Annotated in this window: 52 protein-coding genes (1 of these 52 running past the window's edge); 33 read left to right on the forward strand and 19 right to left on the reverse strand. The window is 46.3% G+C overall.

Annotated elements, in window-relative coordinates:
• Positions 1-27: 27 nt before the first annotated feature.
• Complete coding sequence (locus O3C43_09690; protein MDA1066762.1) at positions 28-1,149, reverse strand: hypothetical protein; 1,122 nt, start codon at positions 1,147-1,149, stop codon at positions 28-30.
• A 179-nt stretch (positions 1,150-1,328) separates the two neighbouring features.
• On the opposite strand from O3C43_09690, the gene O3C43_09695 reads away from it, so the two are divergent.
• From O3C43_09695 to O3C43_09720, 6 genes are all read left to right on the forward strand, one after another.
• Complete coding sequence (locus O3C43_09695; protein ID MDA1066763.1) at positions 1,329-2,000, forward strand: response regulator transcription factor; 672 nt, start codon at positions 1,329-1,331, stop codon at positions 1,998-2,000.
• 1 nt (position 2,001) lies between these two features.
• Positions 2,002-3,447: an ATP-binding protein gene (locus tag O3C43_09700; protein MDA1066764.1), complete on the forward strand. Its 1,446-nt coding sequence runs from the start codon at positions 2,002-2,004 to the stop codon at positions 3,445-3,447.
• Between the two features lie 238 nt (positions 3,448-3,685).
• A complete protein-coding gene (locus O3C43_09705; protein MDA1066765.1) occupies positions 3,686-4,102 on the forward strand; it encodes a biopolymer transporter ExbD in 417 nt (138 codons plus the stop codon).
• A 1-nt stretch (position 4,103) separates the two neighbouring features.
• Positions 4,104-4,550: a biopolymer transporter ExbD gene (locus O3C43_09710; protein MDA1066766.1), complete on the forward strand. Its 447-nt coding sequence runs from the start codon at positions 4,104-4,106 to the stop codon at positions 4,548-4,550.
• Positions 4,551-4,670: 120 nt separating this feature from the next.
• Positions 4,671-6,074 carry an argininosuccinate lyase gene (gene argH / locus O3C43_09715; protein MDA1066767.1) on the forward strand — a complete coding sequence of 468 codons (1,404 nt, stop codon included), beginning with the start codon at positions 4,671-4,673 and terminating at the stop codon, positions 6,072-6,074.
• A gap of 169 nt (positions 6,075-6,243) precedes the next feature.
• Entirely contained in the window at positions 6,244-9,717 is a 3,474-nt protein-coding gene (locus tag O3C43_09720) for a hypothetical protein (protein ID MDA1066768.1), read from the forward strand.
• A 53-nt stretch (positions 9,718-9,770) separates the two neighbouring features.
• Here O3C43_09720 and O3C43_09725 read toward each other — a convergent pair whose 3' ends face one another.
• Together O3C43_09725 and O3C43_09730 are read right to left on the reverse strand one after the other, a co-directional pair.
• Positions 9,771-11,762, reverse strand: coding sequence for a thioredoxin domain-containing protein (locus tag O3C43_09725; protein ID MDA1066769.1), 1,992 nt, complete (start codon positions 11,760-11,762; stop codon positions 9,771-9,773).
• 67 nt (positions 11,763-11,829) lie between these two features.
• Positions 11,830-12,201 carry an Hpt domain-containing protein gene (locus O3C43_09730; GenBank protein ID MDA1066770.1) on the reverse strand — a complete coding sequence of 124 codons (372 nt, stop codon included), beginning with the start codon at positions 12,199-12,201 and terminating at the stop codon, positions 11,830-11,832.
• 167 nt (positions 12,202-12,368) lie between these two features.
• Here O3C43_09730 and mutL point away from each other — a divergent pair, with 167 nt between their 5' ends.
• The 3 genes from mutL (at position 12,369) to O3C43_09745 (ending at position 17,679) form a co-directional block, all read left to right on the forward strand.
• Positions 12,369-14,144 (forward strand): DNA mismatch repair endonuclease MutL, encoded by a 1,776-nt coding sequence (gene mutL / locus O3C43_09735; protein ID MDA1066771.1) that lies wholly within the window; start codon positions 12,369-12,371, stop codon positions 14,142-14,144.
• A 162-nt stretch (positions 14,145-14,306) separates the two neighbouring features.
• Positions 14,307-16,820, forward strand: a complete 2,514-nt coding sequence (locus O3C43_09740) for a glycogen/starch/alpha-glucan phosphorylase (protein MDA1066772.1) — start codon at positions 14,307-14,309, stop codon at positions 16,818-16,820.
• Positions 16,821-16,869: 49 nt separating this feature from the next.
• Positions 16,870-17,679, forward strand: coding sequence for a DUF3108 domain-containing protein (locus O3C43_09745; GenBank protein ID MDA1066773.1), 810 nt, complete (start codon positions 16,870-16,872; stop codon positions 17,677-17,679).
• Between the two features lie 121 nt (positions 17,680-17,800).
• On the opposite strand, the gene O3C43_09750 is transcribed toward O3C43_09745, so the two are convergent.
• Positions 17,801-18,778, reverse strand: coding sequence for a metallophosphoesterase (locus O3C43_09750; GenBank protein MDA1066774.1), 978 nt, complete (start codon positions 18,776-18,778; stop codon positions 17,801-17,803).
• A 109-nt stretch (positions 18,779-18,887) separates the two neighbouring features.
• Between O3C43_09750 and ribB the strand changes: the two genes are divergently transcribed.
• The 12 genes from ribB (at position 18,888) to O3C43_09810 (ending at position 28,955) form a co-directional block, all read left to right on the forward strand.
• The gene (ribB, locus tag O3C43_09755; protein MDA1066775.1) at positions 18,888-19,979 is read left to right on the forward strand and encodes a 3,4-dihydroxy-2-butanone-4-phosphate synthase; all 1,092 of its coding nucleotides are present in this window, start codon (positions 18,888-18,890) and stop codon (positions 19,977-19,979) included.
• A 24-nt stretch (positions 19,980-20,003) separates the two neighbouring features.
• The gene (ribH, locus tag O3C43_09760) at positions 20,004-20,495 is read left to right on the forward strand and encodes a 6,7-dimethyl-8-ribityllumazine synthase (protein ID MDA1066776.1); all 492 of its coding nucleotides are present in this window, start codon (positions 20,004-20,006) and stop codon (positions 20,493-20,495) included.
• Positions 20,479-20,922 (forward strand): transcription antitermination factor NusB, encoded by a 444-nt coding sequence (nusB, locus tag O3C43_09765; protein ID MDA1066777.1) that lies wholly within the window; start codon positions 20,479-20,481, stop codon positions 20,920-20,922. Before ribH ends, nusB begins: the two co-directional genes overlap by 17 nt.
• Positions 20,923-20,937: 15 nt before the next feature.
• Complete coding sequence (ftsY, locus tag O3C43_09770; protein ID MDA1066778.1) at positions 20,938-21,870, forward strand: signal recognition particle-docking protein FtsY; 933 nt, start codon at positions 20,938-20,940, stop codon at positions 21,868-21,870.
• Positions 21,867-22,967 (forward strand): 3-dehydroquinate synthase, encoded by a 1,101-nt coding sequence (aroB, locus tag O3C43_09775; GenBank protein MDA1066779.1) that lies wholly within the window; start codon positions 21,867-21,869, stop codon positions 22,965-22,967. The genes ftsY and aroB overlap by 4 nt, the downstream gene beginning before the upstream one ends.
• A 72-nt stretch (positions 22,968-23,039) precedes the next feature.
• A complete protein-coding gene (locus O3C43_09780; GenBank protein MDA1066780.1) occupies positions 23,040-23,657 on the forward strand; it encodes a hypothetical protein in 618 nt (205 codons plus the stop codon).
• Positions 23,658-23,667: 10 nt separating this feature from the next.
• On the forward strand, positions 23,668-24,639 hold the full coding sequence (gene pdxA / locus O3C43_09785; protein ID MDA1066781.1) for a 4-hydroxythreonine-4-phosphate dehydrogenase PdxA: 972 nt from the start codon (positions 23,668-23,670) through the stop codon (positions 24,637-24,639).
• A 72-nt stretch (positions 24,640-24,711) separates the two neighbouring features.
• On the forward strand, positions 24,712-25,077 hold the full coding sequence (locus O3C43_09790; GenBank protein ID MDA1066782.1) for an iron-sulfur cluster assembly accessory protein: 366 nt from the start codon (positions 24,712-24,714) through the stop codon (positions 25,075-25,077).
• Between the two features lie 217 nt (positions 25,078-25,294).
• The gene (gene infC / locus O3C43_09795) at positions 25,295-25,897 is read left to right on the forward strand and encodes a translation initiation factor IF-3 (GenBank protein MDA1066783.1); all 603 of its coding nucleotides are present in this window, start codon (positions 25,295-25,297) and stop codon (positions 25,895-25,897) included.
• 24 nt (positions 25,898-25,921) lie between these two features.
• On the forward strand, positions 25,922-26,956 hold the full coding sequence (locus tag O3C43_09800) for an N-acetylmuramoyl-L-alanine amidase (GenBank protein ID MDA1066784.1): 1,035 nt from the start codon (positions 25,922-25,924) through the stop codon (positions 26,954-26,956).
• A gap of 2 nt (positions 26,957-26,958) precedes the next feature.
• On the forward strand, positions 26,959-27,339 hold the full coding sequence (crcB, locus tag O3C43_09805; GenBank protein MDA1066785.1) for a fluoride efflux transporter CrcB: 381 nt from the start codon (positions 26,959-26,961) through the stop codon (positions 27,337-27,339).
• Entirely contained in the window at positions 27,336-28,955 is a 1,620-nt protein-coding gene (locus O3C43_09810; protein MDA1066786.1) for a TIGR03790 family protein, read from the forward strand. Before crcB ends, O3C43_09810 begins: the two co-directional genes overlap by 4 nt.
• Here O3C43_09810 and O3C43_09815 read toward each other — a convergent pair.
• The 7 genes from O3C43_09815 to trxB all read right to left on the reverse strand — a co-directional run bounded on the left by O3C43_09815 (position 28,952) and on the right by trxB (position 35,401).
• Positions 28,952-29,530, reverse strand: coding sequence for an ATP-dependent Clp protease proteolytic subunit (locus O3C43_09815; protein MDA1066787.1), 579 nt, complete (start codon positions 29,528-29,530; stop codon positions 28,952-28,954). The two genes, O3C43_09810 and O3C43_09815, sit on opposite strands and share 4 nt — an antisense overlap.
• Positions 29,531-29,779: 249 nt before the next feature.
• A complete protein-coding gene (gene sufT / locus O3C43_09820) occupies positions 29,780-30,328 on the reverse strand; it encodes a putative Fe-S cluster assembly protein SufT (protein ID MDA1066788.1) in 549 nt (182 codons plus the stop codon).
• Between the two features lie 17 nt (positions 30,329-30,345).
• Complete coding sequence (gene sufD, locus O3C43_09825) at positions 30,346-31,680, reverse strand: Fe-S cluster assembly protein SufD (protein ID MDA1066789.1); 1,335 nt, start codon at positions 31,678-31,680, stop codon at positions 30,346-30,348.
• A 24-nt stretch (positions 31,681-31,704) separates the two neighbouring features.
• Positions 31,705-33,111 carry a Fe-S cluster assembly protein SufB gene (gene sufB / locus O3C43_09830; GenBank protein ID MDA1066790.1) on the reverse strand — a complete coding sequence of 469 codons (1,407 nt, stop codon included), beginning with the start codon at positions 33,109-33,111 and terminating at the stop codon, positions 31,705-31,707.
• A 13-nt stretch (positions 33,112-33,124) separates the two neighbouring features.
• Positions 33,125-33,883, reverse strand: a complete 759-nt coding sequence (gene sufC / locus O3C43_09835) for a Fe-S cluster assembly ATPase SufC (protein MDA1066791.1) — start codon at positions 33,881-33,883, stop codon at positions 33,125-33,127.
• Positions 33,884-33,922: 39 nt separating this feature from the next.
• Positions 33,923-34,357 carry a transcriptional repressor gene (locus O3C43_09840; GenBank protein MDA1066792.1) on the reverse strand — a complete coding sequence of 145 codons (435 nt, stop codon included), beginning with the start codon at positions 34,355-34,357 and terminating at the stop codon, positions 33,923-33,925.
• Positions 34,358-34,471: 114 nt separating this feature from the next.
• A complete protein-coding gene (gene trxB, locus O3C43_09845) occupies positions 34,472-35,401 on the reverse strand; it encodes a thioredoxin-disulfide reductase (GenBank protein ID MDA1066793.1) in 930 nt (309 codons plus the stop codon).
• A gap of 65 nt (positions 35,402-35,466) precedes the next feature.
• Here trxB and O3C43_09850 point away from each other — a divergent pair, with 65 nt between their 5' ends.
• On the forward strand, positions 35,467-36,414 hold the full coding sequence (locus O3C43_09850; protein ID MDA1066794.1) for a TatD family hydrolase: 948 nt from the start codon (positions 35,467-35,469) through the stop codon (positions 36,412-36,414).
• A 1-nt stretch (position 36,415) separates the two neighbouring features.
• Here O3C43_09850 and O3C43_09855 read toward each other — a convergent pair whose 3' ends face one another.
• Complete coding sequence (locus O3C43_09855) at positions 36,416-36,706, reverse strand: HPr family phosphocarrier protein (protein MDA1066795.1); 291 nt, start codon at positions 36,704-36,706, stop codon at positions 36,416-36,418.
• 174 nt (positions 36,707-36,880) lie between these two features.
• Here O3C43_09855 and O3C43_09860 point away from each other — a divergent pair, with 174 nt between their 5' ends.
• The 3 genes from O3C43_09860 (at position 36,881) to O3C43_09870 (ending at position 40,560) form a co-directional block, all read left to right on the forward strand.
• Entirely contained in the window at positions 36,881-39,349 is a 2,469-nt protein-coding gene (locus O3C43_09860; protein ID MDA1066796.1) for a DEAD/DEAH box helicase, read from the forward strand.
• Between the two features lie 61 nt (positions 39,350-39,410).
• Complete coding sequence (locus tag O3C43_09865; protein ID MDA1066797.1) at positions 39,411-39,935, forward strand: cytochrome C; 525 nt, start codon at positions 39,411-39,413, stop codon at positions 39,933-39,935.
• 328 nt (positions 39,936-40,263) lie between these two features.
• Positions 40,264-40,560 carry a hypothetical protein gene (locus O3C43_09870; protein ID MDA1066798.1) on the forward strand — a complete coding sequence of 99 codons (297 nt, stop codon included), beginning with the start codon at positions 40,264-40,266 and terminating at the stop codon, positions 40,558-40,560.
• A gap of 238 nt (positions 40,561-40,798) precedes the next feature.
• On the opposite strand, the gene O3C43_09875 is transcribed toward O3C43_09870, so the two are convergent.
• Positions 40,799-42,628 (reverse strand): hypothetical protein, encoded by a 1,830-nt coding sequence (locus O3C43_09875; protein ID MDA1066799.1) that lies wholly within the window; start codon positions 42,626-42,628, stop codon positions 40,799-40,801.
• A 16-nt stretch (positions 42,629-42,644) separates the two neighbouring features.
• Positions 42,645-44,717, reverse strand: coding sequence for a hypothetical protein (locus O3C43_09880; protein MDA1066800.1), 2,073 nt, complete (start codon positions 44,715-44,717; stop codon positions 42,645-42,647).
• A gap of 543 nt (positions 44,718-45,260) precedes the next feature.
• Between O3C43_09880 and O3C43_09885 the strand changes: the two genes are divergently transcribed.
• Positions 45,261-45,671 (forward strand): helix-turn-helix domain-containing protein, encoded by a 411-nt coding sequence (locus tag O3C43_09885; protein MDA1066801.1) that lies wholly within the window; start codon positions 45,261-45,263, stop codon positions 45,669-45,671.
• 48 nt (positions 45,672-45,719) lie between these two features.
• Here the strand turns inward: O3C43_09885 and O3C43_09890 are convergent, their stop codons facing one another.
• From O3C43_09890 to O3C43_09900, 3 genes are all read right to left on the reverse strand, one after another.
• Positions 45,720-47,480, reverse strand: coding sequence for an ABC transporter ATP-binding protein (locus tag O3C43_09890; protein MDA1066802.1), 1,761 nt, complete (start codon positions 47,478-47,480; stop codon positions 45,720-45,722).
• An 82-nt stretch (positions 47,481-47,562) separates the two neighbouring features.
• Positions 47,563-48,474, reverse strand: a complete 912-nt coding sequence (locus O3C43_09895; GenBank protein ID MDA1066803.1) for a cell surface protein — start codon at positions 48,472-48,474, stop codon at positions 47,563-47,565.
• A 99-nt stretch (positions 48,475-48,573) separates the two neighbouring features.
• Positions 48,574-49,002: a rhodanese-like domain-containing protein gene (locus O3C43_09900; protein MDA1066804.1), complete on the reverse strand. Its 429-nt coding sequence runs from the start codon at positions 49,000-49,002 to the stop codon at positions 48,574-48,576.
• Positions 49,003-49,007: 5 nt separating this feature from the next.
• Between O3C43_09900 and O3C43_09905 the strand changes: the two genes are divergently transcribed.
• From O3C43_09905 to O3C43_09935, 7 genes are all read left to right on the forward strand, one after another.
• A complete protein-coding gene (locus tag O3C43_09905) occupies positions 49,008-50,096 on the forward strand; it encodes a mannose-1-phosphate guanylyltransferase (GenBank protein ID MDA1066805.1) in 1,089 nt (362 codons plus the stop codon).
• Between the two features lie 11 nt (positions 50,097-50,107).
• A complete protein-coding gene (gene ruvX / locus O3C43_09910) occupies positions 50,108-50,554 on the forward strand; it encodes a Holliday junction resolvase RuvX (protein MDA1066806.1) in 447 nt (148 codons plus the stop codon).
• On the forward strand, positions 50,551-51,285 hold the full coding sequence (gene truA, locus O3C43_09915) for a tRNA pseudouridine(38-40) synthase TruA (GenBank protein ID MDA1066807.1): 735 nt from the start codon (positions 50,551-50,553) through the stop codon (positions 51,283-51,285). The genes ruvX and truA overlap by 4 nt, the downstream gene beginning before the upstream one ends.
• A 109-nt stretch (positions 51,286-51,394) precedes the next feature.
• Complete coding sequence (locus tag O3C43_09920; GenBank protein MDA1066808.1) at positions 51,395-52,381, forward strand: CPBP family intramembrane metalloprotease; 987 nt, start codon at positions 51,395-51,397, stop codon at positions 52,379-52,381.
• Between the two features lie 6 nt (positions 52,382-52,387).
• Complete coding sequence (locus O3C43_09925; GenBank protein ID MDA1066809.1) at positions 52,388-53,125, forward strand: ComF family protein; 738 nt, start codon at positions 52,388-52,390, stop codon at positions 53,123-53,125.
• Between the two features lie 9 nt (positions 53,126-53,134).
• On the forward strand, positions 53,135-53,989 hold the full coding sequence (gene accD / locus O3C43_09930; GenBank protein MDA1066810.1) for an acetyl-CoA carboxylase, carboxyltransferase subunit beta: 855 nt from the start codon (positions 53,135-53,137) through the stop codon (positions 53,987-53,989).
• Between the two features lie 29 nt (positions 53,990-54,018).
• A complete protein-coding gene (locus O3C43_09935; protein ID MDA1066811.1) occupies positions 54,019-55,311 on the forward strand; it encodes a bifunctional folylpolyglutamate synthase/dihydrofolate synthase in 1,293 nt (430 codons plus the stop codon).
• A gap of 8 nt (positions 55,312-55,319) precedes the next feature.
• Here the strand turns inward: O3C43_09935 and O3C43_09940 are convergent, their stop codons facing one another.
• Positions 55,320-56,882, reverse strand: a complete 1,563-nt coding sequence (locus tag O3C43_09940) for an adenylosuccinate synthetase (protein MDA1066812.1) — start codon at positions 56,880-56,882, stop codon at positions 55,320-55,322.
• 706 nt (positions 56,883-57,588) lie between these two features.
• The coding region annotated (locus O3C43_09945; GenBank protein ID MDA1066813.1) for an integrase core domain-containing protein crosses the window boundary (this coding region is incomplete at its 5' end): on the reverse strand, positions 57,589-57,671 show 83 of its 475 nt. The annotated region continues 392 nt past the right edge of the window.

Below are 57,671 nucleotides of genomic sequence, written 5' to 3' on the forward strand. Positions count from 1 at the left end.
CTGGCCTTACAACCCTACTGAGGTTGATTATTGATGAAATGTTAGGCCACTTTGGTCTTCGATTTTGGCTTTCATTCCCCATCCGCCGACAACTTCTTTTATCGCAAAAACGATTTCGTTGTCTCCGGCTTCAAGATCCAGATAGATGGAGTCGAAATAGCCAATAGTGCCAAGGTAGCGGTAGTCTCTGGTTCTAAATTCGTTGGTGCCGCTGTAGACCAGTTGCCCGTTTACAAATGCCAGGACTTCATCGCTGTAGCCGAAGTCGAATTTTTTAATTTGTTTTGTCCGAGACGAGACATTGATTTTTACGAGGGCGGTGTTTTTGCCTTCTGATCGATCCACACCCTTAGATATGTTAATCGAACCTGTGTAGTCGGGCCATGCGGAATGCCGGGCGAGCTCAGAAAAGTGCTTTTCTCTGAACCAGGTTTCGCCTTCCAGGGCCGTATCCTCAATGACGTTTGAGATTTGGTACCCAGCAATGACGCCTGCCTCAAAATCTGGCACTTCTTTTATGGGAAGTTTCAGTGGAGGGTTGTCCGTCTGGACGTAGGAGAAGTTTGCGAAATGTGAGTTGGCGTTTCCTTTTAATAAAATGGGTCCTTCGACATCACCGTGTTTTAGCTCATAAATCTGGAAGAGTGGGGTCTCCATGTCATTCACGAAAACCTCGCCTACGGTTCCGCTGATCACCAGTTTCACGTGATTCCATGCGTTGTATTTAAAATCCAAAGCCGCACCGTAACCGTCTCCATGATACAGCTGCCATGCTGCGGTCCGATTGAACCTGGGAGTGTATTGATTGGCGTCAGGATTTCCAGATTGGTGGGGTCTCACATAAAATTCTTCAGAGTTTCTATCGTCTTGTGATCGGAAGAATATCCCCGGAAATCCACGCCCTTCCGGGAAGGCGATATCGAACTCAATTATTCCGTTGTGGAATACGACGTCGTTGAGGGTTGCGACACCGCTAGGTAAGTAAAGGCTCTGCGCGCCCAGGTGCTCCTCAAATTTGAAGCCTTCCGATTTGATGGTCCAGTGAGAGTCATCCATTGGTACCGCGGCCTTATGATGATTCGCTGAGAGACTGAGGCAGGATTGAAAGAATGCGAAAGTGAGGATCAGGGTGTGTTTGATAGAATTCATACGTTTAGATAGTCTTTGAACTTCTTAAAAGTTGGATTGAGATTTCAAAAATGTTTCCGTCATCAATGATTCATTTGTAGCACACCAAGATGAACTGTTGGGGTGGGTTGGATTAAAAGTTTTTCATCTTCGGTTTTTAGGTGTGTGTCCGAGCTCCGTTTCTGCCGAAATGAAGGCCGATGAGAATACTGGTTGCAGAGGACGAGAAGAAAATCGCCGATTTTATCAAGAAAGGGCTTGAAGAGATGGGGCACTCGACAGAGGTATGCATGGATGGCGACACGGCCTATGCGCTAGTGACCACTATGCCTTTTGATGCATTGATTCTCGATATCATGCTACCCGGTAGAGATGGGCTAAGTATTTTAAAAAACCTCCGGGCTCAAAAAAACGGAGTCCCCATCTTAATTCTTACGGCACGGTCCGAATTGAATGAACGGCTCGAAGGCTTTCAGTTGGGGGCCGATGATTACCTTACGAAACCATTTTACCTCGAAGAATTAATCGCTCGACTCCACTCCATAGTGAGGCGTTCGACCGGGCATGCGCACAGCATTATTCAGGCGGGACCTTTGTTGCTGAATGTTGTTACTCGTGAAGCCACTTATCATGGTGAATCGATAGAGCTTACCAACCGAGAATTTGCCCTGCTCGAATATATGATCCAGTCTCCAGGGCGAGTGTTCACACGGTCGCAGATTTATGAGCACGTATGGGGTTTCGATTTTGACCCGGGAACCAATTTAGTTGACGTATACATACGACGAATACGGGGAAAGTTTGAGGATGTTCAAGTAGGAGAACTCATAGAGACCGTTCGGGGAACGGGTTATCGAATCAAAGCTTCATAGTATGCGATCCTTCCGATTAAAGACTGTCCTTCTAACCGTTCTTCTGAGTGGCACACTTCTTATTTCAACCGGTGTCATTGGTTGGCATTGGCTGGAAGGCGAGTTTCGGGATGCGCTGGATGCCAAGATCGTGTTACCAGGCCAGCGCATTACCGAATATCATGGCTGGAATTCGGATTGGAAACAGTTTGCTACCACCATCGATACTTTGATTGGCGAAGACTGGAAAGCAGATCGTATACTCAAATTGCGATCCAATATGTATAGTAGAAACGCTGTCTATCAGTCGGACAATTGGCCTGAAGATTTTCCTTCCAAAGACCTCCCCCGCTTCGATGAATTGATTAAGAAGACCTCGATGGGGATGTGGGGAAAAAGCGAAGGATTTGTGAGATATCCACTTCTTGATGAGCCGCATTTGTATACGGTTCCGGTTGGTAAAACCAAGTGGAGAATGGCAACTCTGGCCAATCCCGAATTATCGATTTATATCGGAATCAGCCTGGACAGTTATCAGTCGAGAATCCGAAACCTCAGAATGTATTATTTTGGAGCTTTGGGTTTTGTGATAATAGCCATTGGAGGAGGAGCGTATTTGATCGCTAGCCGCGCCGTCGGTCCTGTAGCAGCGATTGCTCAGACAGCCAGAATGACTTCGTCCAAAGATCTCAGCCAACGGATTTCATCCACTCATAAATACGATAAAGAATTTGATACCTTGGTTTCCGTAATCAATGAGATGATGGATCGTCTCGAAATTAGTTTTCACCAGGCAATGCGATTTAGTTCCGATGCATCGCATGAACTCAAAACGCCGCTCACCATCATTCAAAGTGAGATTTCTTCCCGATTACAGCATTGCGCACCTGATTCGGTCGAACAGCAAACCCTCAACCGTCTCATGGAGGAAGTAGAGCGGCTTAGGCGAATCATTCGAAGTCTCTTCTTATTATCTCAAGCGGATGCGGGGAAAATGCCTTTAACCATCGAGCGCTATAACTTTTCTGAAGAATTGGGATCCTTTGCGCGGGATGCAGAGATCCTGGCTGAAGAATTTGGATTGAGGATAGAAACAAGTATCGCAGCCGACATCCATGTGATGGCGGACCGACTCATGCTTGGACAGGTTATTCAAAACCTTATTTCCAACGCGATTAAACACAATAAGGCGAATGGGTTTGTGAGGATGGAACTAAAGTCGGATCGAGGAATAATAAGTTTTTCCATTGAAAACTCTGGTCCGATGATTTCGTCGGAAGATCAAGGTCTTATCTTTGATCGTTTCTATCGCGGACATAACTGTCGTTCGACTAATTCACCTGGCCTTGGTCTTGGGCTAAGTTTAGCCAGGGAAATTGGCTTGGCTCACAATGGGAAACTTTTCCTGACAAAGAGCACCTCGGACTCAACACTGTTTGAATTGGAAATACACGCTTCTGATTCTTGAATGAGCGAGGGGGTTACGGCTTTCTGCTGTTTCAAGGTCGCTGCCCTATAAACCGCTTTTGCAACCGGGGGAGCTACGCTCAGGAGTGGGTTCGCTATCGAATGATGGCATCGACAGCCATGGTGCAAACGTCTTCAGCGGTTAACAGATTGCCTTTGCTTACTCCGATAAAGCGAAATAATTTCTTCCTTTTCTCATGCATGGTTTCTGCCAAGGTAACGTTGCTTACTGATCGACGATGATTAAACGCAAAAAAAGATCCCAGCCTGAAGAGGAGTTTCAAATGGCTCCAATGATCGATATGGTTTTTCTGCTGTTGGTGTTTTTTATGTGTGTGAGTACCTTGGCTAAGGCGGACAAAGCTCAGGAAGTAGAGCTTCCTGAATCTCATGCCAGTGAGGTGCCTGAAGATGTTTCTGCGCGTGGAGTGGTTTCCGTTAAAGAAGACGGTACCATTTATCTTGGGACGCAGTCCGTCAGTCTCGAAGCGCTGAAGGATCGTATCGGCGGCGAAATAAAAATGAATCCAGTGCTTAAAATTACCGTTCGGGCGGACAGGACCACTCCCTTTGCGGAAATAAAAAAAGTTTTAAAGGCGTGTGCAGAAGTAGGTGCGTACGAGGTCATCTACGCAACCTACGAAGCCAGGAGTTGAGATGGCCCGATTAAAAAAGAAACCAGGACCCAAGCCATCCATTCCTATCGCACCGATGATCGATATCGTGTTTTTGTTGCTCATGTATTACCTGGTGACCTCGACGCTCGACAAACAGGAAGCGGACATCTCTTTCCAACTACCCGGAGTCGTTGAACAGAGCGAACCGATCGATATGCCGGATGAACAAATTATCGAAATCGACGATGCGGGTCAGGTTATTGTCAATGAGTATGCTTATGATTCACCTCAGTCGTCGCGGTTTTTGGAACTGACCGGAATGCTCACCCGATTTAAAGAATCCAGCGATGCCAACAAAGTGGAGGCATTGGTGACGATAGCGCCAAGCGATGGCACTACCCATCAAATGATCATCAAGGTTATGGACGCCTGTTCTATCGCCGGGATTAAGGGCGTGAATTTTTCGGTGGGCGAGGAAACTCTTTAATTCCTGAATGTACTGTCTTTCAACCCAGACATACATGCCACCACCACTTCAATGTCACCAACCCTTCCCAAATAATAGGCGTTGTAATTCAGGGACTTATTGTTTTTTTCTTCGACCATTATGAGTAAGCCATCCAAACAAGCGACCTGGGGTGGCCGGTTTTCCAACGGACCGGCGGAGCTTATGCTGCGTTTTAGTGAATCGGTGTCTTTTGACCAACGGCTCGCTCTCTTTGATATCCAATGCAGCGAAGCTCATTCGGCGATGCTGGCTGAGGTTGGTTTGCTAACTATCCCTGAAAAAGAGGCTATCCACGCCGGATTAGCTGAGATTCGCTCAGAAGTTGAAGCAGGATCGTTTATTTGGGACGTACGGTTTGAAGATGTTCACATGAATATCGAACAGGCGCTAACCGAGCGCGTGCCCGAAGCGGCCAAGCTGCATACCGCACGTTCGCGTAATGACCAGATTGCCACCGACATGCGCTTGTTTTTCAAGGCCGCCTGTTCCGAACTGGAAGCTGGACTGAAAGCTGCCATAGCAGCATTGGTCGATCAGGCCGAAAAAAACCAATCAATTTACATTCCAGGTTACACTCACTTGCAACGGGCTCAGCCTGTCAGTGTTGCCCACCATTTATTGGCCTACGTTGAAATGCTGGGTCGGGACCTCGAGCGCGTAGGATCGGTAAAAGATCAGGCAAACTGGTGTCCGTTAGGATCCGGTGCTATTGCCGGCACTACTTTGCCTATTGATCGGGAGTTGACTGCCGCGTTGCTCGGATTTGTAGACGACGCCGGTAACCCAAGAGTGACGCAAAATAGTATGGATGCGGTAAGCGACCGGGATGTCCACCTGGACTTTGTCTATGCCTGCTCGATGATTAGTCTGCATCTTTCCCGGTTATCGGAGGACTTTATTCTCTGGAGTAGCTCCGAGTTTGGTTTTGTCGTTTTACCGCAGAGTTTTTGCACAGGCTCATCCTTAATGCCGCAGAAGAAAAACTCGGACGCGATGGAGCTTGTCCGTGGAAAATCCGGCCGGATCGTAGGCGACCTTACCGCTTTATTGACGATGGTGAAAGGGCTGCCTTTGACCTATAACCGAGATCTTCAGGAAGACAAACCGCCTGTTTTCGATGCGCTCGACCAAACAATTCTATGTCTTCAAGTAGTTGAGGGTGTAGTCAGTGGATTGGCGATGGTCCCTGAAAAATGTGCAGTAGCGGTTTCGGATCCTGGGCTATTAGCTACGGACGTGGTAGATTATTTGGTAAACAAAGGTGTGCCATTTCGTGAAGCACACCATGTGATTGGAGCCCTGGTTGCTTTGGCCGAAGAAAAGACTGTTGGGCTAAATGCATTATCACTTGAAGACGTTCAATCTGTGGATCCACGGTTTGCTGCGGATTGGGTGAATTGTTTTGATGTTGAAAAGGCCTTAGCCGCGCGTGAAAAAACGGGCATGCCCGGCCCGGAACAAGTTCAACGTCAGATCAAAGCCTGGAAGAAACGTTTCGAGTAAAAATCCAAGTTTTTGCCCAGTCCGTTTTCCAAGCAATCTGATCGAATTCCGACTTTAAAAGGCTTTCTCATTGCATCGGCCCAAGACCTGCTAAAAATTTGAGCTTCGTACCTGGAAACCTACTCTTTAGAGGTGCGTGGTCACATCAAATTTCTACTCCAATCTCTGAATGAACGAGCTAAAATACGCAATCGGCTTTGATCCTGAAACCTTAAGCGAGGTGGAAGGAGATATAAACCTGGTCGAATTTGTTAACCTGAAACTCGCTGCACGCGGTTTTCCTACCTACGGTAATCCCGACGATTTTCCCTTTTTAAAATTAGGTGAATCTTTGTTGGCAAATTTTGTGGAGAAAAATCGCCTTCTTCGCGATCACCTTTGCCCTGTGGATGCGCGTATTCATGATTTTATCAAGTCGTTCCTGGGTGAACATGCGAAAGAGATTGGAGAAACTACTTTTGTCCCCTCTCATAGTATGGTCTTGGAACGCCATGGCTTAGCCCGGGTACTCTCTCTGCCACCCGGCCAGGATCGATTCCAATCCGATATAATTGAATCCTACCGGGTAGTTAACGGCGTTTTGCATAACCCGAAAAGCGACAGGCGCACAACCAAAGGAGTATTTCACGTGGTTGAAGGAGGTCTCCCGATTGCAGCCGATAAAAAGTCGGTTCCACAAATCGCGTTTGCACGGCTTTTAAGAGCTGCCCTAAATCCGCCGAAGGAGTTGATGCGAATTCCGTTTACTTCAACTCAGGAAAATCAGGCTGAATTGTTTGTATCCATAATGCTTCGTCCTGTTATTTGTCCCCATGTGGATGGAGCTACTTCTCAGAAGACAATGGAGACACGATTTTTCGCTCCGGGTAATCTCGTCAGTAATTTGGATTTTGTGGAATCGATATTTGGAAATGCCGGGGATCCCTATTTAGTCGAAAATGATTCTCAGTTGGATATTGAGCATTGGTCCGGACATACCGGCGCAGTGATATTGGCTCCTCATCTGACGAGCTTGAAAAAGAAAGATCTTGGGCTTCCGAATGTTTCTGATGCTACGGAGCTCCAGAAACGAGACGGCATGTGTTGGGAGTCGGAAGAAGAACTCTACAATGATGGAGGTGCTTTTAAAGTCACCTGTCGAGATCACCGTGGTGTAATGGTGACTCTGATTGCTGACAATTACTTTGGGTACTGCAAAAAAGAAGTGAAGACGCAGATCAGTTATGCTGCCAACCTCTATGGGCAAGTTGAAGAAGAACATGCCGGAGGTGCTGTTGCATTTCCCAGTTATGATTTGGGGGAAGAGTTTCACCTTAGCAGCTATTTCCCGGAAGTGCACCACACCTTTGAAGATGTGGTAAAAAACTTTGGTGAGATCATGGATGTGAAGCCGGAAGGTTATGCGATTGATAAGAAGTACCCAAATATTGTGTACGTTCCGGCCGATGTGAATATCGCTCTTCGCGATCAGATTGTTACCTGGGAGAAGGAAGGGAAGAAACAGGAGATTCACCTGGTTCCCAATACCACCTATGTGTTGCCATCCGGATACAAAGTAGAGATGGGTCGTCCAGCGGCAGGCTGGCGCTGGCGCTTATTCGGAACGACCGCGGAAGGTACCTTTTGCCACAAACCCTGTACCGTTTCCGGTGGAGGTAAGTCCGAGATCTCCAAGCCTATTTCAGACGCTATGGTTTTTGGCCCGGTATTCGTATCAGATTTCCAAAGTGATTTTGACCGAGTTGAACAAATTATTAACTATGAGTTTGGCCAACGTTTCAATAAAGCAGCTAGGAACCGTGAAAAGGGGCGACCCATTTTGAGTGTCGATCGTTCACTTGGATCGGTCGTAAAACTGTTTACGCCATCTTCCAAATATACCGACGAGCACAATGAATTTATTACCTCCATTCCGCGTTACATCCGCGACCTGGTTTTTGTTGTAAAACGGGTTTGGAAACCGGATTGGGGTGAAGATTGGCGCGGACGATTTGGTGTCGATGTTATCAATGGTATGTTCGGCAATGAGCTGAAGTACCGGGAAACTAAATTAATTACTCACTACCTTCGTGTGGGTTTTATGCCTAATGGTTCTTGGCGAACTTTCAGTTTACGGAAGGATTTTAATCCGTCTCAGAAGATCCAACGGGAAGACGATATTACCGCCTCTATTACGATTCCTGCTTCAACGGAGCTTAGGACGAATCCTCGGTTTAAGCATAGAGGGCTGAAGTTCACGCGAAACTGCGAGTATCGCTTTTTCCAGAGACCGGACGATGCCATTGTGCGTGGCTATGATAAACAAGCGGAGTTGGACTTTTCTGGCCCCAAAAACTTCTTTTCCAACTATGAGCCCATTACACGTGAGCGGGCGGAGGAAATTATGAAGGATATGATACGCTTTGATCAATTTACCGAGCCAATGCAGGAAATGATCAAACGCTTTGTCGCTGACGAAAGCGGCCCGGACTACATGGTCTGCACCGCTTTTCCCAGACTGGTTGATGGTGTGCCGACTAAGAATCCGCGATACCTTCAGGCGCGGCCAAACCTAATCAATCCGCGCAATATGTACCTATCCCATGTGGGTGCACGTTTGTTTCGTCGAATTCCACTGGATAAGGAAGTCCCGTTTCCAGTAAATGCTGTTCTTGCTGGCCGTCGTAACAACCCGCCTGACAAAGAAGCAGGAATTCGTCCTTTGTGTGTGTATAATCCTCTCCACTATCAAGAGTTACCTGAGTTGTTTATGGACTTTATTGCGAGTCTGACAGGTAAATCTCCATCCACCACCGGTGCAGGATCTGAAGGGGCCTTAACGAAGGGACCTTTCAATGCGTTGTCACCCATTGTGGATCTGAACAATGCGCTCGTATCCTATCTGATATCCGGGTACGCATGTTTTTCATCGGCTGCAGGTTGGATTGGTCCTAAATACCGCGTTGATCATGATATCAGTTTGTTAGTACCGGAAATCTGGTGCCGCATGACTCCGGAAGAACAGGATGTGAAGTTCCTTATCAGTGAAGGTCACTTGGAACCTGTGGAAGATTTTGAATATGATGGTAAAACTATTCCTGCCAGTCGCCTGGGTTACCGGATTACCAAAAAGTTTGTACACACGTTTTGCGGACGGATTCTTAGCAATCCTTCCAGTTTGTTTACGGAAGACATGTTGAAACCTGAATTACAGGACGAGGCTGTCTTTGTAGATGGAATAGAAAATATCATCGAGACTCAGAAGCGTGTAGCGAGGATGTATTTTGAGGATAAATCAATTGAGATGGCATGTCCGCCTCTTGCCGCTCTTTTAAACATTATGGCCTACGGTCAGTTTGAAGGTAAAACGCTGGCCGATCCAGAGATCCGTGAATTGTTCACACCCGAAAATTGTTATGGTAGTGATTGGTATCAAGCCCGGCTCATCACCAGGCACGAGGTCAGCGTGAAGTTAGCAAAACGTTCCGTGAATAGCATTAAGAAGTTTTTGGAAAAACCCGAATATGAAGACGAACGCGTCCGCCTCAAAATGGACGAGCGTTTGGCAGAGGCCCTGAGTTCATTGGAACAGATAAAGGGTCAACGCTCGCTCGTATTGTTTCGTGGAACCTTGGGTACAGATCCTTCTGTTACGGCCAAGTAAAAAATAGTTTCCTTGGTGCCTCATTATTCATCCTAAGAAAATACCCGGGTCATTTACTGGTATAGATTTTTGGGATCGAGTTCAGGTTGTAGACAGCGAGTACCGATACACTTTTGATAACCGGATGGTTGGTTTTCCAGCTCTGTAATGAGCGTGAACCGTCGGGCCCAAGGTTGATTTAGAAGCAGGGTTCGGAGTTCGTCCAAATTATCGACATCTTTAACTTTAATAACTTCGATGCCATTTTGGTCGGCCATAAACGCACTGAGGGCGTGGGGCACTCCAAATGGGTTTCTCGCAATCAATCCTGTGTAGCCATTTCGCAGGGCGGTGAGTTCTTCTTCATAAGTTGGATTAACCGTTATGTAGTAGAGTGATGAAAGGACATGGAGCATGGTGCCGTTACCCGAAGGAGTAGCGTTGTCCCACCATTCTTTTTTGCGAGCGATGAGATTTTCATGGTCTCCTGAGGTAAAATAAAAGCCAATGGCTTGATCATCTTTAAAATGTTTCAGGACACTTTGTGTAATGGCCTCACACTGCTCCAGGTATACTTTTGATTCACCTGGATGGAAGAAATCCACGTAAGCCGCAATGCTCAGCAATGCTTCCGCAAAGTAAGCATAATCATCGAGATACCCATTGAGTTTTGACTCCGTGTAAAAAACAGACCGAAGGCGATTTTCGCTGGTTCTAAGATTATCCCAAATGAAATCAGCAGCACCTTTTGCCGCGTCGAATAAATCCTTCCGGCTGAGCGCAAACCCTGCTTCCGCAAGTCCACGGATGAGCAGGCTGTTCCAGGAGGTTAACTGTTTCTTGTCTAATCCTGGCCACACTCGTTTTGCGCGGTGGGCATAGAGTTTTTCGCGTGCCTCTTTTAAGGACTCGCGAACTGAAAAATCACTTTCAGTCAGAGCAGGATTGGAGAAGCCATGTTCGAAGTTTCCAGTATCGGAAATATTATAAACGTCGCAGAATCGTGTACCTGCTTCTTCGCCAAGTACTTCTTTTATTTCTTCGGGTTTCCATACCGTAAACTTTCCTTCTTCTCCTTCGCTATCCGCATCGTAAGCCGAATAAAAGTTTCCACCTTCTGCGTGCATTTCGCGTAGTGCCCATGTGGCCGTCTCTTCCACGATGGCTTTGTAGAGAGGCTTTTGGTAGGTGGTCCAGGCCTTGGCATAGATGTCTAAAAGCAGCCCATTATCGTAAAGCATTTTTTCGAAGTGAGGGATCAACCAGAACCTATCTACACTGTAACGGGCGAAACCACCACCGATTTGGTCATAAATTCCACCGTGGGCCATCGAGGTGAGAGTAGTATCAATCACTTCGTCAATGCGCGCCAATTCCCCCTTCTTGTCATCTTCCTTTAAACTGTTCCGTGCCTGAATCAGGAAATTCAAAGCCATGGATGGTGGGAACTTGGGTGCTTGGCCAAATCCGCCAAACTCGTCGTCGTGGCGCTTTGCAAACTCAATAGCCGCTTGTTGGAGTGTTGTACCATCCACGAAACCTTCGCTGCTTACAGCGGGGTCATTGGAGGCCATCAGGTTCTTGATGATGCTATCGGCATTTTCCTCCAACTGATCGCGGTTTTTCTTATAGAAATCTATCACGCGAATGAGGACTTGCGGCCATGGAACCATACCGTTGCCTCGATCTTCAGGGGGAAAATAAGTGCCGCCAAAAAAAGGTTTTCCGTCGGGCAAACAAAATACATTGAGTGGCCAGCCTCCGTGTTGAGCGATCATCTGGACGGCTTCCATGTAGATCTGGTCCACATCAGGGCGTTCCTCCCGGTCTACCTTGATGCATACAAAGTGCTCGTTCATGAGGCCTGAAATGTATTCGTTTTCAAACGATTCATGTTCCATTACGTGACACCAATGGCAGGAAGAGTAGCCAATACTTATCAGCAGCGGCTTATCTTCAGCCTTCGCTTTTGCAAACGCTTCGTCGCCCCAGGGATACCAGTCGACCGGATTGTTGGCGTGCTGTTGTAGATAGAGACTTTTTTCGTTTACCAGATGATTAGGCATAATGAAATAAATGGATAGGCCGCGGTTGGCGACGTGGGAATATACGCTACTTAGGCACTTTAATTAATCAGCTTTCAAAAAAGCTGTCTAATTTCTTTATAGACCCACCTACTTTTTCAAGCTCCATGTGGAAACGCTCGATAGGTTCATCACTCAGATGGTTCGAGGAACTCAAATCTTTTTTGAGTTCACAGCAAATACCTGTCAGGTCGTGCAATCCCAAATTACCAGCGGTACCTTTCACATTATGAAGCAACCAGGTCTGTTGGTCTACTGAGCCATCAAGCTCGCGCAGTTCTTCCCAAGAGTTTTGATAATCTGTCCAGAATCTATGTAGCAGGCCCTGAAACACTTCTGGCTTTCCAACACACTGTTTCAAGCCAAACGCAACGTCAACGCCGGGAAGTGTTTCCGGAATGGTTACTTGAAATTCTCTCATGTGGGGTGTGACTGCAAAATTTTTGAACATCTTGAAATGTTCTTTGAGGACAATATTTCTTATCCAAACAATTTATTTATACCTTGTCCATTCTGATTATTTGCCATTGCCAGGAAAAATTAGAAAATGCTTTAGCTTAGCCTCCTGATTTCCCACACTGACTTCTCATGCCCGAAATCCGAGTTTTACCTGATAAAGTTGCCAATCAAATTGCTGCTGGCGAAGTGATTGAGCGCCCGGCTGCTGTCGTTAAGGAACTCTTGGAAAACAGTTTGGATGCGGGAGCCACACGAGTTGAAATTGAATTTAAAAACGGGGGCCGATCTTATATTCGCATTGAAGACAATGGTTGTGGGATGACGAAGGATCAGGCACTTTTGTCTATCGAACGTCACGCGACCAGTAAAATTCGGCTTGCTGAAGATTTGCTAAGGATTGCTTCGTTTGGGTTTCGCGGGGAGGCCCTTCCATCGATCGCGAGTGTGTCGCGGTTTCAGCTGCGAAGCCGGCCCCAGGAGACCGATGGTGGTACTGAATTGATGATCAACGGGGGCAAACTGGTCCACGTCAAAGAGTGTGGCATGCCCACGGGTTCTCGGATCGAGGTTTCTCATCTTTTTAATTCGGTGCCCGCCCGGCGTAAATTTCTTAAGGCTGATTCAACAGAAGCTGCCCATATCATCCAGCTCGCCCGGATTTACGCGATCGCGAATCCTGAAACAGCGTTTACACTTATTGAAGACGGGCGTCTTCTGTTTAATTCGCCTGCCTGTCCTTCGTTAAAAGATCGCGTGCTGGAAATCTTCGGAAACTCGATCGCAGACGGCTTGGTAACAGTGGAAATGGCAGAACCTGGTTTTGGTCTGCATGGATTGATCAGCTTGCCAGGTAGGGGGCGATCAACCCGACACGAGATGATCACCATCGTAAATAATCGACCAGTTACTAGCCCCACGCTAAACCAGGCTTTGTTGGAGTCCTATCACTCCTATTTACCACGTGGCCGTTACCCGATCGCATTTTTATTTCTAGAGCTCGATCCTGCGGCTGTGGATGTAAATGTGCATCCTTCGAAACGCGAGATTCGTTTTCGCGACGCTGCTCGGGTAAGGGGTTTTATCATTCGGAGCTTGTTGGAGCGACTGCGCGCGGCCACCGAGCAGAATAAGCCCGCGAATATCACAGGAAAAACCTCGGATGAATTTAAATCAACACTGATTCCTGAGCCTGTGGTCGCAGGCGGCAGCTTAGTAAAGCCAGCCGCAACTATTCCATCCCGAACAACTCCCGCCCTTGCCTCAAACGCGACCGTAATTCGCCCAGGAACACTCCCTAAAACGAAACCAGAGAATCCAGAAAAATCCTGGGAATTGGAGTGGAAATTTGTCGGCCATGTAAAAAGAGGACTCGCAGTTTTTGACTCCTCAAAAGGGATCATCGTGCTGGATAGAAGAGCGACGCATCAACGCATTTTGTACGAAGAACTGGATGCACAGTACCTCCACGAAAAAGTGCCCGCACAGCAATTGCTTCTTCCTGTCCCCCTGGAACTCGATGCTTTGGGAGCCTCGCTGATGTTGGAGAATCTGGATTTTTTAAACCAAAGCGGCTTTAAAATCTCCGAGTTTGGGCGCAATTTTTTCCGAATTGAGGCGGTGCCCGTCTGGACGACTCCCGAGCAGGCTGAGTCCTTAATCGTAGACTTGGTTGGTATGATGAAAGACGGAACTTTGCGGAAAAATAAGCCGGTGGAAGCTTTTGATAAGATTGCCCGACTGGCTTGCATGAAATCGGTTCGCTTGGACGATTCGGTCAGTGAGGGTGAAATGGTTGGGTTGGTATCTCAGCTATTCAAATGCAAGAATCCGCTTATTAGTCCCCTGGGAAAACCGACTTATTTTGAGATTGGCCTTAATGAGCTAGATCGTCGATTTATGAAGTAATCCTGCGATTTTGAGGAATTCTTTCATAAAAAGTATGAAAAACTCGATTGAATTAATAGGTTTTGGTGCTCGTCATCCATTACCTTCACTTTAATAAGGACCTTCAAAAACTCGAGGACTTGGATTTTCAAGTCTTCACCAAACTCAATAATTAGAGTTTCAATGGCAAAGAATATGAGTGTCACCAAGGCAAAAACTAAAAATAGCAAAGCCAAGAACGGATTTCATTTTAATACGGATGATACGGTGGATGGTCTGAAAACCTCCATACTAAATCATCTCAAATATACTTTGGCGCGCGATCTAAACAGCGCAGGGAATCGTGATTACTGGGTTTCCACCTGCATGGCTGTGCGGGACCGGATTCTTGAGCGTATGATCATTACGCAGGAGACGCATTACGAAAAAGATGTTCGGCGTGTATATTACCTATCCCTCGAGTATTTGATGGGGCGCCTGTTGAACAACAATTTGTTCAATACCGGTTTGGAAGGTCAAGCACGCCAGGCGTTGCAGGAGTTGGGATACAATCTGGATGAAATTCGTGAAGAGGAACCCGACATGGGTCTCGGCAATGGTGGCCTCGGTCGCTTAGCCGCGTGTTTTTTAGATTCGTTGGCGAGCCTGGATTATCCAGCCATTGGTTACGGTATTCACTACGAGTATGGGCTTTTTCGGCAGGAGTTTGTAAACGGTCACCAGGTGGAGCATCCAGATAATTGGTTGCAGTTTGCGAATCCATGGGAAGTCGTTCGCCCTGAGTATTCCATGGAAGTAAATTTGTACGGTCGAGTAGAGACGCATTTTGACAATTTTGGAAATCCCACTTCTGTTTGGGTTAATCCTAAAACGATGGTTGGCGTCCCGTTTGACATTCCCATTTGTGGATACGGGGCGGAAACAGTGAATTTTTTACGACTCTGGGCTTGTAAGTCTTCGGAAGAGTTTGATCTCGATACCTTCAACCAAGGAGGTTACGTGGAAGCAGTTCAGGAGAAGGCAGTGAGCGAAACCATATCCAAAGTGCTCTACCCAAACGATTCTACCGAAAGTGGAAAAGAGCTTCGCTTAGTACAACAGTATTTCTTCGTCTGTTGCTCGTTGCAGGATATCATTCGCAGATATAAATTAAGCCATTCTGGTTGGGCCCAATTCTCAGATAAGGCGGCGATACAGTTGAACGATACACATCCTGCATTGGCTATTGTTGAATTGTTACGTATCCTTTTGGACGAAGAAAAAATGGAGTGGAGTCAGGCTTGGGATATCATTGTTAAAACATTTGGTTACACCAACCACACACTTTTGCCAGAAGCACTCGAAAAGTGGAGTGTTCCTTTACTCAAGAAGGTTTTACCGCGTCACTTAATGTTGATCTACGATATCAATCAATGGTTTCTGGATATCGAAGTGGAGGCAAAATGGCCTGGAAACGATGCTAAAAAATCCGCGGTGTCGATTATCGAAGAAGGCGATGTTCAGATGATTCGAATGGCTCATTTATCCGTGATAGGAAGCCATAGTACGAATGGCGTTGCTGCCCTCCATACAGATCTCTTGAAAAAGAATATTCTCAAAGACTTCTTTGAGCTCTATCCGGACCGCTTCAACAACAAGACCAATGGGATTACACCCCGCCGCTGGTTGTTAGCTTGTAACCCTAGGCTTTCTAACTTGATTTCCGAGAAAATTGGAAAGGATTGGCCATCCGATCTCGATAGGTTACAAAAACTTGGACCGTTCGCTAAAGATCCAGATTTCCAGAAGAAGTTTATGGAAATAAAACGGGAGAACAAGGTCGAGCTGGCAGCTATCATCAAGCGTCTTTGTCATATCGACGTAAACCCGGATGCATTATTCGATGTGCAAATCAAACGCCTGCATGAATACAAACGACAGCATTTGAACTTACTTCATATTCTTACATTGTATTACCGGATACTGCATGATCCGGATTATGATATGGTGCCTCGGGTATTTATTTTCGGAGCAAAGGCTGCACCTGGTTACTACTTGGCCAAGACAATCATTAAAGCCATAAATTCTGTCGGGAAGGTGATTAATAACGACCCCCGCGTTAAGGATCGGATCAAAGTGGTTTTTATTCCCAATTATGGAGTATCGTTGAGTGAAAAAATAATTCCAGCATCCGACTTATCCGAACAGATTTCAACCGCTGGCAAGGAAGCTTCCGGAACTGGAAATATGAAACTTGCCTTGAACGGATCGCTTACGATCGGAACGCTCGATGGGGCAAATGTGGAGATCCTCGAGGAAGTCGGGGAAGAAAACATTTTCATCTTTGGCCTAACTGTTGAAGGGGTAGAAGCTCTCAGAAAAAAAGGATATAATCCCTACGACCCGTACTACAAGAATCAGGAGCTTCGCAATATTGTCGATTGGCTTGGGAGTGACTCGTTCACGCCTCATGAACCAGGAGTTTTATCTCCGCTACGCCACAGTTTACTCGATGGCGGAGATCCATTTCTTGTCATGGCAGACTACGAGGCATACTTAAGTGCGCAGAAGGAAGTTGATAAGGCATTTCGTGACAAGGAAAGGTGGGCACGTATGGCTGTTCTGAATACTGCACGGGTTGGAAAGTTTTCTTCAGATCGCACCATTCACCAATATTCAAAGGAAATATGGAATTTGGAGCCCGTGAAGATCAGTTGACCCACAGGGCTGTGGGAACTCCAACTTCTAAAGCTAGTCGTAGATGCGTATGCCATTCTCCAAAACACGCGTAGTTTTAAATTTCCCCTACGACAAGGTGCGGATGACACCACTGGTGTTGGCGGTGTTGTTCATGTTACCAAGCTGGGTGACCGCCGAGGTAGGAGATGAAAGGCCTTTCAATGCAGGGGACCATTTTCTTTACGATATAAAGTGGGGATTTTTTAAGGTTGGAGAGGCCGAGCTAATAGTTGAAGAACCGGGTGAAAAAGATCTTGGGGATTTAAAGTTTATTATTTTAGTTCGAACGACCTCTTGGGCGGACACTTTTTATAGTGTTCGAAATCGCATCGAAAGCTGTACGAATGCCCAAGTGACCCAATCGCTAAGTTACATGAAAAGTCAGAGCGAAGGTGGTCGAAAGCGTGAAGTAACTGTAACCTTTGATTGGGATAACAAGACCGCTCAGTATAAAAACTTCGATGATCAGTTGGCCCCCATTAGCATACCCGAGGGCTGCCACGATCCATTCTCGGTACTTTTTGCATTCAGGATGGGTGAATTTGCCCTGGGTGAGCATATAAGCGTGCCGGTAACCGATGGGAAAAAAAGCCTGAAAGCAGACATTGTTGTGGCCGGAGAGGAGAGTATTAAAGTTAAGGCAGGGCAGTTTGATTGCCTTCGTGTGGTACCTGATACAAAAGACCTCGGTGGAATTTTCAGCAAAAGCAAAGACGCGTCCATGGACATCTGGTTTTCAAACGACAAACATAAATTGATCGTTAAAATGTCCAGTGCGGTGAGTGTTGGACGCTTTAAAGTTGAGTTAAGGGAGTATGTACTTGGGGATTCTAAGTAGATTTTCGCTACACGAAATCATTTCTTCCATTCTAATAGGTTTTTAACCCGTGCGAAAATCCGACTTTAAAACGGTATTGGACACGTGGTTACCGGAAGCGGTCGTTGCTAGACCTTAAGTGCTATTTCGTTTTTCGAAGAATATGGACCGTTATTTCCGGAGGGCAAAAAAAGCGTATAGGTAGCCGACAACCTCCAGATCCGCGGGAGGTGTATCCTTTTAGGGATTTATACCGCCAGTTTCCCGCTAGCATGTAGCTTGGGCAATCGCCATTATGAATTACAATGATGCCCCCGGGCAAACAAATCTGTCCTCCGTGGGTATGACCGGCTAACACAAAATCGTATCCCAGTTCCGCAGCTTGTATATGCGTCTCTGGTGCATGTGATAACAGAATGCTAAACGCTCCTTCAGGGACGGTTCCCCGCAGTTTTTCAAAATCATCACCTTCGTAATAATGAGGATCATCGATACCTGAGATAAACAATTTCCCGCCATTTTTCTCGAAGATAACCGTTTCGTTCATAAGCATTGGAAGCCCCATTTCTTCTAAGGCAGGCACTAGTTCGATGGGATCATGATTTCCCAGGATCCCATAAACGGGTTGTTTCATAGCTCCGCAAATATGCTCCATGTATTTTAAGCAGTCGGTAATGCTTCCTTTGGTATCGTCTCGATAATCACCTGTTACCACGGCGACATCATAGCTTACACCTTCCAAAAGTTTCACAATGACCGGCGTCAATTCCGGCTCAAGATCGAGATGCAAATCCGAAATTTGCAGTAATTTTAATCCATCTAATTCCGGCGGTAAGTTATCAAAAAAAATCTCATTGGTGACTATTCGCACATCGAGAAAATGACGTCGGCCTTTGTCGTACAATCCTGTTATTCTAAGACAAAATCGGACGATTTCGAAAAAGAAAGGTATCCTGTCCGGATTAAACAAATTCTTCCCCTGGAATACCTGCTTGCTTTCTTGCTGTGCTTGTTTAGCCATGCGACGTTTTAAAGCGTCTTCACCAATGCGTTCGCTCAGGTCTTTAAAAATGGTGTTTTGGTCTTCTGCAATTGGGTTAGTCAAGTCGCCTCCGGTCATGATTTAGGCTTGTTATGGATCTGCCTTTTTTCGAAAACAACTTCTAAATGTTTATACTGGCCAAGACAGACATTTAGTGAAGAGTCTGGTCCTCACTTTTTAAACTGTTATGTCCGAAAATTTACAGGATTCCTTTGATCCGGTGGAAGATGCTATTGCTGCCATTGCGGCTGGCAAAATAGTTATTGTTACCGACGATGAGGATCGCGAAAACGAAGGAGATCTCATCTTCGCCGCCGAGAAGGCGACTCCTGAGTTGGTAAACATGATGATTCGTTACTGCAGTGGCGTCGTTTGTGTCCCGTGTTCCGAACCTCAACTCAGGCGTCTGGGGATTAATCCCATGGTTCCTTACAACCGTGAATCCTACCGTACCGACTACACCGTTTCGGTGGATGCGGCCGAGGGGATTACAACCGGAATAAGTGCCTTCGACCGGGCTGAAACGATTCGATTGTTGGCAAGTGGTCAAAGTACTTCAAATGACTTTGTGCAACCAGGACATGTATTTCCACTGAGGTCTCGTCCAGGCGGCGTGTTGGAGCGTAGTGGTCATACCGAAGCTGCCGTAGACCTGGCGGCTCTTGCTGGCTTGTTTCCTGCGGGTGTCCTTTGTGAAGTGGTCAATGAGGACGGGACTATGGCCCGACTCCCCGATTTGGTGAAGTTTAAGAAGCGTTTTAATATGCCCCTGATATCCATCGCTTCCTTGATCGAGTATCGTCATCAGCGGGACAAGTTGGTGGAGAAGGTAGCCGAGCGACCATTCAAGTCTGAATTCGGCGAGTTCAATTTAGTGGTCTACCGCAGTCTGGTGGATCAGCGGCACCATATGGCGTTTGTAAAAGGAACCATCTCAAGGAATCCAACTTTAGTGCGTGTTCAAAGCGAGAATCTACTCGATGATGTCTTTCGTGAAGAAGGCGGCGATGGATTGAAGAATCTATCCGCTTCTTTTAAACGACTTTCAGAAGAGGAAAGCGGAGTGCTTCTTTACATGGAACAACCCCATGGAGGAATGGATTTCAAACAAGGCAAATTGGGATCTTCGCGAATGGGATTCCGCGATTTTGGAATTGGTGCTCAAATCCTGGTAGCGCTTGGTTTAAAAAAGATTCGATTGTTGTCCAGTACGACACGCAAAGTTGTAGCCCTCGAAGGTTACAATCTTGAAATTGTTGAGCAAGTGCCACTGACCTAAACGCGTTTTAACTTCTTTGAATTGATGAGCACTTATAAACCTGATTACGATCCTATCGATGGAAGTCCATTTTCCTTTGGCGTAGTTTGCTCGCGCTTTAATCCTGAGGCCGTAGAGGCATTATTGGAAAATACGCTAAAGAAACTCCGGGAATCCGGCGTACGAGAAGAGAATATAAGCGTGATGCGTGTTCCGGGATCGAACGAAGTCCCCTGGGGTATTCAAGTTCTCGCCGGGACGGGTGAATTCGACTGCTGTATTGCGCTTGGAGTTCTCCTTCGAGGTGGAACGGTCCACTTTGAAGTGGTTGCCCAGAGCGCATCCGATGCTCTGCAGATGATTACGTTAAACGAATTGATACCTGTAATTAATGGTATTGTCGTTGCTGATACACCGGAGCAAGCTATTGAACGAACCCAAGGAGAAATCAATCGTGGCCTTGAATTTGGCGAGGCCGCTCTCGAGATGGCCAAGTTGAAAAATCACTATATTTCCGCAGATGAGCAAGACGCCTAGAAGACGCGAAAACAGAATTGCTGCTTTGCAGTTCCTCTATGCGTGTAGCTTGAATCCGCCGGATGATTTGGTGGATCAATTGTCCTTATTTTTTTCCGGCAAAGACCGGGAGCGTGATTATTATGCTTTCTCCGAGGAGTTGATTCATGGCGTCCTCGAGAATCTTGATGAGGTGGACGAGGTAATTAAAACTTATGCGGAAAACTGGGATTTTGACCGGATAGCTAAAATGGATCTTTCCATACTCCGGTTAGCAATCTTCGAGCTACAAAAGCGATTGGACATTCCGCCCATAGTTTCGATCAATGAGGCGATAGAACTGAGCAAAGAGTTTTCAGGCCCGGACTCAAAACGTTTCATCAACGGCATTTTGGACAAAATGAAGAGCACCATTCAACGCCCTTTGAGAGAAGCGACAGAACTGTAATCGAGTAGTTTTCGCATGTTTGGACTTTTTAAGAAATTCAAGTCGGGCTTTGCCCGGACCACCCAATCTTTATTTGGCGCTGTTGGAGGTATCTTCGGCAGGAAAAAGCTCGATCCTGATTCTATCGATGCTTTGGAGGAGGCTCTTTACGGTGCTGATTTTGGAGTAGAGACAACTGAAGAAATCATTCAGGAAATCCAATCGACTTTCAAATCAGACAAAGAGCTGAGAGGTCTGGATGCGGCTGAGATAGGTGCTCGCGTGCTTCGACGAGTTTTAGAAGGTGCGGAAGGCACGTTTGCAGACGAAACTCCACTCCGTGAAGTTATCATGCTTCTGGGAGTCAATGGTTCCGGTAAAACCACCACCACCGCAAAGTTGGGCCATCTCTACAAAGGAGACGGTCGGTCTGTTTTGTTGGCGGCCTGCGACACGTTTAGAGCAGCTGCAAACGAGCAGATCAAGTCCTGGTCCGATCGTTTGGAAATCGATTTGATCTCAAGTAAGCACGGAGCTGATGCAGCGTCGGTCGCTTTTGACGCCTATCAGGCCGCAGAAAGTCGTAACCATGATCTGGTGATTCTAGATACGGCCGGCCGTTTGCATAATAAGAGCCACCTGATGGGTGAGTTGGAAAAAATAATCCGAGTGTTAAAAAAGAAAGATGAATCGGCTCCTCATCACCGCTGGCTCGTTGTTGATGGTAGCCTGGGTTCCAATTCAATAGAGCAAGCAAGGACATTCCATAAAGCTATCAACCTGACAGGTCTTATCATAACCAAGCTCGATGGAACGAGTCGTGGGGGCGCTTTGGTCGGTATTTACCGTGAACTAAAAATCCCCATTTACTTCGTTGGTTTAGGCGAACAACCCGATGACCTGCAACCTTTCACGATTGATAATTATGTCTCAGCGGTTTTTGGTCTACAGGAGGATGAGACTGAATGAGCTGGCATGAAACATCTGTAGACGTCGAATTAGGCGACCGAAGCTACACCATTTGGATTGGTGCAGAGGCAGGGGCGGGTGTTTTGGAAAGAGCCTCGACCTTGACCGAAAACAAACGGAAATGCGCCTTTGTCGTTGATTCAGGTTTTGGTGAAATGCAACCGACTTTCCTTGCAAGTATGAAATTGCTTGGTCCTGTCCTCCTTTTGGAAGCCGGGGAAACCACGAAGAGCATTTCGCAGCTGGCTCGTATTTATGATTTTCTTGCCGACCATAAACTGGATCGTTCGTCCTGCCTTTTTGCTGTTGGCGGTGGAGTGATTGGTGATCTCGCAGGATTTGCGGCGGCTAGTTATCTGCGTGGAATCGATTTTTACCAAGTGCCCACAACCCTACTTTCCATGGTGGACAGTTCAGTGGGAGGTAAGACCGGAATTAATATAAATGCTGGCAAAAATCTTGTGGGTGCATTTTTCCAGCCTCAAGGTGTTTACTCTAGCACTGGCTTCCTAACTACACTTCCCAAGCGTGACTTTAATTCAGGCATGGCAGAGATCATCAAGCACGGAATGCTTTATGACCTGTCGTTGTTCGAAAGACTGGAACAACTGGATGTGTTGCACGCTGAACATCCGGAGCTTCCCGATATTATTCGTCGTAACTGCGAGATAAAAGCTGCAGTTGTGCAAGCGGATGAAAAGGAGCAAGCTTCCTCGGAAGGAAGGGCGTTGCTGAACCTGGGTCATACATTCGGTCATGCGATTGAGAATGTTTCTGGATACGGAGAGTACATGCACGGCGAGGCCATTGCGATTGGCCTTGTGATGGCTGGTGAGCTTTCATTGCGCTTGGGAAACTTGTCCCAGCAGGATGTTGAGCGCATTCAGACGTTAATTAGCCGCTATTCGCTGCCTACAAAATTAGAAGCTCCTTTGGCGGTAAACGACTTATTGGCGGCCATGCTGCGGGACAAAAAAGTGGATCGAGGCACTTTGCGCTTTGTGGGGATGAAAAGTATAGGTCAAGCTTACACCATCCCCGAGGTAGAAACTGAACTTGTGGTGGAGATTCTTCTTAAGTATGGAGCCGCAGAGTAGGGGAATTCTTCATACGAAGGGCAGGCTGTTTTTAGATGGCAATTTTTCTGAAACCTGAGGTATCTATTTTGTATGTCATCCGTAGATGAAAGTATTGTGCGTGAGTATTTCGAACAGAATGGATTTCTTGTTCGGCAGCTACGCAAATACCAAGTTCAGTCCCGCAAGAAGACAACGGACGAAGAAGTGGACCTACTTGTTTACAATCCATCCTTTGATCCGAATTCAAGAAAACCGGACTTTATGCTATTTCCCAGCGAGCTGAAATTCATTCATAAGGCTGTCGTAGTGGTGAAAGGGTGGCATACCTTGCGGTTCACCCCTGCCATGCTTAAAAGTAGCCCCGAAATATTTAGATTCCTGGAAAAGACAGTAGTAAAGAAGGTGAGTGACCTTTTCTTCGAAGATTCGGCGAAGGGTCAAAATCGAAACGGGGAACCCAGGGACGAATTGATGAAAATTCTGGTCCTACCCGGCTTGCCTACTGAAAATCCTTACCGTGAGCAAAGCATTCAATTGCTACAGGAAAAAGGAGTAGATGGTATTATTTCCTTTCGATCCATGCTTCTGGATATTTTGGCCAAAATTGAAATTAATCGGAATTACCAGAAATCTGAGATTTTGCAGGTGTTACGGATATTGAAAAACTACGATATGCTCGGGAAACCTCAATTGGAGTTGTTTAAATAAGCAACGCATCATGAGTGAAGGTAGTGAATTGTCCAAACTCCCGTTGGCCATAACCAGTGGCGACCCTGCGGGCGTGGGCCCTGAAGTGATACTTGAGTGGGCTAAAGCCTTTGAAGGCGATCGAAAGGGCTTTGTATTTTTTGGGCCGGAAATTTGGGTCGAAACACTCAGGAAACTAGGTTATTCTGGTCGTGGCCTTGGGTTTGCCGATTATCAAGCGGTAGCCGGCGAGCCTAATCGTGAGGGAAGCCTTATTGCCAGAGATGCCTTAATGAAGGCTGCGCTTTGTTGTTCGCAAGGTAAGTGTTCTGGAGCAGTCACTGGACCCGTCAGCAAGGAACTCCTTAAAAATACTGGTTTCGATCATCCAGGGCAGACCGAGTATTTTGCGGCACAATGGGGTGGGGTTCCTGGCATGTGTTTTGTTGGGAAAAAACTCAAAATTGTATTGGCGACCTGGCATGTTGCATTGCATGACGTCTTTGAGGCATTGAGCCCTGTAAGCCTAATCCGGGCGGTTTCTCACGCCGATCATTTGGCGAGAGCTTACGGATGCTCGGAGCCTCGAATTGGTGTCTGTGGCCTCAATCCGCATGCGGGCGAGGCGGGGTTATTGGGCCTAGAAGAACAGGAGTGGATCGATCCTTTATTGGATGACCTCCGCGAAAAGCACCCAGGAGTTAGTAATGCGCTTCCCGCAGATTCTCTATTTTGGCGGGCTGTCCAAGGTGAGTTTGACGTTGTTGTAGCTCTTTATCATGACCAAGGTCTCATTCCGATAAAAACCCTAGAGTTTGACCAAGCTGTTAATGTGACCTTGGGGCTACCATTTATTCGAACGAGCCCCGACCATGGGACCGGTTTTAATATTGCAGGTAAGGGAGTTGCTCATTCTTCCAGTTTCTCCCATGCTGTGGAAGTCGCTCGACGATTAGTGGCGTTTAATTCTTCAACTTTAGGCCAAGGCGAAAGTGAAAATTAAATTAAGAACCCGAATTTATTACCTATTCCACTTGATTCTGGTCTGGAATAGGTACATTGGTGCCTAATCTTAATGAATACCACTCTTCCAGAAGGCGTACGCCTGGGTAATGAAAGACTTGTCAAACTTACCGACACTGCAGCTGAAAAAGTCAACGAACTGATTACCAGAGATTCCAACAACAGCATGCTGCGTGTTAAGATCTCTGGCGGCGGCTGTAATGGACTCAGCTACAAGTTGAAATTTGTCGATTCTTTCAAGCGAGGAGATATAATGGTCGAATCTTCAGGAGCTCAGGTGGTGGTCGATTCAAAAAGCGCCCTTTATCTTCGGGGAACGGTTCTTAATTATTCGAACGCTTTGGTAGCTGGAGGCTTTAAGTTCGAAAATCCGAATGCGAAATCCAGCTGCTCTTGTGGCGAAAGTTTTAGTGTTTGAAGGGGGCTTTAATGCGCTTGCAAACCGCGATTTATACGTGCTTGAATCCCAAACTCTCAATTATTCTCTGATTGATTGAAACTAGATATGGTAACTGCATTCGTAAACAATCTCGTCCAAAACAGCTAATGGCTGATTGGAGGAATATGTCTATAAGTTTCCGAAGCGTTCACTCAGTTGCCGAACACTTGCCTAATTTAACCAAGGTTTACTCTTAATGCCAAGAAAAGGCTCTCGTCCAAAAAGGAACTATGTTCCTAAAATTCGTAAGAATGATAAAATTCGATCCCGAGAAATTCGGGTAATCGGTCCCGATTCCAAACAAATCGGTATCATGACTCCTGCTGAAGCACTAATAATTGCGAAGAAAGTAGGCTTGGATCTGGTAGAGATTTCTCCCTCCGCGCGTCCTCCCGTCTGCCGTATCCTCGACTTTGGAAAATTTCAATACGAGTTATCCAAGAAGGAGAAGGAGAGTAAGACAAAGAAAACCTCTTCGGGTAAGGTTAAGGAAATAAAATTCCGCGTTCGTATTGAAGAGCATGACTTTATGTTCAAGATCAAGCATGCCGAGGAATTTCTCGGAAAAGGGAACAAGGTAAAATTATCCCTTATGTTCCGTGGTCGGGAAATGGAGCATAAAGACCTCGGTTTTGCAGCGATCAATCGTGCTGTGACCGAGTTAAAGCATATGGGGCATCAAGATTCCGAGGCACGACTGTCAGGACGAATGATCAGCACAATGCTTTCGCCGTTACCTGAAAAGGATCGAGTATATAAGTTCAACAAAATTGAGGAAGCCAAAGAGGAGGAGGCATAGTCTCCTGAGGTTGTAGCCTGATTTATGGATACAACGTTTAGGCATTTGGTAAGTAGGCGAGATTGGCTACTGGGCCTGTCAGGGTGTGCATCTTTTTCTTTGAGCTCGTTTGGAGATCCGCCACCAACCAGGCCCGATTTCACTTTATACAATACTCCTTATGTTGACTTGGCTAAAGTCGCCGGTGCGTTGGGTATGAAATATCAGCTCTCAAATGACCTGAAGGATGGAGTATTTTCCAGTCAATGGACTAAAGTTCGGTTTAAACAGGACAGTCGCTTATTGTTGCTCAATAATTACAAAATCTACCTGGGCTACGCGGTAGCCCTACACCAGGGTAGATTGTTTCTATCCACCCATGATTTCGATAAGGCCATAAAACCCTTACTCACACCGCAGGTGTTTACCGATGTCCCGAGCCTAAAAACCATTGTCATCGATCTAGGGCATGGGGGAAAAAATCCTGGTTGCATAAACAATGCCCTTGGGATGATCGAGAAGGATATGACCCTTGATCTTTCAAAACGTCTTCAACAGCTGCTCGAGTCTCGAGGTTACCGTGTATATCTCACCCGGACAACCGATCAGACGGTTGAAAATGGGAATCGGCCACTTTTCGCCAGCAAAATGAAGGCCGATCTTTTTGTCTGTTTGCACTTCAACGCAGTTGAGTCGAGATCAGTACATGGAATTGAGACTTATACCTTCACTCCTAAAAATCAGCCTTCCACGGCTCGCAGCCGATTGGTGGACGAGGACCGAAAAGCTTTTCCAGCAAATAGGGACGATCCTTGGAGCACGTTGTCAGGTTTTTATGTTCAGAGGCAAATGATCAAAACCCTGGGCGGTGTTGACCGTGGGCTTAAAAAGGCCCGGTTTTCTATGATGATCGATTTACAATGCCCTGGATTTTTAGTCGAAGGGGGATTTTTCAGTAACTTCGAAGAGGCTAAAAAGATAAAAACGGTAAGCTATCGCACTCGATTGGCCGAAGCTGTTATGCAAGGAATTACTACCTATCATAAAACGCTATCACGGATTTCAAATCCTGGTGCCTGACTATGAGCCTTATCGGACTATTCTGGATTGGTTTGGGAGGTGCCATAGGGTCGATTCTACGCGCTTTGTTTGCCATAAGTATCAAGTCCGATTTCCCTTGGGCTACATTGTTAGCGAATGTCTCTGGCTGCCTAATCATCGGCCTGGTCATCGGTCATGAATCAATAACTGCCGATTGGGCTGAACATTCACGCGGTTTTGTGGTGATTGGTTTTTGCGGCGGATTCACAACCTTCTCCACATTTAGTCTCCAAACTTTCAAGCAACTGGAGGGAGGAAATTTCTTGGGAGCCTTCTCCAATATCCTTCTTTCATTCGTGGTGTGCTTGTTGGCTGTTTGGGCAGGAATCAAACTCGCAAAATTAATCTTTCATAGTGTATGAAGGCGGTTCGTATGATTCTGACAGCCTGCTGCTTCTGGTGGTTACAGGGGGCAGCGATTGATCCGAAAAACGTGGTGATTTTGGTGAATCATTCCGACCATGAATCAATAGAGTTAGGTTACTATTATGCTCTCAAGCGGGATGTGCCTATTGAGAATATCGTTCACCTGGATTTACCACCCGATGAGAATATTTCCTGGGATGTATATTTAGAAAAACTATATAATCCATTGATGACCTGGCTGCTGGAGGCCAATTGGATGGACGGTTTCGGATCTAAACGAAAAGACGCGGTGGGCCGTCAAATCGCCTTAATTGAATCGCATAAAATTGAGGCATTGGTGATTTGCATAGGCGTGCCCCTCAGGATTCAAAATGATCCGGACCGGCTCCCCGCCAAAGACGCATATCCCAAAGAGAAACTTCAATTTTATACCAACCGGTCCTCCGTCGATTCTGAATTAGCACTGTTGCCATTTCCAAAAGCTGCTATCGATGGCTTTTACGCCAATCCGATTTTTAGCCGTACTGAACCCAGAAATTTATTCGATCTAAAACCTTTGGTTATTGGTCGTTTGGATGGGCCATCCTACGAATCAGCCACTGCCTTGATCGATAATGCAATCTTGGCTGAGAGCGAGGGAATCGCTGGGAGAGCCTACGTAGATATCAAAGGACCACATGAGGCGGGAGATAAATGGTTGGAAGACACGGTTGATAAATTTAACGCAAACGGTTACGATGTTGAAGCAAACCGGGAAGAAGAACGGTTCAACCTGGTAGATCGATTTGACGAACCTCTATTCTACTTTGGATGGTATTCAAGCGCGATTGATGGGCCGTTCACGCATTATGATTTCAAATTCCCTGTTGGTGCTATCGCGCTGCATATCCATAGCTATTCTGCTTCGACCATAAGGACGGGAAGCAAATACTGGTTGGGTCCGTTTGTGGCTCGAGGAGTTACTGCAACTTTTGGCAATACCTCGGAACCATATTTAGGACTGACCCACCAGCCTCACCTAATTATGGATGCATTGTTTAAAGGGATGTCCACCGGTGAAGCTGCGTTATATTCTATCGCCGGTCTTAGTTGGATGGGTGTGTTTATAGGAGACCCCCTTTACCAACCTCCCTTAGGTCTTAAAATGTCGCCCAAAAATGAATACGATATTCTAAGAACAGCGAATAAAGCCCGTAAAGCCGGAGACAAGTCCGCTTATAAGGCGGTTCTTTTCCAGCATGCAGAATCGCAACACTTCTCGACTGGTTTGTGGTTGTATGAATACTACCTCGAATTGGATGATCGTGAAAAGGCCTACGATTTTCTAAGTTCAATAAATCAACCTTCCTCTGACGAAACTCGAAATTGGGGCATCCTGCTTGATATCGCAGAAGGCTTTTTTGAACTTGGACACCCGAAGAAAGCGGAAGCCTTGTTCGAAAACTTACTGAAGCGAACCCAATCGAAGCGGCAGCTTAAATTGCAGTTACTCAAACGAGGCGTGCAGTCCGCTGAAAAGTATCAGCAAGCTGAGATGCTCTCGAGCTGGAACAAGGAGTTGGAAATGCTTACCAAACCTGCGGAAGACTCCGCCAAGCAAAAGAATAACTAAACGCCTTCTACGATTGCATCTGCAAGACCGTAGGCGATGGCCTCTTGAGCATTCATATAGAAATCTCGGTCTGTGTCCTCAGTTATTTTCTCAAGACTTTGTCCGGAAGCTTCTGCCAAAATCTTGTTCAGCTCTTCTCGGGTACGTTCCATTTCCTGAGCCTGAATGTTGATGTCAACGGCTGGTCCTTGAAAGCGTCCCTGAATTAGGGGTTGGTGAATTAGAACCCGTGCATGAGGATAAAGTAAGCGACTGCCTTTGGGAGCACCGCAAAGAAGAATGGAGCCCATACTCGCAGCCAATGCTGTTACGACCACTTTAACCGGTGAAGTTATCAACTTCATTGTGTCATAGATCGCCATGCCCGCAGTGATGCTGCCACCAGGAGTGTTGATATAGAATGTTATCTCCTTGCCCGGGTCACTCCACTCAAGAAAAAGTAATTTCTCGGTTACCTCCCTTGCGGACTTTTCGTTTACGTCGGTCCATAGGAATAGCTTTCGCTCTTCTAAAAATTTCTTTTGCACAATCTCCGTTAATGGAGTCGGACTTTTTGATTCTTGTTCTTCAGACATAGGTAGGTATCAAAACCGGTATTTGCGAAAATTCCAGTGGAATCTGGACTTTATTTAAGAGTTCGATACCCAAGGTTTACCAGTTTTCTAAAAACTCAAGCCTATGAACACTTTTAACAGCTCAAACCTCTTCAGGTTTTCGAGTCTCAATGGGTGGCTTATTTCCTTCAAGGTCTACAATAACCTGAATTAGTAGGCAGATTTCCCGGATTTGGATAAGCCAACCGGTTATGGCCCATAATAAGTTTTTTAGACCAGGCCCAGAATCATCCTTCCTTCTTCGGTAATCATGTCCTGATTCCAGGGCGGATCCCAAACGATATCCACATTTGCTTCTGCCACGCCTGGTAGAGACATGATCTTGCTGCGTGCGTCGTCTGCGATGACAGGCCCCATTCCACAGCCTGGAGCTGTAAGGGTCATCTTTACATCGACGTGGTGAGTTCCATTACTCTGCTCTATTGAATCGCAGGAATAAACCAGCCCAAGATCTACAATATTTACAGGTATCTCCGGATCATAGACGGTTTTCAATTGTTCCCAAATGGAGTTTTCCTGCAAAACTGCGGCCTCCACAATTTTTTCAGGATTTTCCTGAGCTTCGTTAGGAATATCAAGTCCGAGCGCATCTGCGTCGGCTCCTGCAATACGACTCATGCCAAATTGAGAAACTACCGTAAAGGTACCACCTAATTGTTGGGTTATCGTAACCGAAGTACCTGAAGGTATGGTTAGTAGATTTCCTTCAGGAATAACCCGTGCTTCTACGTCGCGATTAATTACGATTTGTTCAGCCATACTGCGAATAGTTTTTGCTAAGCGTTTCCAAATTTCTGTTGAACGAGTTGGCGGTGATAGTCGGCCAATTCCTCATTCTTTATCTGTTCAAGAATCTCTTCGAAGAATCCAAACACCAACAGCTTTTCAGCCGTAGATTTACTTACGCCACGGGCGAGCAGATAGAATAGTTGTTCTCCGTCAATTTGCCCGGTGGTTGCTCCGTGACTACACTTCACATCGTTGGCAAGAATCTCAAGCCCAGGTAGTGAATTAGCTTCCGCGGATGAATTTAGCAGGAGATTGCGGTTGGTTTGGTACGCATCGGTTTGCTGCGCTTCTTCAGCGACTTTGATTAAACCAGAAAAGATGGTTTTAGATTTATCCTGGAGCGCGTTTTTAAAGAGTAAATTTGACCTTGAGTTGGGTGCATTGTGTGACTGCAGCGTTCTCTGGTCCATTTCCTGACTATCGTGTGCAACGGTCATCGAGAAGAGTTCTGCATTGCTTCCAGCACCGTCTATGATGGTGTGTCCTTCACTGCGTGCGTGTTTACTACCAATGTTTATTCCAAAGGCACGAATGTTCGCATCGCGCTGAGTAATCGTGGTGAGTCGGTTGAAAGACAGCGATGACTCATTCCAGTTTTGCACGTAGTGATATTCCACATTTGCACCAGGACCCGCATACAAGGTGCTGACTCCGCAGGCTAGTTGTGCAGCGTCTTTGTCGTCTGATCCGTATACATCGACAAAGGTTACCTTACTATTATCTTTAGCGATAACCAGTGTATGGGGAAAGACCGCGGACTCTTTGCCTTTTGCCCAATGGTAACTTACGAAAGGGAGTGCGACTTCAACATTCTCAGGAACAAACAACAACGTGCCGTTCCGATTCAACGCGGTGTGCAAAGCTGTGAACTTCTCAGAGCCCAAGGCGGACTCTTGCGCCATGAAGAATTCTTCAAGGATTTCTGAGTGCTTTGAGAAGGCTCGTTCCAGCGGTTCGAATACGACCCCCTTTTCGCTTAACTCTGCCGAAAGTGCCACCTCGTCAACCAGGTCGTCATTTCCGAATACCAGTTTCCCCGCCGTGCTTCCAATACGTTTGGATGCCTCGATTAGTGAATGGGTTTCACTTGATTCCAGGGAAGGTGCGAGTCGAAATCCTTCAACTCCTAAGCCCTTAACGTTGGCGAAGCGCCAGCTCTCCATATTTTTACTTGGCGCTGGCAGGGCTAAGTATTCTGCCCAGCTTTTTTCTTTTTGTTTCACGAGCCAACCAGGCAACTCGGTGTGTCTCGCAAGGAAGTGTTCGAATACCGCCTCCGATAAAAATTCAGTTTCACTATTCACTGTAACGATGGATTGCATTAGAATGGATTGAACAAGGATTAATTAACCTACCGACCCTTCCATCTCCATATCGATGAGTCGCTTCAGTTCCACACTGTACTCCATAGGGAATTGTTTCACTAGATCGTTGATGAATCCATTAACAGCAAGACTCATGGCTTCTCCTTCGTTGAGGCCACGTTGCATTAAATAGAAAATTTGTTCCGCGTTCACCTTGGAGACACTCGCCTCGTGTTGAACCGAATTGTTATCCCCTCGGACTGTAATTGCGGGATAGGTATCGGTGCGGCTGTTGGTGTTTATTAACAGCGCGTCACATTCGGTGTTATTGCGGCAGCCTTTCAGGTGCTTGGGAATGTGGACTTGCCCGCGGTAGGTAGACCGACCCTGCCCAACAGAAATGCTTTTTGCTATGATGTTGCTGGTTGTATCGTCAGCGGCGTGAATCATTTTGGCCCCGGTATCCTGGTGCTGACCGTCTCCCGCGAGGGCTATGGAAAGTACTTCCCCGCGAGCTCCTCGACCTTTGAGGATTACTCCGGGATACTTCATCGTTAGGCGCGAACCAATATTGCAATCGATCCATTTGATCTCAGCGTCTTCTTCAGCCAATCCGCGTTTGGTAACGAGGTTAAATACGTTGGAGCTCCAATTCTGAACAGTGATGTACTGAATTTTGGCACCTTTCAGAGCAACAAGCTCTACTACAGCCGAGTGAAGTGTTGTCGTCTCAAATTTTGGAGCGGTACAACCTTCCATGTAAGTCACCTCAGCTCCTTCATCAGCAATGATCAGCGTCCGTTCAAACTGGCCGAAGTTTTCAGCGTTGATGCGAAAGTAGGCCTGGAGTGGTTGTTTAACTTTCACACCGGGCGGAATGTAGATGAAGCTTCCGCCGGAAAATACGGCGCTGTTCAATGCACTGAATTTATTGTCTCCGGTAGGAATTACTTTTCCAAAGTACTTACGGAAAATCTCCGGATGTTTTTTCAAACCTTCAGTTGATCCGACAAAGATGACCCCTTCCTTGGAAAGTTCGTCCTTCATTCTGGAATACGCCGCTTCACTATCGAACTGCGCTTCAACCCCAGCGAGGAATGCACGTTCTTGCTGGGGAATACCGAGACGTTCGAAGGTTTCCTTTATATCGTCTGGTACATCGTCCCAGGTGCGGCTCGGTTGTTGTCCTTTGGATAAATAATAACGGAATTTATCAAAGTCGATATTCTCAAGGTCTTTGGTTGCCCAGTGAGTGGGTAAAGGCTTGGAGTAAAAAATATCCAGGGCTTTCAAGCGAAATTCGCGGACCCAATCGTCTTCACCTTTTACGTCGGTGATGTAGTTGACGGTATCCTTGCTCAAGCCGATGCCAGCGTCGTAGTCGTAGGTAGTATCGTAGCTGAAATTTCCTTTTTCTCTATCAATATCTATTGCGGCTTTTGTGCTCATAATGGTTTTGAAGTTAGACGGTTGCGGCGAGTTCCTCTTTGATCCAATCGTAGCCGCGTTCTTCGACTTCGAGGGCTAGGGATTTGTCCCCGCTCTTTACGATACGGCCTTCCATCATGATATGGACGTAATCCGGCACGATGTAGTTTAACAATCTTTGATAGTGGGTAATGACTAGAATGCCGCGATCTTTGCTCCGCATATGGTTAACGCCATCCGCCACAATTTTTAGTGCATCGATGTCTAACCCTGAATCGGTTTCATCGAGTATACAGTATTTTGGCTTCAACATCGCCATTTGTAAAATTTCACAACGCTTTTTCTCGCCACCTGAGAAACCTTCATTAACCGAACGACTGGTAAACTTGCGATCTATGTCCAGGCGTTCCATTTCTGAATACAGGTCCTTGTAATAAGCCACAGCGTCGATATCTTCTCCTTTCGGAAGGCGGGAATTTAATGCTGCACGAATGAAATTGGCGATGCTAACTCCGGGAATTTCTGTGGGATATTGAAAAGCCAAAAAGAGACCGGCTCTGGAGATTTCATCGACTTCCATCGCCAAGATATCTTGGCCATCCATGGTCGCACTTCCTGAGTCGATTGTGTAATCGTCATGGCCTGCCAGTGCCTTTGCCAGGGTTGATTTCCCGGTTCCATTGGGACCCATGATCGTGTGCACCTCACCTTTTGGAAGGGTTAAAGAGAAATTATTGAGAATCTGCTTCTCATTGATGCTCACATTCAGCGATTCTATTTTTAATTCGTTCATGTCAAAGTGGTAAGTATTAGAAAGGAGTGATTGTTGAAGTTAGCTGATCGCGTGGTCGGGCATACTCCCTCGAAAATTTAGTTCGATGCTGGAAACGGATGCGGTTTGCGGAAGAAGCCTCGCGAGACTTGCATACACATCTTCCGGGAGGTGTACGTCTACAACTTCGCCGGTTTTGTCGCAGTAAAAGTGTGCGTGAGGCTGCAAATTCGGTTCATAACGAGTCGATTCACGGACGAAATTAACCTGCCGAATGAGTGAGCACTCAAGAAGCGTTTCCAAGCAGTTGTAGACCGTGGCTAAGGAAATCGTAGGCATCTCCTGTCGACTTCGTACAAAAATCTCATCAGCTGTAGGATGGTCTTTTGCCTCAGCGACGACGGAGTAAACCACTTCCCGTTGGCGAGTTGAACGCAGGCCCAATTTATCCAGCGCCTGGTTTAAGGTTTCTAAATGATTGTGTAGTATCGGCATGATATTGAGACTGAGTAACAATAGGGAATTGGAACTATTCTAAAAAGCAACCAGTAATTGAGAAAAAGTCTCAAAAATGAAAATACCCTGAAAATACAGGAAATTTTACCTATTTTATTCTCGTTCGGCCAGCCAACGCTCGGCTTCTATGGCTGCTTGGCAGCCCATCCCGGCGGCAGTAATCGCTTGCCGATAGACATGATCCACACAATCGCCTGCTACATAGATACCGCCAATGCTGGATTTTACCTGACTTCCGGCCTCAGCAACGAAATACCCGTTACCATCCAGTTTTAAAGTATCGGCGAATGCTTTGGTGTTTGGGATGTGTCCGATCGCTATGAATGCCCCTTTGCAAGGAATTGTCTTTTCTTCGCCTGTTTTCAGATTTTTGACCGATACTCCTGAAACCGCCTTTTCCTCTACGCCTTCGATATTGGTAACGGCAGAATCCCAGCACATTTCGATTTTCTCATTCGCCAGCGTCCGATCTGCCATAATCTTGGAAGCCCTCAATTCATCGCGACGGTGAATCAAAGTAACTTTGGATGCAAATCTCGTAAGAAAGATTGCCTCTTCACAGGCAGAATCTCCTCCGCCAACCACTACCACATCCATGCCCCGGTAAAATGCGCCGTCGCAGGTAGCGCATGTTGAAACTCCGCCAGTCCCAAACAGTCGTTTTTCTGACTCGAGACCAATAAGTCGAGGTGAAGCACCGGTTGAAATGATAACCGTTTTGGCTTCGAAGGTTTTGCTGCCAGCTCGGAGAATCTTTACGTCGCCGGAAAAATCTACCGAATCAATCATGTTATTTTCAAAACGCGTGCCGAACCGCGCAGCCTGTTTCCGCAAATTATCCATTAACGAATAGCCATCGATCCCTTCAGGCCAGCCTGGGAAATTTTCTACCTCTGAGGTTGTCGTAAGCTGACCACCAGGTTGATTACCTTCGATGACCAGCGGGTTCAGGTTAGCTCTAGCTGTATAGATTGCAGCTGTTAGGCCCGCACAACCTGTTCCGACAATAATAACATTTTCCATAGATTAATTGATAAAGAGAAAGTCGCTAATAAGAGTGCTTTGCCAGGGGAGGTCAAAGAATTTTGATGACCTATTTTATCCCGTCAGGTCCCTGTTTGAAATTGTTTGAAGAGGATTGGTCGGGGAACATTTCAGCTCCTTTCGAATGGCTTCTAAGGTTGATTTATACTGCGCCCTTCGCCAGCGTTTCGAATTGTATGTCGGATGCCTTCTCCATTATAGACAGTCATTGCCATCTGGATCGGTTTTTCCACAAGGAAGAATTGGACAGAACAATAGGAGATGCTCGCGAGGCAGGTGTGGATCGATTGGTAACGATAGGGACGAGTGATGAGGATTGGCAACTCTACCAGGATCTAAGCTCACAGCATCCTGGAATTATTGATTATACCGTCGGACTGCATCCTTGCAATGTGGATGAAAATTGGGAGCAACAGATTCAGCAACTAAAAGCCTTTTTTCAAAAGGATGGGCCACGGCCTGTGGCCCTTGGGGAGATTGGTCTTGATCATTTTCATTTACCCAAAAATGACGAAGAAAAGGCTGGTGAGTTAAAGGCATTTCAAGTCGCCGCCTTCCGAGTCCAATTGAAAATTGCAAATGAGCTGGATTGCCCCGTAGTCATTCATTCCAGAGGTGCATTTGATGATTGTATGGAGGAACTGGATGCTGCGGAAATCAATTGGAGCAAAGTTGTTTTTCATTGTTTCGTCGAAAATGTCCGAGCAATCCGGATATTAAATGAGCGGGGAGGGCGCGGCTCTTTTACAGGAATCATCACCTTTAAAAATGCAGAAGATGTTCGTGAAGCGGCGTTGGCTCAAGGAATAGAAAAGCTCATGGTCGAAACCGATGCCCCTTATCTTGCTCCCATACCACATCGCGGGAAGCTCTGTTTACCTTCCTATACCGCCCTGACCGCAAAATATTGCGCGAAACTTTTCAATGTCTCAGAGGTAGATCTGGCTAATATAACTCGAAACAATACCGAGGCCTTTTACGGACTTGAATGATTTAGCCTTCGTTGAATTTGTCTTTGAACAGTTTCTCGATATCGTCGAGAACTTCTTGGGCGCCTGGCCCATTTGCGATGAACTTGAGCTTAGATCCTTGGCCTGCTGCCAGCATCATTAACCCCATGATACTTTTACCGTTAACCATCTCACCATCCTTTTCGACGTAGACTTCTGCGTTATGTCTGTTCGATATGCGGACAATCATAGCAGCGGGACGGGCGTGAATGCCCATCTTGTTGATGACTTCAACCAATCTTTCTTTCGAGTCGTTTTCTGCAGTCTGATCCATAAATGAATATGCTTATCTAGGTTGAAAGAGTCACTCATCCCTAAAACGAACCGAGTAAAGATCGAAAGGATTTTGCGTCAAGGGATATTCTTGAGATTTCAAAGCGCAACCCGGAAGATTCCCTTCATTAAGCACCGGTCGTCAAATATTTCCAGTGTGCTCTTCAATTATTCAATGGATTCAACCCTCCAACCTGATCTTTTAATCCCGGACCTGTGGCAACAGGAAGCGGTGCGGCACCTGTTAGCAGGAAACGACGTGGTTGTTCACGCTCCAACGGGTGCAGGAAAGACATTTATTTTTGAAATGTTCGTTTCCCAAGGGTTAAAGAAACAGGCGATATTTACAGTGCCTACGAGAGCGTTGGCGAACGACAAATTGATGGAATGGCGTGAGCATGGATGGGATGTGGGAATCTGCACGGGTGACGTGGTTGAAAATCCCCATGCACGAATTCTTGTCGCCACGCTTGAAACTCAGAAAGGCAATTTTTTGCGCGGAAAGGGACCAAGCTTGTTGGTGATAGATGAGTATCAGATGCTCGGAGATCCGGTTCGGGGAGTGAATTATGAGTTAGCCTTAGCCATGGCTCCTCCTGAAACACAAATTCTGATCATGAGTGGTAGTGTTTCGAATCCTCAGGATATTGTGAGTTGGTTGAAACGTCTCGGGCGAGACGCCATTCTTTTGCGTCATATGCAACGTTCGGTTCCTCAGGAGGAAGTATTTATTGAGCAATTAAAAATAAAGGTGCCGACAAGGATTCGTGGCTATTGGCCTCGAATAGTATCCAAGGCATTGGCTGCGAATCTGGGTCCGTTGTTAATTTTTGCCCCTCATCGAAGTGCGGCTGAAATGTTAGCCAAACAACTCGGGAAGGAGCTTTCTGTAGAAGATTTCCTGACGCTTAGCCCTGAACAGCAACATTTTGCCGGCCGATCATTGTCGCGTTTGTTGAAAACACGCGTTGCGTATCACCATAGCGGGCTCAGTTATTTGCAACGCGCCGGCGTTATTGAACCTTTGGCAAAGGCTGGTCAACTTAGAGTTGTGGTTGCGACCATGGGATTGGCCTCCGGCATTAATTTTTCGATGCGTTCTGTGGCGGTTGCCGACATGGAATACCGCGTAGGTCATCATATTCATCGGGTTCGTCCCGACGAGCTCTTGCAAATGTTTGGTCGAGCCGGTCGGCGTGGACGAGATTCACGAGGATATACTTTGGTAATTCCTGAAAAACCTCGCCTTTATATGGCATCTGCTTTGAAGCTGCGGAGAGTTAACCAAGTTGATTGGCCCAGCTTGATTGGTGTTATGGCGGCAGCTCAGGATCGCGGGGAAAATCCGTTAGAGGCAGCACGAAAGCTAACCGAACGACTTTTCAGCGAACAAGCGGTATCATTGGGTCTTGAGAACTTCATCGCCCGCAAAGAAAGAAATCGGATGGCGCAACCCAAATTGAGGGAAGCCAGGCAGAACAGAACCATCGAGGAGTTCAAAAATGTGGCAGGCGTATGGGAAAGAAAGCGAGCTGCGGTGAAGGTCCCGCTAGGAAAGAGTCTACTTTTCCAAAAAGACAAATGGGTGCCGGCCTTGTCTGTTGATAAAACTTTGCGGGTAGCCGGCGAAGGACAAGTTTGCCTGGTTTCAAAAAGTCCGGAAAAACGCTATGGCCGCGAGATTCCTTTGGCGACGTGGGCAAAAGAGGGAGATAAAAAGGACATCGTTTTGACGAAATGGCTACGTAAACGACTCGAGGTAATAAATCCTTCTGCTAAGAAAACGAGGCCAGTCTCGCGCTACTGGTTTTACGACCCGTTTGAGCGTATCATCCTTCCCAAGATTCCCGCCCTGACTGGTGGAGGTAAGTTAGTTGAGGTCGTTGATCGTCAAGGTACGCTGTACGGGCGTATTGATTTTGCTGATGCAGTCGTGTTTGCCTCGAAAGACGCGGATGGGAATTTTTTGTTGGGAGCTCCTCGTCGAGAGCGGGTGATCCAAGACATCGGCTCGTTTGCTGCCCATGTCCAGGAACAGGAATCTGGCGACATGGGAGGTCTTTCACCTACACAAGCTTGGTTTCGATTGGGTCTTATCGATTGGGAAGGCCATCCTACAGTACGCGGAAAAATATTCAGTTTTTTCAATCATGGCGAAGGCCTCGCTATTGCGTCCGCATTGGAAGAAAAATCTTACGAGATTTCGGATCTGGTCTTTGATATAGCCAACCTTCGTGCCGGTCATCGATTTGGAAATTTTGAAGGCTTAAGTTCACGCTTAGGAAATATATGCCGAGCTTCCTGTGGTAATTCGACCTTTGAAGGTTATTTGGAGAAAGGGTTGCCATCTGAGTATGGAGAAGGCGCAGCAGAAGTCCTGGCACGTTACGAAGCACAGCAGGGCGAACTCTCTTCGGGAGAAGGATTGTCGCTTGGAGACGTTGAAAGAATCCGTCTTGAATGGATCAGTTTGCTTAGGCATGTGACTCATGCTCCTGATTATCCCTGGGACCGTTGGCGGGAATTTCAGGCAGAAGCACAAAAATTGCTATTCAAGAGGGAGACAAAGCAGGCGATGATGGAGATTCCTCCTTTAACTCCAGCGCAGAGACTGCGTACGGAACATCGACTTCGATTTCACTAATGGTTCCCAGGAGTTGACTTGTTGCAGTGAATTTAGTGAACAAATAGAGTTCAAAATTGATATGGCTATTTTCGAGTTTTATTGTCCCGATAATCACAAAATATACCAATTCTACGCACGCAATGCGTCGCAAGCAGAGCTAATCCCGAAATGCCCTGATAATCCTGAATATCGGATGGTCAAAAAAGTGACCGGATTTGCTATCGGAGGGGTCGATAAAAAATCCGGCTCCGAGGGAGGGAGAGATGGCGCAGATATGGACGACCCTAAAATGATGGCGGCTATGGCCCAATTGGAAAAGGCCATGTCAGGAATGGACGAGGACAATCCTGATCCTCGCCAAATGGGGAAGCTGATGAGGCAGATGGCTGAAATGACCGGAGAACCATTGACTGGTGAAATGGAAGAAATGGTTCGGAAGTTAGAGGAGGGAGCGGATCCCGAAGGAATTGAAGAGCAGTTTGGCGATTTGATGGGAGGGGATGAAGGCGGAGAGGGGATGGGATCTGCTGAAGAAACTGAGGAATCAGGTGGAACCTTTCGAGGACCTCCACTCAAGGATGATACCCTCTACGACTTCGATTAATCGTTCGATTTTGCAGGTTTTTCTAAATGGAAAGAACTGAAGTGATGATCGTATCCTTCTGAACGCGGCCCCAGGATCTCTTTTATTTCTCGTGAGGCGAATCAGTTGCACGCCGGACGAACTGCTGGTCTGGTGGGAAAGCTACCGGAAACTGGCGAAGGTGGCGTGATATTAGGCAAATTGGCTGCTTCTCGTGTTTAAATGCTATACTGAGTTGCAGCGAATGTCGCCAAACAGAGGTGTAAATTTCCGCTGAATTTTCGATTTTTGATCGACGTTTGCTTTCATCCGTCCGATACGCATTCAAGGTAGCTAATAATAGTTAATTATGAATCGCACGATTGAGTCTCTACAGCTTTGGTTTTCACAAAATGCCTCGGCAGAGAATGTTTCAACGTTTGGTATCATTATTGTTGGGATATTCTTGGTTTTCAGTATCTACAAGATGCTAAAATCGTTCCATATTTCCATGGTGATTTTCGTCCTTGGACTTTTGTGGACCGGGTTATTCTTATACTGGGTACATAACAGAAATGAGCCTGATTTTATGACACCGGCTGTTGAAGCTGTCGCTGGTTTCTTGCCCAAAAAAGGTGAGTTAAGAGAGATTCCTACACCTCAATAAAGATCAGCATTTTTTAGTTTCCGAATCGACCAAACAATAAATCGGATAAGGGTGTTCTCGAATGTGAATAATCCTTGGACTCCGTTGAATCATTCACTTACTGACGGCTAATTGTTCCGGAGATTAGCGCTTTAAATTGCCTGTTCTGATCCGGAAGAGCGGTGTGTGAGTTAGGTTAAGCTCACGTCAAATTCACTATCCCGCCGATTAATTTGATACAGGTTGGCTCTGTTCCTTATCAACTTTTTTTAAGACTGATTGTCGGTCTCTCAGTGGAGGTATTTATCTCTGAGTTTCTGGAATGCTCCGTAGATGCAGTCGTATCCACTTTTCTTGGTTCTTTCCCTATGGATCTCGACCGCATAAGGCGCGATGCAAGTTGGGCTTTTATCTCTTCGGTTGATAGTTGCCTGGGGCTTGCTTGATTACCATCGTCTGAATTAGCAGTAGCGGTTGAATTTTCCGGTGTCGACAGGTGATCTTTTCGAGCAAGACGATTTCTTATAACGTCTTTCTGTTCTTCTGAAATAGGTTGTGATGGGATGGGTTTTCTCGTCGCAACCGGTTTTAGTACAGGACTTGGCGTTTCTTCGATTTGGACATGCGCCTCGACAGATTCTTTGTCTCCGGCCTTAGTCTTTGTCGATTTCATAACGACTTTCCGTCGGGGTAATGACATGATCGGCGATGGAACATTCGCATCTACTGTATTCATTGGAATGGTTCGCATGGAATTTTCGCCATCGAGTCCAAGGTCTTCCCCGTTTTCGGATTCAGCTAGTTCCCCTTCTACTTTTTCTTCAGCCTTACTCTTTTTGTTTTTTCCTAAAGAGAGTCGGTCCACGCGCTTCAACGAGGCGATAAGTGCTGAAGTAAAACATACGATTGTGATGGCCGCTGTTGTCAAATAATTGGACGAATCGACAGGTGCTTCGCTCAAAAGTATTTGGAAACCTGCTATTCCTGCAAAGGCCGCATACGCGCCCAAAGACCATAGTCGGCTTTGGGGAAATTTGAAAGTGGGTCTAACCACCAGCATAGTCACCAATAATGAAGCAAAGGCGACAAAAGTGGTGGCTTCCATCAGTATTGATTGAACTTCAATTAGAACCGAGCTCAGAAAAGCCACCAGTAATACAGAACCGAAGAAATTGAATAGACCAAGGCTGAGAAATAGAGCACTATCGTACTTGGCAGTAGGGCAGGGTGACGGAACTTTTACTTTGGCAACTCGCTCTGTCTTTTTCTTTTTTGACCCAGATTTCAATTTACTGAGGAACGACTTTTTTACTGGCCTGGGTTTCTCGGCTATAATGACAGAATTTGATTTCGGCTTTTCCTCGGGTTGAGTCGTTGATGGAGTGGGTTCCGAGGAGTCATCGTAGACGACATAGTTAAAATTTTCCTTTGCCGCAATTTTTGTCCGGGACTCACTTGGCTTGGCCGGTTCGGGATGGGTTTTGTGTGCATCCTGATTTTCCTCCTCAAAGGCTACCCTTTTTTCTGTATTTTCCAAAGTCTTCTTTGCCTGGGTTGTCGCTGGCTTTGGGATCTCAAGATAAGATTTTGGAACACTAACCCAAATGCAGTATGATTCCCTGCTAATGGTGTTTTTGATAAACAAGTAGTTTATCAAAGATTCGAGTTCCAAGGTATCCAGAGCTTTTTGAATACTTCCGAGGAAAGGGAGGGCGAATCCTTTCTGATCCTCCATTTCCTGGTGAGATAGGCGTTTCTCTGCAAGATGCCGTTTAACGTCCTCGTATTGGTCGGGGTGTACTATCAGGTGTACCGTTATCGGCGTTTTGAGGTCTTTTTTTGGGTCTTCATAGATTTCTTTATTTATAAAGCAAATAGCTACATGGACGCCAAGTAGTCCGAGTTCACTTGTGAATCGTTGAAGAAAATCGGTTGGGTTTAGTTGAACGTAGTTCCATTGAGCGCGTGCTGTCGGAGGTAGTTGTTCTTTTTCATCAAAGCTATCCAGAGTGCCTGGAACGAAAGGCAATGACTCCAACTGCTTCGGAGTTAGCTCCGAAAGCTGAATGCATTGGTCTGAACTGTTCATATGGTTACTCATTAAATCAGGATTTGCTTGGCGGTGCGGCCTTTCTTAATGCGAAGAATCCGGTGTTAGCGACCATAATGATGAACAGCCAGGATCCGGCAGCTACCCATGGCGCTTCCGGTCTGTTTAACAGTCCAGAAGTTTCTTCAATTTGAAACGCTTTAGCAGCCGTCACGCGTTGTCTGGCAATTTCTAATTTACGTTCTTTCTCGGCTGCTGCTTTTTCTTGAATGGCCAACCAATAGGCTGGGTCTTGAACCTCTTCCAATCTTGCGATTATTGCCTTTTGCCACAGTCCAAGGGCATCGATATCCAAAAGCCAGTTGCTGGCAATGGACTCTTTGATATTTGAGCTTCTAGCTGCTATGGAGGCAGTATCGATGGTAATTGGCTCTAATCCTCCAGGATTGAGCTTAAAGCATTGATCCAAAGGAAAATCAAAGACCATCAGTTTGCTCGCTGAAACGGGAGGATCTGACTCGAGATAGTTAATTCTGTTTAATGGTGCAGGAAGAAAATTGGAGTAGGTATATATTTGGGAGGATAAGAAATCCACCAGTGCTGGGTTCTGGGTTTCACTTACTAATATTTTCGAACGTAATATCTGTTTTCTTAGAATGTCTTGATTGCGTTCGTGCGCCGCCTGTCCATTGACATCGTTAAACGCTTTTTCCCAATACCAGAAATAACATTCATACTGCGCAGGAAAAAGGCTCCTTTGGGGGTTTTGCTGTAAGGACAGACCTAAGGTCCCAGCTTTTAACTCCAAGCTCATCAAAGATCGAAGCAGGGCATGAACATCTGCATTTTCTGACGGGGCTACCTCTTTAACAATTGCAGCCAAAGTCTTTAAGTTTTCGAGCGCACTCCATTCGCTTTCGGATCTTACTTTAGCCGGTATTTCAAATTTTAAGAGTTCTTCGTAGAGAGAGTCACCAGGGCTTAAATCATTTTTAATGGTTTCATCCCTCCACATTTGCATGAACCCTCTCGGCGTAGTGAGTTGTATGTTTTTGTCTTCGACTCCGTACTCGCCGTCTTTTGCCGCCAGGTAGTGACCTGCGTAGCCTTTTCTTACCGCAATAATTTCACCTGGAGAGAGGAAGTGGAAATTTGGGTAGAATTCGACAGATGTATTCTCAGTGATTTCAAGAAAGCGATTTTTGCCCCCTTCCAGTGATGCGACTCTAACCACTTTGCTGTATCCATCAGATCCTTTCTCAAGCTTGAAGTCATTTATCAAAACCGGCCGTTCGAACCCGCGCATCTTCACAAAATAGAATGAGTTGTCTTCCGTTTCATGAGTGAATAGAACGGGGACGACCAAGAGTTTCTGTTGATTCACCCAAATTTCTGTTATTACACCTTCTATGTCTGTCGCAGGGGCTTTAAGCAAAGTTTGATAGTCGCCTGCAAGAATCGAGGTTTCCACCAAACCAACATGAGTCGGGCTTTCTAGAGAAGGTGCTGCTTGGTTTTGTAATTTGTGCGATTTCCACGTGCTTGGGTGGCTTTCACGTATTTGAAATGCACTGTAGGATTGTCTTACTTCTGCCAGGGATTCTTCGAGGTGGTAATCGAATCCGGACTTTACGAGAAATTGAGATTCAGGAACTTCAACAATTTTACTGAATCCCTTTAAGTGATAATCGACGAATAGATTACCTTTTTCTTTTTTAACCACTTCATAGTATTTGTCGGCCGAGAAAGGAAGATAGCCTTCTGTGAATGACAAATAGGCGGTGTAGGTAACTCCCACCCCTTTGTGTTTTCTTTCTGCTACTTTGCGATCACGACTTTCCAAGGGCAGTAAAACTAATTTCGGCTTACCACCCAATTGCATCATAACTATGAAACCGTCTTCTGTCTCCAGGATCGGTTCAAATTGTTCTGAACGAAACAGCGTTGTCTCATATTCATTTTCCAAGGTGTAGATGTAAATGTAATCTTCTTTCGGCTTTGCGTAAGCAGTTACTTCTTTCCCAAGTCCCGGAATCATTCCTCCGACTAGAAGCAGAAAAAGCACAAGCCCTCTCACCAACCAGCCATTGACCATGGAGGCATTTGGAAAAATTTGGGAAGTAGACATTACAGAGGAAAAATTTGTTATGAGAAACAAATGATTAGCTTCGAAATTGATAGTTGAGATAGGTGGTTCTAGAAAATGTCTTTGAAAACTAGTGGAACTACACGAATCTTTGACATGACTTGACCCCGTCTAAGGCTATTTTCACATTTATTTAAAAGCTATCCGCGCCACTGCTCTTAAATAGGCCTAATCCCTTGGTAACAGTGGTGTTTTCGCCCAGGCTGCATACCTACTAAAATGAATAATTCAGACCTCTCCTTTGAAATTGAGAATATAAGAGTCTTTCGATTAATTTTTCCAAAAAATTGGAATAGTTGTTTCGCATATTCTAATTCACCTAATAGATATATTTTTACTTTACGTAAATTTCTCCGAAATCCGAGTTTCATATTGTTCACTATTGGGCCAACATGGATCTTATTTAATTGGGTTGCATTTATTAAAGTGCTTTCATTCTGTAACTCGCTCTTTTTTGGTGGTCTGTGGAAACAAAGTTTTCAACTGCTTTACCAAGAATAGAGTATACTTAAAACTAATATAATTATGCCCAGTGATAAACTAAAAGAGATTGCTGCTTATAAAGCAAAAATTGCAGCTTTGGAAAAAGCTGTTGCAGCAGAACAAAATAAAAAACTAATTGGCTTGCACAAAGAAGTTGGCCTGGAATCGACCGAAGCATTAATTGCGGCACTCAAAGGCTTGAGCAAACCAGCTCGTAAAGGCAAAGCGACTGCAAAGGCTTCTGGTAGAGCAAGTCGCACTCGTATTACTTCCGCTATTAAAGCAGGCGTAGGTACAGCTGTCAAAGCCGGTAAGAAGGGATCTGAAATCGCAACTGAGTTCGGTATCTCCATTCCCTCGATACAAAATATTAAAAAAGAGCTCGGCCTCGTGAAAACGCGCTCTGCCAATAAGGCTGCGAAGAAAAAAACCAAAGCTGCAGCCAAGAAATAAACCCCATTTTATTTTCCAAAAAAGAGGCCAATTTATTGGTCTCTTTTTTTATGCCTCTTCTTCAGGCGGTTGTTCGTCTACCACATCATATTGCATTCGCCAAAAGTTGTAGTATTCGCCCTTTTCCTTTATCAGGGAGTGGTGTGTGCCTTTTTCCGCTACTTGCCCCTTTTTTAATACTACTATCTGGTTCGCCTTTCGAACGGTGGATAGTCTGTGTGCAATGACTAACACAGTCCGATTGGACATTACATTATCCAAGGCCTCCTGGATTTTTCTTTCCGTTGCAGTGTCTACACTTGAAGTAGCCTCATCCAATATTACAACTCTCGGATTTTTTAATAGTACCCGGGCAATGGTAATTCGTTGTTTTTCACCCATACTCAAACGTATGCCGCGTTCTCCAATAACTGTTTCCAACTGTTTGGGAAGCTGTTCCACAAATTCGTGGATGTGCGCGCCAGTTAATGCGTCCCAAATGTCATTTTCTGTCGCGTCTTCTTTTGCCAGTAAAAGATTTTCGCGAATGGTACCGTCAAATAAAAAGGGATCCTGAGCCACAATTCCGACTGACCCGCGCAGTGAATTTAAATCTAATTCTCTTACATCCAGGCCGTTGATTTTAACGGAACCACCGGTCACATCGTAGTAGCGAAGAAGCAGATTCGCGATAGTTGATTTTCCTGCACCCGTATGGCCAACCAAGGCGGTGACTTGACCGGGAGGAAGCTTCAGATCAAGTTTATTCATTATGGCCGAACGTGTTTCGTAAGCAAAGGAAACCTGATTGTAGGAGATTTCGATCGGGCCTTCTGGAAACTGTTTTGCTGCCTCTGGGCTTTTGATAGGGATCTCGTGATCAAGGATTTCGAACACCCGATCGCCCGACGCTTTCGCTGCGCTCAGCAAATTATTAAGGCCGTTCAATCGTGAAATAGGCTCCAGTAATAAACCGCTGTACAAAAGGAATGTGGTTAGCTCACCGATACTCAAAACGCCTTGGATATATTGATGACCCCCAATGCCCAATACGGCAATCATGCTTAAACTGCTCACGAAGCGTGTGTTCGAGCTGTAATAGGCCCACCGGTACATGGCCTTCAGCGTTTTAACGCGGAGATCCTCTGCTTGATTGTTAAAACGTTCCTGTTCCCTTCCCTGAAGCGCAAAGGAGCTAATGAGCCTATGGCCTGCAATATCTTCTACCAGGATGCCATTCATAATCCCGGTACTGTTTCGAACTGCTTTCCAATTTTTGCGATTTATCTTAAAATGATTCATGGCCAGCACGATCAGTAATGGAATCGGGAGTACCACAAATGTAGCCAGGAATGGATTTGAAATAAATAGATAGATGGTAATCCCAAGTAAGGTGAAGATCGCTGTCAGTCCTCCCTCGGTACCGTCAAGAATGGCTCTTTCAACATTCACAACGTCCTCGGTAACCCGTGAAGATATTTCTCCTGCCTTTCGCTTATCGAAAAAGCTGACGGGCAAATGCATCAGTTTCACGTGTAGAGCACCGCGGATATCTATCAGCACTTTTTGCTCAATCACATTGTTCAACCTTATCCTCAGATAATTTAAAACGTCTCTAAAAATGTACGCGCCGGTGATCAAGCTCAGACCGATCCACATGAGGTCTTCCTTTTTTGTTACAATGACATCGTCTATCAGGTAGCCAACCAGGTAAGGAATGCACAACAAGAATGCGGTACTGCCAACTGCCAGGAGCATGTTTAGGACAAACAACAGTCGGTACCGGGTGAAATACTCTGCGATGCGAATAATACTGCTTTTTTCTGTCATACCTACTTTGCCCGTAGTGGTGAAGAAAAACAAAAGCCGCCTATTTACAAGGCGGCTTTCGCATTAAAAAGGGTTGGCCAGCTTAGTTGCTTACCTGGACTGGCACTTGAAGAGGCGAGAAACCGGGTGTTTCTACATAGAGAACACCAATTCCGGGTGTGCCGCCTTCTAAAGGAACGCTCACAGACTTACTGCCTGAAGGAATCGTCACCTCTGGTAAAATGATACTATCGGGGATGTTGGTAGTGATATCCACCGGTAATCCGCCCATTGGAGCTTCCGTAGGAATCGTGAAGATCAAGGTGGCCCGGCCTCCAGATACGACGCTCACTGAGGCTGGCAGCACTTGCATCTGAGCCGCATCTACGCGAAATGATCCCACAACGATTTCTCCATTTTCGCCGCGAAGGGTCACATTGTATGAACTTCCTGCCGGAAGGCTGGGAACGAAAAAGCTTAACGCATTAGGCGAAAAGAATTCCGAGTTTGCGAGCTGGCCACCTATGTAAACCCTATCGTTTGGAGAGAAACCTCTTCCATTGAAAGGGATCTTCGCGCCAACGGGTCCTCGATTTGACTCCAGGCTGACAATGTACCGGTTTACCAAAGTAAATTTCAGCAACCCATCTTTAGGTAGAGTGATAGACTTAACCTTACTCGATTGAGCGGTGTAGACCTCGTACTCGATGTCATAGTAATAAACCGCATTACGGCTGCCTGACGGCATCTTATACTCGTAATCCCAAATGTGGTCTCCCAGTGGACTTGGCGTCATCATTCGAGATTCTCCGTCAATTACGACTTTAGGTCTCAATGAGCCTTTAACCACCCCCATATCCTTCTTTTCACGGACCTCAACGCTCAAGGTGTAAATATTGGATGGGTTCTGCGGAAATTCCGAAGGCGTGAGATTTTTTACTGACTTGGCGCAGCCAGATAAAAAAAGAACCGCCGCAAATAGGGCGAGGACTGAAAGGTTTGATTTGATTTTCATAATTAAAGGGAGGTTCTAATAGTGTGACTTTTAGAAAACTACAAGAGTTTCCATGGAGAAGAAAAGCATTCTTTAGTTTCTTATTCAATCTTTGGGTATTTAATAACGGACCAGGGACGGTTCAACAGTGTATGCCCACGCGTCAATTCCGCCTGCTACATTAACTGCGTTGTCGAATCCTTGGGTTCGGAGAAAGGAGCTTACTTGTCCGCTTCTTGAGCCATGATGACAAAGGACTAGTAAACAACCTTCCTTGGGCAGTTCTTCAAGCCGGCCGGGAATTTGCCCCATCGGTATATCCAGGGATCCCTCGATCTTACATATGCCTAATTCCATCGGTTCACGAACATCCAGCAAGATGGCACCGTTTTTGAAATCGGCCTCAGCCGTCAACACATCAACTTCGAGTGGATAAGTATTTTCTTCCATGGTTTTAACCTTGATACCGACTTTTCTGGTGGCAAACAGGAACTGAAGTAAAAAGTCTTTGCCCCAGCGGTAAATTGAAACCATCAATGCCTGCACCATTTATTATGAGTAATCGCTTTATTATCATTATGGCCGGTGGACGCGGTGAGCGTTTTTGGCCCAAGAGTCGTTTGGCCAGGCCAAAGCACTTACAGTCAATCGTTGGCGATAAAACCATGCTTGCTCAGACGGTCGAGCGTGTAGCTGCTTTGGTCCCTGCTGAAAACCTGATGGTTATCACTAATGCTGAACAGCGGGCCATTGTCCTTGAAGATTTGCCTCAATTAGCTCCCGAGCAAGTTGTCGGAGAACCCATTGGTCGCGATACAGCTGCAGCAGTTGGATTGGCCACGGTGCTGGTTATGGCCAAAAATCCGGATGCGACTTACGCAATTTTACCTGCTGATCATGTTATCCATGACGGAGTTGCCTACCGCACCGTTCTGGATCGGGCATTTTCCGCGGCCGAGCAAACGGGTTCACTTGTTACGATTGGTATCAAGCCGACGGAGCCTGCGACCGGCTATGGCTACATTCATGTAGGTGATTCTCAAAGCGAAGTTGAAGGGGCTCCGGTTTATGACGTTCAACGATTTGTTGAAAAGCCGACCTTAGCAACTGCCCAAGGCTATATCGAATCCGGCGAATATTTTTGGAACGCCGGCATGTTTATTTGGAAAGCATCGGCAATCGATCAGGCCCTCAAGCTTCATACACCCATTTTGTATGAAGGCTTACAACAGATTTCATCGGGATTGGAAGCTGGCGAATCAGTGGAAGCTTTGATGGAAACGATTTATCCTACACTTGAAAAAATCTCCGTTGATTTTGCGATAATGGAAAAAGCTTCCAATGTAACCATGGTGGAATCCGCTTTCGATTGGGACGATGTCGGCGCGTGGCCCGCCATTGAGCGTCACTATCCAAAAGACGAAGCGGGCAACGTGACGAAGGGAACGGCGATATTTGAGCAATCGGCCAACAATATCGTTGTATCCGAGAACGGACATCTCACCGCTATCATTGGGGTGGAGGACTTAATCGTAGTTCACACCGCCGATGCGACGCTGGTTTGTCACAAAGATAAAGCTCAGGAAATCAAAGGTATTGTTAAACAACTGGGTGAAAATGAAAAATTTAAGCACCTGATTTAACCAAGTCTGTTGTGAATTGTTTAGGAATCGATTGGGGAGAGAGGCGCATTGGGCTCAGTTTTGGGGATGCGCTCGGCCTCGCCATACCTATTCCTGCAGCCGTGGAAGCAACCGAAGAAGCGCGTTTCGACCATATTCAGGCGGTGATTGCCGAAAGAGGAATTAAACACCTGGTCGTAGGCATGCCTTATAACATGAATGGGTCGGCTGGATTTAAAGCCAAAGAAGTGCAGGCCTTTATTGAAAAGCTGAAAACAAGGGTTGATCTACCTGTTTCGACGGTGGACGAGCGATTGACCTCACACCAGGTAGAACAGCAACTCAAGGCGCAGAATCGAAAGCCGGACCGGCGTTCCGGTGAGGTGGATTCGAGGGCCGCTTCTCTTATTTTGCAGGATTATCTGGATCAATCACTTGGGCAAAGCTTCGAGTTTCCGTTGGACGAAGACGAGTCATGAATCGCTGGAAGTGCCTATGCGCCTATGATGGTACCGACTTTGCAGGTTGGCAAACGCAGCCTACCCTGGATGCAGTCCAGGATGTGATCGAGGCTGCATTGAGCAAATTGTTGAAAATCTCCATTCGCATCCATGGCAGTGGCAGGACGGATGCCGGGGTTCACGCATTGGGCCAAGTATTTCATTTTGATGCTGATTGGAAACACGACAGCTCGGTTCTGTTAAAGGCAATCAATACCCATCTGCCCAAAAGCATCCAAATACTTTCAGTGACAGACATTTTCCCCGAATTTCACGCCCGTTATTCCGCTCAAGGGAAATGTTACCAGTACCAAATCTATTTGGGACATGCCGGTCCGTTTGAAACCCGCTATTGGTTGTCCGTGCCCTATGCTCTGGATGTGGATCTTATTTCGAAAACGGGTCAATGCCTGCTTGGTCAGCATGACTTCTCTGCCTTCGCCGCAGAACTCGGCAAAGAAAATCCGGTCAAAGAATTCCGGCGTTTCGACGCATCCCTTGTCGGTAATCACCTTACCTTAATTTTCGAAGCGAGCGGTTTTATGTATAAAATGGTCCGATCTCTTACGGGTGCCTTGCTCAAAGTAGGTAGTGGGAAATTAAGTCCTCAAAGCTTTGAACAGATCCTCAAATCCGGAGTTCGAACCAAAGATGTGGTTACCGCCGGTGCTCGCGGTCTATTCCTTAAAGAAGTCTTTTACGACGAATAACCCTTTCAGCTCCAGTACTTCTTGGTACTTGAGTTTTGGATAAGAGTCTTGCGGAATGAAGGCTAACCCCTGACTCACGGGGGCAATTTTCCTGAAACACGTTTTATCAATGTCTGGATTTTCAAGAGACTCCTTCCATGTCCTGTTCAACGGTGACGAGTATCAGTTCAGTCTAAAGGGATTGAAGGTCTTGGTCGTAGCTATGCTGCTGTTGCATTTGATCGCCGCATTGTTGGCACCAGCTGCTTACAAAACCATATTATGGTGGAATGTTCACTTTCCTAACTCCCTGAATGAGTCCCTCATCGCAAAACCGTTTCCTGTGTATTTTGACCGAGCTCGATGGTTCGTTCTGCTACTTTCGATTCCCTGGATGTTTATTCAGTGTCGGCTGCTCTCATTTCGAAAAATAGGATATAGCGGAAACTACCCCTGGATTTCCTACTTTCTTCGTTTTTACATGCTTGGGTTGATTGGGGCGGTTTGTGTTTTTGGTATACTGATTGCGGCAGGCGTGGTGGAAGTCGCAAGCTCCCTTTCTTTTGGTGCCTTGCTTTGGGGGATGGTCATGGCATTTGTTGCCGCCCTTATCCTTGCGTCGTTTGAGGAACTTGTATTTCGAGGATTATTGTTCCGAATGTTCTATACGGCATTCACACCCATTATCAGTGTGGTTTTTTCCTCTCTGTTTTTTGCCTACCTACACTTTAAGGATCCTATAGGTCTTTGGGATTATGACATGCCTCCAGCGGATGTTAGCTGGTTCGATGGACTAACCACAGGCTTCTGGGTACTTGCCGGAATCGTAGTTAATTTTGATTTAGTGCTATTTCTAAATCTCAGTTTGGTTGGCTTCATCTTGACTGTCGTTTTTTTGAAAAGCCGCTCTCTTTGGGCAGCGGTGGGATTACACGCCGGTTGGGTTACGCCGATTTTACTATTTACGCGCATCGCAGCTCCTGACGCTGGAACGCATTCCCTTTGGTGGGGCTCGTTCAGACTTACCGATGGATATTTTGTGACGGTCTGTTTACTTATCCTGGCGATTTATTTTTCACTCATTTACAACCCTCGAACACCTTCTGGGTATTCATGATTTGTTGTGGCTTTCGATTTCAAAACCTTGGTTCACCCATTTCTCGATGTTGTATTTCCACGGAACTGCGTCATCACAGGTGAACCGGTCGATGAGCTTAGTCCTTACCAGTTTATAAGCGAAGCGGCCGCCTCGAAAATCTTTCAAGTTAATCCACCGCATTGCCAGACTTGTGGTTATCCTTATTTCGGTGCAGTCATGGCGAGTGACAGGGCCTGTCCAAAATGTAAGGAATTGAAACCCGTCTATCGGCAGGGCAAGACGGTGATTCTTGTGGAAGGAGTAGGTCGCGAACTAGTCCATAAATTTAAATATGAAGGCGCTGAGTACCTGCTGCAGGATTTTTATACCCTGTTTGCAAACAGTCCTGGCCTTATCGATTATGTGGATGGTGCCCAGCTTGTTCCGGTGCCGCTCCATCCGCGCAAATACCGGGAACGTGGATTCAACCAAAGCGAGGCACTTTGCCGGGCGTTGATCCGACTACAACCGTCTGCTCGAATGGCCAATATTCTGGTTCGAACCATCGACACGCCGAGTCAGACACTTTTTTCCAGAAAAGAACGAATGCGAAATCTTCGTTCAGTTTTTAAAATAAATCCAACTTCGGAAATCAAAGCGGATGATCGTCATATCCTTGTAGACGACGTGTTTACTACGGGATCTACCCTTAACGCCTGCGCCCGGGCCATGAAAAAGGATGGAATCCATCGTATTGACATCCTTACCCTCGGACATGGATAATCCCTCACTATGCCGCTTTTTAGTAAGCCCAAATATTCGACGGTAACCGTTAAGAAGAAAGATATCCCTCACGGTCTCTGGACGAAGGACCCTATTACAGGTGATCTCATCTATAACAAAGAGCTGGAGCAAAATCTGCTGGTTGCACCCAAGAGTGGATATCATTTCCCCATAGATGCGTATACACGCATGAACTCTTTGTTGGATGAAGGTATTTTTGAAGAATGGGATGCAGATATCTCGTCAGTTGATCCATTATCATTTGCCGACAGCAAACCCTACATTGAACGTCTGGAGACGTACCGCAAGAAAACCAATTTAACCGATGCCGTGGTCTGCGGATCGGGAAAGCTGCATGATATACCGATTGAAATTTCTGTTATGGATTTTCGTTTTATTGGTGCGAGCATGGGATCAGTCGTTGGAGAAAAAATCACGCGTAGTATCGAACGGGCTACGGAGCGTGGAGTTCCCGGTATTATTATTTGTTCCTCTGGAGGTGCCCGTATGCAGGAAGGTATTTTAAGCTTAATGCAAATGGCGAAAACGAGTGCTGCACTTGCGCGACACGCAAAAGCGAAACTCCCTTACATTTCAGTTCTGACTAATCCAACATTCGCTGGAGTTATGGCGAGCTTTGCATCCTTAGGCGATTTGATCATTGCTGAGCCAGGGGCATTGATTGGTTTTGCGGGTGCTCGTGTGATCAAGGAGACCACCAAAGAAGAATTGCCCAAAGGATTTCAGACGGCCGAATTTTTGTTGGAGCACGGACTCATCGATCAGATTGTTCACCGCCATGAGTTGAAGGGGCGTTTGAAATCCTTTCTATCGGTGATGTGGTCAGCTGACCGTCCTGCCTAGGATCAATTTGATTTTACCCGCATCCTCCTGTGAATTTTTCTCAGACCAGGGATTATCTGTTTAGCCTGCGCAACAAAGGTTCCACTTTCGGAATCGATCGCATGGCAACCTTCATTGAAGCTTTGGGGAGGCCCGACAAGGCTTATCCAATAATTCATATTGCTGGTACGAATGGCAAAGGATCAACCGCTGCGATGCTCGAAAAGATATTCCGATCGGCTGGTTACAAAACGGGGCTCTTTACTTCACCGCACCTTGTTTTTTTAGGAGAACGCATTCAGGTAAATCGCACTTCAATTACTCCCGAAACAATTACATCGCTGATCGGTGATCTCGATATTCACGCCAAAGCCATTGCTGGAGAAGGGGAAGAAAATCATCCTACGTTTTTCGAATTCATGGCGGCCATGGCCATGGTTCATTTCAAGAATGAAGCGGTGGATATTGCTATTATTGAGACCGGCTTGGGAGGTAGATTGGATGCGACCAACGTGGTAGATCCACTGATCTCTGTGATCACCTCCATTGGCTTGGACCACACCGAAATTCTTGGCGATACGATTGAGAAAATTGCGGGAGAAAAGGCAGGTATCATTAAGCAGAACAAACCGGTGGTGATAGGTCGGGTGCCCGATTCAGCAGCTGATGTTTTAATCAATGTTGCGGCTGAAAAGAATGCTTCAGTGATTTCGGTCCGACAAAAATTTGGCGATGAGGTGGAAGCCTATCCGCTCACAAACCTATTTGGAACATTTCAACGGTGGAATGCTGCTACAGCGATCACCACCTGCGAGTATTTGGAGAAATCGTTTCCTGGTCTTCTGGAAATTTCGAATTCTGCCTTGGAACAAGTCGATTGGCCGGGGCGGTGGCAGCGGATGATTCTCCCCTGCGGAAGGACCGTAATCCTGGATGCAACCCACAACTCGGAAGGGGCGCAGTTTCTTGAGGAAAATCTGGGGACACTCGAACGGGAGCTCGGTCAAAAACCATGGATTGTCGTGGGGACGCTTGGAGATCTTCGCGCCCAATATCTTATTCCCGCCGTAGCCAGGTATGCCCGTGCGCTTTATTTCCTGGAGCCAAAACAGCCTAGAGCTGCTACCTTTGAGGATCTGCAAAAGTACATTCCTGAAAGATCGAAATGCCCGAGCGAAAATGCTTTTATTGAGCAACTCTTCCCCGACAAAGAAACCTGCTCCATTGGTCAGCCGGGCGATACGATCGTGGTAACGGGCTCCATTTACCTGCTGGGTGAAGTGCTGGAAAGACTTACCGGACAACAAAAGGAAATCGGTGCAGCCTTGCAGGATCTGATCTAGGTTTGGGTTTAAACTCCAACCGGGCTTGTGAGCAGACCGATTAATTCTTCGGTCTCTGGAATATCCTTGATGATTTGTTCCGGGTCAGGACCAACTCCTACATAACGAAGGTTAACCAGTTTTTTTGGTGTGATACCCTCGTAAGCTACATCGCAGGTAGCTTTTACCATTCCGGCGATGTACCTTTGTGCATTCAAGGGCAGATCTGCAAAACTTCTGATTGAAGAAATATCTTCTTCCCAACCTTCATACTCTTCATAAATCGCGGTCAATTCTTGTCGGTAGGAATCATCACGCGGCACATGGTTCACGCGTTTCCCTGCTTTGTCCCGATAAGCCACACAGATTTTCAGCGACCCGCTCCATTCGTCATTATGGCTTAACGCATCCAGCTTGTTTATCATCAAGTCCTGCAAACCTCCATAGCGAAGCGCATCTCCTTTTTCAACCGCATCGTACCAACCGACCATGCGTTGGCGTCCGGTAGAGGTTCCGAATTCCAGGGTTTTCAAAAAATTGCCGAGTGCATCCTCTTCGTCAAACTGCGTAATAAAAAGATGGGTGCCTACTTTGGTATCGTAAGCCTTGGCTACACCGATGGTGTGAACCGGTTGCACTGGAATTCCGGCTGAATTAAAAATCTCCGGAGTAAAACTGTGCGAGGCTGTTACGTTTGGGCTAAATCCCTGGCGTTTATCCAACCAGTAAGCTTGGCCAAATTCTCCGATGATATATTTTTCATCTTCCAGTGCCTTGATTACTAGTTCCCTGATATCCTTAACTTGGGAAACCAGCTTTTGTCCTGCTTCCCAATAGACATCGACGAGTTTATCCACGTTGATCGTGAAAGGCGTCTCTCCTTTGAAGATTCCAAAATCGAATTCCGAGGCATCAAATATTCCTGCATCGATACTCTCCTGATTCGCTCTCACTTCGGCTGTTGTCAGTGTGTCGAAAAATTTCGCCCACTCTTCCTCTGGAACCTGACAAACGTGTTGAATCGTACGGACGGCTCTGTCGCATTTCTGGGCCAGTTTTTTGTGAAACGCTTCCTTTGAATCACGGAACGCCGCGTAGTGGATTTGCCATTGTCCGGTCTCGTCCTGAAAAGAGGGAGTAATACCGCGCCCCGTCGAACCACGTGGAGTTTCGCCAAGGATGTTTGCCCGGTAATATTCGAATGCGAGGTCTAGCAGCCTGTGAGTCAGGTCCGAAACCATGGTTCGCTCATCTATCGCCAAACGATTTATTATATCGTAACCACGCGCCTCCAAAGGAATAGCTTCCCATAAAAATTTGCGGGGATCAGCAACCACCCCGGCACCGATGCCCAGGTGAGGGACCTCTTTGGCTATGACGCCGGCTGGAAGCAGGTTGAGTTTCAACCCCCCGGCTGTATGACCTGAGTTTGCGCCTCCATTTACTTTTAGAACGATCGCCACAGGATCCTCTTGCCCAGTGGTTTCTTTCAATTCGGAAATGGCCTCATAAATGAGTCTACCTTTTCCCTCATCACCGAAACTGATTCCGGTGTCTGCGATTATCTTACTAGAGAATGCGGGGGTCGCCATGGACTGTTGTGTTGCTCCGTTATTTCAAACAAAGCGACTTGGTGTATCTCCCGACACGTTTCTAGTAAACAAAATTCGGGAACGAAATGCTCTCCTGTTTAGATTTATCAACCTCTATGTCTCTTTCACAGTGTCAGTGACTGAAGCGAATATTTGAAACCCTTGGTTTGCCCAAAACCATAGGAATGGCTTTCTTCAGTACTCCACAACTTTTAAGCGACGGATGGAACGCCGCGATTTCCTTGTACCGCTCTCCAAGCTATCGGAGCAACTTACGGTAAATACCGAAGTCGTGACAACGCGCCGTGATCTTGAAACGACCGCTTAGTTCCAAGAGAACAAATCGTTGTTTCTCATCCATTAGGTCCAAATTGTCCCAAGGCATAACGGTTTTTAGCGTACCATGTGTGCCCGGCCTTTTGACCTCTTTCTACCAAATATGAAATATGAACATCGACCCTTTTTTCTGCTTTTCGACCCTTTTTTCTGCTTTTCTTCTTCCTACGGTATAACAGGGACATCGGTAACACTTTATCTAAAGACATCGGTTACAGTTAGGAGGTATATGTTTGAGTTGAGGATGTGGGTCAAGGTTTGGTTGGTCAGCAGCTTGCGTCGCTTCGTGGAGGCCGTCCTCCGTAGGAGGTGCCGCGTAGCGGCAAGGCCGGAGCGAAGCGACGCAAGCTGCTCTTGCAATGCAATCATGTTATTTTCTTCTGGTTTGTTTTCTGCGCTCTCGACTCGACCGCGGGGTTTGGTCTGGCTTTACGATTATGCAGTCAGGGCGAT

Source organism: Verrucomicrobiota bacterium (assembly GCA_027622555.1).
Classification (GTDB): Bacteria; Verrucomicrobiota; Verrucomicrobiia; order Opitutales; family UBA2995; genus UBA2995.

What these genes read in the sequence shown, in the direction of transcription:
- O3C43_09725 (MDA1066769.1), bottom strand. Translation starts at nt 11,762, where the DNA reads ATGCCTAATCATCTGGTAAACGAAAAAAGTCTCTATCTACAACAGCAC.
- accD (MDA1066810.1), top strand. Translation starts at nt 53,135, where the DNA reads ATGCCGCTTTTTAGTAAGCCCAAATATTCGACGGTAACCGTTAAGAAG.
- O3C43_09780 (MDA1066780.1), top strand. Translation starts at nt 23,040, where the DNA reads ATGTCATCCGTAGATGAAAGTATTGTGCGTGAGTATTTCGAACAGAAT.
- argH (MDA1066767.1), top strand. Translation starts at nt 4,671, where the DNA reads ATGAGTAAGCCATCCAAACAAGCGACCTGGGGTGGCCGGTTTTCCAAC.
- sufC (MDA1066791.1), bottom strand. Translation starts at nt 33,883, where the DNA reads ATGAACGAATTAAAAATAGAATCGCTGAATGTGAGCATCAATGAGAAG.
- pdxA (MDA1066781.1), top strand. Translation starts at nt 23,668, where the DNA reads ATGAGTGAAGGTAGTGAATTGTCCAAACTCCCGTTGGCCATAACCAGT.
- O3C43_09690 (MDA1066762.1), bottom strand. Translation starts at nt 1,149, where the DNA reads ATGAATTCTATCAAACACACCCTGATCCTCACTTTCGCATTCTTTCAA.
- O3C43_09920 (MDA1066808.1), top strand. Translation starts at nt 51,395, where the DNA reads ATGTCTGGATTTTCAAGAGACTCCTTCCATGTCCTGTTCAACGGTGAC.
- nusB (MDA1066777.1), top strand. Translation starts at nt 20,479, where the DNA reads ATGAGCAAGACGCCTAGAAGACGCGAAAACAGAATTGCTGCTTTGCAG.
- truA (MDA1066807.1), top strand. Translation starts at nt 50,551, where the DNA reads ATGAATCGCTGGAAGTGCCTATGCGCCTATGATGGTACCGACTTTGCA.
- O3C43_09880 (MDA1066800.1), bottom strand. Translation starts at nt 44,717, where the DNA reads ATGTCTACTTCCCAAATTTTTCCAAATGCCTCCATGGTCAATGGCTGG.
- O3C43_09790 (MDA1066782.1), top strand. Translation starts at nt 24,712, where the DNA reads ATGAATACCACTCTTCCAGAAGGCGTACGCCTGGGTAATGAAAGACTT.
- trxB (MDA1066793.1), bottom strand. Translation starts at nt 35,401, where the DNA reads ATGGAAAATGTTATTATTGTCGGAACAGGTTGTGCGGGCCTAACAGCT.
- O3C43_09870 (MDA1066798.1), top strand. Translation starts at nt 40,264, where the DNA reads ATGAATCGCACGATTGAGTCTCTACAGCTTTGGTTTTCACAAAATGCC.
- O3C43_09750 (MDA1066774.1), bottom strand. Translation starts at nt 18,778, where the DNA reads ATGACCGGAGGCGACTTGACTAACCCAATTGCAGAAGACCAAAACACC.
- sufD (MDA1066789.1), bottom strand. Translation starts at nt 31,680, where the DNA reads ATGCAATCCATCGTTACAGTGAATAGTGAAACTGAATTTTTATCGGAG.
- sufB (MDA1066790.1), bottom strand. Translation starts at nt 33,111, where the DNA reads ATGAGCACAAAAGCCGCAATAGATATTGATAGAGAAAAAGGAAATTTC.
- O3C43_09895 (MDA1066803.1), bottom strand. Translation starts at nt 48,474, where the DNA reads ATGAAAATCAAATCAAACCTTTCAGTCCTCGCCCTATTTGCGGCGGTT.
- O3C43_09810 (MDA1066786.1), top strand. Translation starts at nt 27,336, where the DNA reads ATGAAGGCGGTTCGTATGATTCTGACAGCCTGCTGCTTCTGGTGGTTA.
- aroB (MDA1066779.1), top strand. Translation starts at nt 21,867, where the DNA reads ATGAGCTGGCATGAAACATCTGTAGACGTCGAATTAGGCGACCGAAGC.
- crcB (MDA1066785.1), top strand. Translation starts at nt 26,959, where the DNA reads ATGAGCCTTATCGGACTATTCTGGATTGGTTTGGGAGGTGCCATAGGG.
- O3C43_09705 (MDA1066765.1), top strand. Translation starts at nt 3,686, where the DNA reads ATGATTAAACGCAAAAAAAGATCCCAGCCTGAAGAGGAGTTTCAAATG.
- O3C43_09940 (MDA1066812.1), bottom strand. Translation starts at nt 56,882, where the DNA reads ATGGCGACCCCCGCATTCTCTAGTAAGATAATCGCAGACACCGGAATC.
- O3C43_09885 (MDA1066801.1), top strand. Translation starts at nt 45,261, where the DNA reads ATGCCCAGTGATAAACTAAAAGAGATTGCTGCTTATAAAGCAAAAATT.
- O3C43_09900 (MDA1066804.1), bottom strand. Translation starts at nt 49,002, where the DNA reads ATGGTGCAGGCATTGATGGTTTCAATTTACCGCTGGGGCAAAGACTTT.
- ftsY (MDA1066778.1), top strand. Translation starts at nt 20,938, where the DNA reads ATGTTTGGACTTTTTAAGAAATTCAAGTCGGGCTTTGCCCGGACCACC.
- O3C43_09740 (MDA1066772.1), top strand. Translation starts at nt 14,307, where the DNA reads ATGGCAAAGAATATGAGTGTCACCAAGGCAAAAACTAAAAATAGCAAA.
- O3C43_09875 (MDA1066799.1), bottom strand. Translation starts at nt 42,628, where the DNA reads ATGAACAGTTCAGACCAATGCATTCAGCTTTCGGAGCTAACTCCGAAG.
- O3C43_09800 (MDA1066784.1), top strand. Translation starts at nt 25,922, where the DNA reads ATGGATACAACGTTTAGGCATTTGGTAAGTAGGCGAGATTGGCTACTG.
- O3C43_09730 (MDA1066770.1), bottom strand. Translation starts at nt 12,201, where the DNA reads ATGAGAGAATTTCAAGTAACCATTCCGGAAACACTTCCCGGCGTTGAC.
- sufT (MDA1066788.1), bottom strand. Translation starts at nt 30,328, where the DNA reads ATGGCTGAACAAATCGTAATTAATCGCGACGTAGAAGCACGGGTTATT.
- ribH (MDA1066776.1), top strand. Translation starts at nt 20,004, where the DNA reads ATGAGCACTTATAAACCTGATTACGATCCTATCGATGGAAGTCCATTT.
- O3C43_09745 (MDA1066773.1), top strand. Translation starts at nt 16,870, where the DNA reads ATGCCATTCTCCAAAACACGCGTAGTTTTAAATTTCCCCTACGACAAG.
- O3C43_09695 (MDA1066763.1), top strand. Translation starts at nt 1,329, where the DNA reads ATGAGAATACTGGTTGCAGAGGACGAGAAGAAAATCGCCGATTTTATC.
- O3C43_09710 (MDA1066766.1), top strand. Translation starts at nt 4,104, where the DNA reads ATGGCCCGATTAAAAAAGAAACCAGGACCCAAGCCATCCATTCCTATC.
- O3C43_09700 (MDA1066764.1), top strand. Translation starts at nt 2,002, where the DNA reads ATGCGATCCTTCCGATTAAAGACTGTCCTTCTAACCGTTCTTCTGAGT.
- O3C43_09890 (MDA1066802.1), bottom strand. Translation starts at nt 47,480, where the DNA reads ATGACAGAAAAAAGCAGTATTATTCGCATCGCAGAGTATTTCACCCGG.
- O3C43_09865 (MDA1066797.1), top strand. Translation starts at nt 39,411, where the DNA reads ATGGCTATTTTCGAGTTTTATTGTCCCGATAATCACAAAATATACCAA.
- O3C43_09840 (MDA1066792.1), bottom strand. Translation starts at nt 34,357, where the DNA reads ATGCCGATACTACACAATCATTTAGAAACCTTAAACCAGGCGCTGGAT.
- O3C43_09850 (MDA1066794.1), top strand. Translation starts at nt 35,467, where the DNA reads ATGACCTATTTTATCCCGTCAGGTCCCTGTTTGAAATTGTTTGAAGAG.
- O3C43_09855 (MDA1066795.1), bottom strand. Translation starts at nt 36,706, where the DNA reads ATGGATCAGACTGCAGAAAACGACTCGAAAGAAAGATTGGTTGAAGTC.
- O3C43_09815 (MDA1066787.1), bottom strand. Translation starts at nt 29,530, where the DNA reads ATGTCTGAAGAACAAGAATCAAAAAGTCCGACTCCATTAACGGAGATT.
- O3C43_09905 (MDA1066805.1), top strand. Translation starts at nt 49,008, where the DNA reads ATGAGTAATCGCTTTATTATCATTATGGCCGGTGGACGCGGTGAGCGT.
- mutL (MDA1066771.1), top strand. Translation starts at nt 12,369, where the DNA reads ATGCCCGAAATCCGAGTTTTACCTGATAAAGTTGCCAATCAAATTGCT.
- O3C43_09720 (MDA1066768.1), top strand. Translation starts at nt 6,244, where the DNA reads ATGAACGAGCTAAAATACGCAATCGGCTTTGATCCTGAAACCTTAAGC.
- infC (MDA1066783.1), top strand. Translation starts at nt 25,295, where the DNA reads ATGCCAAGAAAAGGCTCTCGTCCAAAAAGGAACTATGTTCCTAAAATT.
- O3C43_09860 (MDA1066796.1), top strand. Translation starts at nt 36,881, where the DNA reads ATGGATTCAACCCTCCAACCTGATCTTTTAATCCCGGACCTGTGGCAA.
- ribB (MDA1066775.1), top strand. Translation starts at nt 18,888, where the DNA reads ATGTCCGAAAATTTACAGGATTCCTTTGATCCGGTGGAAGATGCTATT.